Raw genomic sequence first — 57,671 nt, 5'->3', positions numbered from 1 at the left:
GTAAAAAAAGGATTAGAAATTGAACCGCTCATCCATGGAGGATCACATGAGGATTCTCATCGCGCAGGCACAGAAAACTTATATGGCATTGTAGGCATGGGTGAAGCAGCTAAGATCGCAGTTGATCAAATTGAAGAAAATAGAAACCATTATCAAATCATTCAAGTTGATTTTCATAATAAAATGAAAAAAGCATTTAAAGATATAAAGCTCAATGGCACACCTTGTGGATCAAACCGCTCATTCAATCATTTATCTTATGCTTTTAAGGATGTTTTAGGACATCAACTTCATTTCCAATTAAATAAATTAGGTGTATATGTATCAACAGGTAGCGCATGTGCATCTAATGTCATTAAACCATCACATGTCATCAAAGCCATAGGATTAGAAGATGCTTATCAGCCTTGTGTTATTAGAATTACTTTTGGTAAACATTCGAAACTAGAAGACAATGACGAAATTATCGAGAGATTTAAAACAGCTTATCATGAGTTAAAGGACTGAGGTCCTTTTTTTAATTAACTAGGAAATTCTAATTGATAATTTAAATAAAAACAAACAGAAAAAACTCATCTAAAATGAGTCTGTAAAACGAGTCAACAAATTAATCAATAAGTTTATGATAAATATCTAAAAGCACAAACTGCAACTTACCACAATGACTACAAACATCAACGGGAAAAGCAGCACCTTCAGTCTCCATAAAGTGAGCATAACCAGAAAAATTGACAGTAAGTTCAAATCCACAGTGCAGACATTTCATATCAACCATGATATCAAAATTAGGCATCGATATAAATGCATTAAATGAAGCGGCAGGGCCAGCAATGAATCCCTGCTTAACAGCTGATTTATATTCAGCATACAAATTCTTTTTTTGAACAAAAGACATATGCACAGATTTAGTTTTAAATAGTTTAGGCATCGCTAAATAACCTCTCTTTTCGGTGATTTGGTAGATATGAAGCATCAAGATTTAAAACCATAGTAGAACCACACTGACATTTAAAGATGTCATAGTGATAAGTCTTAAGCAACAAAGTTCGAAAGTGAAGTTGATGTTTAAGATAAGTCAAAGATTTAGGGTTAACTAACTTTAACTCAGAGGCAATTTTTCGTTTTGTCCGATTTGAATAAAAACCGTAATAACGAATCAGATGAAATCCTTTATCAGGGATGTGTTTAATGAGACGTGCAATAAATTTAAAGACATGATCAGTGATGATTTGAGTACCTCGTTTATGATGTTTATCTGAAATTTGATCATCTTCATGAGGATCAAAATGCCAAGTGACTTGGTGATTGATATCATCGAAGTCATCAATTCTAGATTCAGAGATGGCTGGATGAGAAGCATATCTGGCGATGTATTTAGCAATCTTTTTGGCTGTAGACAAGCTAGATTTTCTCTTTAATTGAGGCCCGTAAGTGTAAAAGCCTTTTTTATACTTATGAATGAGATAACTTCTTAAGCGATTAAACTCATTATAGATAGAATTTGTCGCATGGGTTTTCAAATAGGCTGAGATGTTACTTAAGAGTCTATATTGCCAAAACATACGCAGTCTCTCAAAAGGAAAGAAAGACATGTTGGATAGATGACCATGAGCATCAATAAAGCGTTCAGCAACTAAAGCATGGATATGAGGATTGGTCTTCATATCTCTGCCATAGGTGTGAAGAAAACAAATGATGCCAAGTCTTCTATCTAATTGGTGGTCAGCCTTCGTTTTCTTAACAGCTTTATGAAGAACTTCATTTACAGTTTGAAATAAGATATCAAATAAGTCTCTATAAAGCCAAAAGAATTTACGCATCTCTTTAGCAACTGAAAAGACAAAATGTCTATGAGGGCACTTAAGTAATTTGGATTCAATCGCAAGTGTTCGAGCTTCTCGATATCTTTGATTACAAGAAGGACAAAACCTTGAATGACAAGAAAGACCTTGGATATGAAAGTTATCACAAGTTGGGCATTCATAGAAGAAGTAGCCATATTTGAAATCACGACAATGTATCATTTTTTCAACATTTTCGATAATTGAGGGACGTAGTTTATCTTCAAAATGAAGTTTAAATGAATCCCAATAGGTAGCAAATATAGATTGAATGGAAATGGAGTTATCTCTATATACTTTTAAATTAGATAGTTTAACAAGCTCATTGTTAAAGACATGTTCACCATGTTTAAGAGCAAGTTCTAATTGATCTTTAAATTTATACTTAATCACTATAGGTTCCATAAATCTATTATACAATGTGACTTTAAAAAGAAAAAGGCGATTTTTATCGCCCCTAGTGAATTTATTCACTTTTGTTCTGAAAAAAAGCAAAAAAATATCTTGACATCAAAAAAATCCTGAATATAATAATAAGTGAATTGGCACTAAAGTATAATAAGTGCCAGGAAGGGGTGAAAGCATGTTAAAACCATTAGAAGACTATGTTGTCTTGAGATTTGAAAAAGAAGAGAAAAAAACAGAGAGTGGTATTATCTTAACGACAGATGATAAGGAAAAACCAGCTATTGGTAAGGTTTTATCTGTTGGACCTAAAGTTGAGAATTTAAAAAAAGACGACAAAGTTATTTATCAAACATACTCAGGTACTAAAGTCAAATATGAAGGAACAGAGTATTTGGTGATTCAAGCAAAAAATATTTTAGCAATCATTGAAAATTAAAGGAGTGCATGAAAATGAGTAAAGAAATTCGTTATGGAAAAGATGCAAAAACATCTTTACTAAAGGGAGTTGATTTGCTTGCTGATGCAGTTAAAATAACTCTCGGACCAAAAGGCAGAAATGTTGTTTTGGATAAAGGGTATGGTTCACCACTTATTACTAATGATGGTGTATCTATCGCTAAAGAAATCGAATTAAAAGATCCATATGAAAATATGGGTGCTAAGTTAGTCTACGAAGTTGCTTCTAAAACTAATGATGTTGCTGGTGATGGAACGACAACAGCAACATTGCTCGCACAATCAATCATACATAAAGGATTTAAAGCAGTCGATAATGGTTCAAATCCAGTATTTGTTAGAGAAGGTATTGAACAAGCTTCTAAAGAAGTAGCAAAAAAACTGTTGGAAAAATCAAGATCAGTTGAAACTCAAGAGGATATTGAAAACGTTGCTGCCATTTCTTCAGGGTCAAGAGAAATTGGGCAAATTATTGCAAAAGCTATGGAAAAAGTATCTAAAAATGGTGTCATATCAGTGGATGAGTCAAAAGGATTTGAAACTGAATTAGAAGTTGTTGAAGGGATGCAATATGATAAAGGATATGTATCGCCATATTTTGTAAACGATCGTGAAACCATGACTGTTGAACTAGAAGAGCCATACATATTAGTCACAGATCAGAAAATATCAACTATTCAAGACATTCTCCCATTATTAGAACAAGTAGTTAAAGCAAACAAACCATTACTTTTAATAGCTGATGACATTGAGAATGAAGTCACTTCAACACTTATTGTAAATAAGCTTAGAGGCACATTTAATGTAGTTGCCACAAAAGCACCTGGATTTGGTGACAATCAAAAAGAAATGCTCAATGACATCGCTATTTTGACTGGAGCTACATTTATAGCTAAAGATTTACAAATGAAACTTACTGAAACCAAAATAGAAGACTTAGGTGTTGTTCATAAAGCTGTTGTTAAAAAAGATAATACTACACTTATCGGTGGTCATGGTCGAAAAGATGTTATTGAAGAAAGAATTATGGAAATTGATGCTCAAATGAAACGTTCAACATCTGATTATGATAAAAAACGATATCAAGAACGTCTTGCAAAACTATCAGGTGGTGTGGCAATTATAAAAGTAGGAGCTACAACAGAAACAGAACTTAAAGAAAAAAAATTAAGAATTGAAGATGCATTGAATGCCACTCGTGCTGCAGTGACCGAAGGTATAGTTATAGGTGGTGGCGCAGTTTTAGTCAATATTCAAACCGAATTGAAACAAACACTAAAAAATGAAAATATTGATAGACAAAGAGGTATCTTAGCTGTTTTAGATAGTTTATCTGTACCGTTATATCAAATTGCAGAAAATGCAGGATTCGATGGTCAATATATATTAGAACAACAAAAAATTCAAAAAGGTGATTTCGGTTTTGATGCTAAAGAGGGTCAATGGACTGATATGCTCAAAGAAGGAATCATAGATCCGACAAAAGTTACTAAAAATGCCATTTTAAATGCAGCATCTATATCAGCTTTAATCATAACAAGTGAGGCTGCAGTGGTTGAAATCAAAGAAAAAGATCAGCAATCACAAATGCCACCAATGTATTGATAAAATGCCCAAATGGGCATTTTTTCATTTTTGCCTAACATTTGAGATATGACTCTAAGACATGTATAATGGAGATGATACTATACTTAGAATGGATGGATTTATGAAATATAAAAAAGAAGATTTTATAGTTACTAGAGAAGATCGTTTAAAACTAGAAGATTTATTATCAGATGAAACAATTTTTTCGCTTGCTAACGGTACACTAGGCACAAGAGGACATTTTATTGAAGGTTATGGAACAAATGATGATCCAATCACACTAATGAATGGATTTTATAATCAATATCCTTTCCGTTATGAAGAAAATTATGAAGGATTTCCACAACTTGGGCAAACGATTGTAAACCTTCCTGATGGGTCTTATGTCAAGATAGTTGTTGATGATGATATCATTGATTTATCACATATGGAGCTTGTTTCCATCAAACGGTCACTAAACATGTTAGAAGGTACATCATATCGAAAAGTAAGATACATATCTGATAAAGGATATATTTTTGATCTTATAGAAGAAAAAATGGTAACTTCTAAACAAAACTTAATTGTTACGAAACTAGATTTATCATCTCCAAATTATGAAGGAAAAATTAAACTTCAATCATATCTTAGGTTACCCGCTATTAGATATGTTGAAAATACAGATCCGAGACTACCAAATACGAGAAAACATTTAGAACTGATTGATTTAAAAACAGATGATAAACATGGATTATTGTACGCTAAGACAACAAATACATCGCTTTTTATCAATGCAGCAATCACACATGATCAAGCATTCAATTATCAAATCAAAGATCATGAAATCATCGGATTACGAGAAGCTTACCTATCAAAAAACAAGCCTATATCATTTACAAAATATACATATTACACGTCGTCATTAACACACGAAAATCATGAAAAGGATATCAAGTATATTGAAAAGATGTGTAAACCATTTGATGCATACTTACAAGAAGAAAGAAAAGAACGCATCGCTTTTTGGGATAAATCGTTAGTTGAACTATCTGATACTGATATTAATCAAGCATTACGATATAATTTGTATCAACTCAGTCAAAGTGCATCAACGAATTATCATATGCATATTGCAGCTAAGGGTATTTCAGGTGAAGGATACGAAGGGCACTTTTTTTGGGATACAGAAACATATATGCTTCCATTTTTTATCTTAACTGATCCCAAAAAAGCCAAAGAATTACTACTTTACAGATATTACACATTAGATGAAGCAAGACATGAAGCAAAACAACTGGGATGTCATAGAGGTGCAAAAATCCCATGGAGAACTATCAATGGAAAAGAAGCATCTCCTTATTTTCCTGCAGGTAGTGCGCAAGTTCATATCAATAGTGATATTGCACTTGCAATCATTAATTATTATTATGCGACTAAAGATGAGGGATTCATGATTGAATATGGCATGGAGATAATTATAGAAACTGCCTTATTTCTCCTTGACTATGGACATTTTAAAGATGGAAAATTCCATATCTATAATGTCACAGGACCTGATGAGTATACGGTCTTAATCAATGACAATTATTACACAAATAATGCTGCAAAGCATCATTTCAAGTTTACTCATGATTACATTTCATCGCATAAAGATGAACTTAAAGATGTGCTCCTTAAAACTGATTTGAAAGAAGAAGACATCATCTTACTTGAAAAAGCATATAAAAACATGACTCTATTAGTAGATGATCAGTTAAATATAGTAAAACAAGATGATTCATTTTTAAGTAAAAAAGACATCAATATCTCAGATCTTGATAGTGATAAATTCCCTTTGTTACTTTATTACCATCCTTTATTTATCTATAGGTATCAAATAATTAAACAGGCTGATGCCATATTAGCACTAGTTCTATTTAATGAAGTTGATAAAGACATGTACAAAAATAGCTTTGACTACTATATTAAAAGGACAACCCATGATTCGAGTCTATCTAAATGTATTTATGGTATTTCAGCATATCAGATTGGATATACTGATTTAGCTTATGAGTTTTTTAAAAGGGTTGCGGAACTTGACTTTAGAGATAGTCATAATCGTACCCAACATGGACTGCATATTGCGAATTTAGGCGGAAGTTATTTAATGCTAATTTATGGTATATTAGGATTCAGATTTAATCAAACATTTGAACTAAATCCAGTTTATCAAACGCATATATCGTCTATTAAAACAACCATTATTTATCAGAGGACAACCGTTGATTTACAAATAAAAGATAACATTTTATACATAGAAGTTGATCGTCCAATAAAGATGAACCTATATGGGAGAAGTATCGAAATCAAAGATAATCTTAAATATAATATCATAAAAAACCCAGTATAATCTGGGTTTTTTATCGCTTTGCAAAAGTAATTCTTACATTTTCATTAAGTGTATTTATAAAAATAGTATATTTTGCTATAATCGAAATAGCGAAAGGATGACTTTAATGAATCGACTAAATTTACGTAAACTCGTTCGAGTAGGTCATATCTTATATATTTTGTACTTCACTTATGTATTCTTTGTGTTACTACATGAAGACTACCTTTTTTTGCATCCTACGATAACGATTTCAGCAACTTTATTGATTTCATTTTTGCTATTAATCCTAACAATTTTGGATGGGAACAAATACTTATTGATATCAGCTCTAATGTTCATTGCTTTATTCACTTTCGAACTTGTTTTTGAAATCATACATAATAATCAACAAATCTTAGAGGTTAATCAAACCATTGATGTCATATATCATGGATTGTTTATGTTAAATATGGCTATTTTTGGAATAGGTATTTTCAAGTTTTTATATAGAGTTCAAAAAAGAAAATTCATACATAAATTAGCATTTGAAAACAGTAGAGCAATCTATATTGAGTTTGATCATAAACAAAAAAAATACATTTGTCAATTTACAGATAGTTTCATTAAAAACTATCGAGTTAAAAGTGAAGCTCAAATTTATTACGAAGAAGATTTTTCTAAGTTTATGAGTGTTGAAGATCAAGAAAAATTCAAACAACTAACACTAGAATCAGAGGATGATCAATTTAGAGAAATCACTTTAGATCTGCCTGTTTTTGATCAGGCATTACTTTTTGTTATATATGCTTCAAGTCAAGCAGATCGAACATATTGGATTGCTTTTGATATTACCGATGTAGATGCAATGAAAAAACAATTAGCACTGACTAAAAATGAGCTTTCAGAATTGAATTTAGCTAGTAAAAAAGTTATAGAAAATACGAACGAACTGATGACTACAACAGATATTCATGGGCATATCGTTCAAGCTTCAAATCGTTATTGTGAGATCTTTGATTTGGATCCTAAAAAAATCTTTGGGACGTATATCAATAATGTAGGTAAGAACCTTCATGATGATGATAATGATTGGGTCAAGGAAGTCATTGAAAAGAAGATAACTCGGAGTGTTATTGAATACAAAAAGAATGATAAAACATTTGTTATATCATGGAAAAATGTACTCATCAATGATGCACTTGGCCATCCCAAGAGTATCATTTCAATCGGTGAAGATATTACTAAACTTACTGAGTTACAAAAATCTTTGGAGTATCAAGCAAATTATAATCAAGTGACACAACTTTTAAATAGTAATGGTTTATCAAAACATCTCAAAACACTAGATAAAGATATCAATGTAGCTTGTTTTGTCATTGATGTCAATAATTTCTTCGAAGTGATCGATTATTATGGAATTGATATAGCTAATCAGTTGTTAAAGACAATTGGACAAAATCTCAAAAACCTTATTCAAGAAAAAGATATTATCTCAAACTTTATCGAAGATCAGTTTGTGATTATGCTAATTAACCCATCAAAAGTTAGAGTTGAACAGCTTATTGAGGTGCTAGAAGAGCAAATCATAAAAACATATTATGTTAAGGATACTTATATTCGTATCAAAAAGCGCATTGGATATGCTTTATATCCGAATCACACAGCTAGTTTTGATGATTTAATTATTTATGCTGGATTGGCATCATATTATAAACATGATACTACGTATAATCAAGTAACGATGTATCAACCATTGATGAAATCTAATCTTGAGAAAAATATAATATTATCAAATCGTCTATATGATGCCATTCAAAAAAACCAAATTGATGTTCATTTTCAATTCATTCATGATGTCAACCAAAAAAAACATGTATATGTTGAATCTTTAGCTAGATGGAAAGATTCAATGTTAGGCTTTGTTAGTCCTTATGAATTTTTCAACGTTGCCAGAAGGTCAAGTTTGCTTGAAATGTTAGAAACACACTTAGTTAAAAAGAGTTTTAATTATTTTAGCAAACTAAAAACAGATAAAAGCTATAAATCTCTTAAACTATCCGTTAATTTGACTCCGGAAATGTTTTTAAAGAAAGGATTTTCACACTTATTAAGCGATTATGCTAAAACATATGGCATTTCTAATCAAGATATCATTGTTGAAGTATCTGAAAACACTTTTGTACATAACTTAAATATTTGCAGAGAAATGATTCAACATTATCAAAGCTTAGGATTTTTAATCGCTATTGATGATTTTGGTAGTGAGTACTCATCACTTGCTGTACTTGAATCTGTATCATATGACATCATTAAAATTGATGGTTCATTTATTAATCATTTAGGTTCCGAAAAAAATAGTGAAATCGTGCGAATGATCTCTCATATCGGTAAGCTCGAAAACAAGTTAGTTATTGCAGAAAGCGTCGAGACTTTAGAAGTTAGTCATCAGTTAATGCAAAACGATATTTATCTACAACAAGGCTATTATTTTCATAAACCAGAAAAACTTGTATAAAACTGTCTATTTGACAGTTTTTTTTATCATTTGATTTTGTGCTATAATATTATAGGTAGAGGTGTGAGATGAAAATAAAATTAAACACAAATAACTATTGTGAAGTTAGATGGTATGATCATCAAAAAAGAGATTTAATATTGATACTACCTGGTGGAGGATATGAGTATACTTCAGACCGAGAATCATGGGTGGTTGCTGATACTTTTAAAACAGAAGGTTATCATCAAGCAGTTTATCATTATCGAGAAGAAAAACTGATTTATCCAGAAATACATATAGAAGCCCATAAAGTTTTAGAAATACTTAAAAATAACCCATTGGTTGATAAGATTTATGTCGTTGGATTTAGCGCTGGTGGACATTTTGCAGTCATGTTATCAACTTTATATTACGAATATATAAATAAACTAATTATATGTTACCCGGTGATAACAGCTAACCCTAGATATTCGCACAAAGGATCGTTTGATCATCTACTTGGGCATCACATAAACACAGATTTATTAGAAGAAGTTTCTTTAGAAAAACATATTCACCCACTTTTTCCGCCAACGTTCATCATGCATACAGTTACTGATGAAAGCGTACCTGTAGAAAATAGTTTGATTTTTATTGAAGCTTTAAAGGCTAATAAAGTCTATCAAGAAGCACATTTATACCCGACTGGTAGACATGGTTTATCTATTGCAACTAAAGAAGTAGCATTTTTAGATATGGGACAAGAAAATTTCATAGATGCTTATGGATATATTCATGATTGGGTTAGATTAGCTAAGCTATTTTTAAAAAGAGGTGTAAAATGATTCATGTACTAACAAGTAGAGGGATTTTAAGAGAATCTTTTATGGTTGATGCCTTAAAAGAGATTATTAAAAAAGAACACAAAGTTTGTGTAGTTGCTTTGTCTTTTTTCCAAAAACATATATATACGATTGAAGCTTACGATGCTTATTATAAAAAAGGTGGAGAGTACTATCAAAAAATGATTGATAGTTTTGAGCCTTATGGCATTCCAGAAAAACATATTTCATTTGTATACTATTATGACATGTCAAAAGAAGAGGCAAAGAAAAAAATCGATCAAGCTGATATTATTTATTTTCCAGGTGGAGCACCAGATCTCATGATGGAAAGAATCAAAGAGTTTGAACTTAAAGAACATTTAGAAAACCAAAAGAAAATTTTTATAGGTTCTTCTGCAGGTGCAATGATTCAGTTTAGCAATTATCATATCTCACCTGACTTAGATTATGATAAGTTTTCATTACATGAAGGCTTAGATCTAATCGACAATTTTATTATAGAAGTTCATTATAGAAGAAGAAAAAAACAAAAAAGTGCATTAAGAAAAATGTATCGATCAACGCATAAACCTATTTTTGCAATACCTGATGATGGAGCGATTATCTATGATCATAAACAATTGAAATTATTAGGTTCAGCTAAGCAATTATACAATCATAGAGGAGTTATTAGAAAATGAAGAAATTTATCATTTGGTATTTAATTATTAGTATACTGATTGCAGTAGCAATCTATTTTATGACTTTAACATTATCTTACAATCAAAGGGTTTATGATGTGTTTTATGAATTAGCAGAAGAGTCAGTTGAGATTGAAGATTTTGACCGCTTTGTTTCAATGCAGTCGATTGCTTATAATCAGTTATCAAGACAGGAAACAGATGACTATATAGTTGATGTGTATTTAACTATTGCTCAAGCAGAAACTGAGTATAGAAATCAATTTGCTTTGTTTGTTCTTCCAAAAACAGATGTAACATATGCTACATCGGTTGAAGATGAAAATGATCAAACAGGATTAAGAGTTATCAACAATGAAACATCAGAGACTGTTTATGAAACATATACTGAAAGCTCTTATGAAGGTGCTGCGGTATCTTACGGGTTAGACCTTATGGGATTTTATTTTTATGCATTTGATATTACAGAAGATCTAGATTTAGAGATTGAACTTTATGACTATGACGGTGTCTTAATCATTGAGTTTGATCAATTGGTTCAATATGAAACATATCCTGATTTAAGCGATGATTTTAATCAAGGTATTAGTGATGAGGATTTAGAAATTTTGATTGATCAAGATACTTATGTCTATCCAAAACTCATACAAAATATGACAATATTCATTGTCGCTGATATTTTATTGGGCTCTATCATTTATTTTATTATCAAGTATAAGAAGCGATGAGCTTCTTTTCTTTTTTGTGATTGATTTTTGTAAAATATCATATATAATGAGTTAGAAGGAAGGTGTATGATGAGACATATTAGAACAAGTAATCGTGATAACGAACGATTAGATGAAATTATTGTTGATGAGATATTTCCACTAGAAAAAGCAACCATATCGGTTGATCCAAACCAAAAAATGCAAGAAATCATTGGTTTTGGTGGTGCGTTTACTGAAGCTAGTGCATATAATTTGTTAAGGGTAAATAAAGAAGAACGTCAAAAAGCAATCAATGCTTACTTTGATCCGGTAGATGGACTTGGATATTCGATTGGTAGAGTATCAATACATGGATGTGATTTTAGTTTAAATAGTTACTTATATATAGATGACTATGATGATACACTTGAATCATTTTCAATTAAAAGAGATCAGCCTATCATTGATTTAATCAAAGAAGCATCTGAAGTTAGAGGTCAAAACATAAAAATTCTAGCTTCTCCGTGGACTCCACCATTTTGGATGAAAGATAACAACTCACCAATCAAAGGGGGGAAACTCTTACCTAAGTACGATGACATTTGGGCGAAATATTTTGTTAAGTTTATTCGGGCATACGAAAAAGCAGGTATAGATGTTTTTTCTGTAACTGTTCAAAATGAACCTATGGCAGTTCAACGATGGGATTCATGTATCTATGAAGCAGAAGATGAAGCTAGATTTGTAAAAGTTTTAGGTAAGACTTTTGAAAAAGAAAAACTAGATCAAAAAATATACATTTGGGATCATAATCGTGATTTAATGCTTGAAAGAACTAAAAAAGTTCTATCAGACCCAGAAGCTTATAAATATGTCTACGGGACAGCATTTCACTGGTACGATAATGAATTATTTGATGAAGTCAAAAAAACACACGATGCTTTCCCAGATAAACACTTATTATTTACCGAAGGGTGTCAAGAAAACGGACCGCATCCAAGTGATTATGCAGTTGGAGAAAGATATGGTAGAAACATCATTCATGATTTAAGAAATTATAACGAAGGATATATTGATTGGAATTTGTTTTTAGATGATACTGGTGGCCCTAATCATGTGAACAATTTATGTTCATCACCGATTATAGTCAATATTTTCCAAGAAAACATATTGAAAAATCCTAGTTATTTTTATATTGGTCATTTTTCTAAATATATCAAACCAGGAGCAGTTCAACTGGCTTCAACAGTAAATCAAGGATTATTTACTGTGGCTTTTGAAAATCCAAATGGAAGTAAGATTGTAGTGATACAAAACGAAAAAGATAAAGATTTTACAGTTGATATCCAAGGATTCGATCAAAAGATTAAATTTTTAAGCAAAGCGCATAGTATATCAACAATAATTATTTAATTTCTAAATTAAGAGGTCGAAGAGCCTCTTTTTTTGTAAGCGTTTCACTTTTTTCATTAAAAGACTTTACTTTTTCTATTTTTCTAATATAATGGAATTGGGAAACCGATTTCTTGAGGTGATAATAACATGATAAAAAAGCAGTTTAAAAATTACGAAAACTTAGGCTACTACTTTCCACTATTCAACTTAAAGGGGTTTAGATCTGCAATTACCCCGTTTTTTGCTGGAGATGTAAAAACAGATTTACATCATTATGCAATAGAACCAGCCTCTGAACTTGAGTTATATGAACATACACAATCTAGAAATGTTATCTTTTTTGTTGATCAAGAAATGTTTTTCTTAAATGGTCAAACACATCTACAACAACAAGATGATATTATCTATGAAACCGATATGCTTTATCAAAAAGTAACTAGAATTAATTCAAAACATACCATAGAAGCAACTTCTTTTGTTCCTCTTGATGAAATGGCTGAATGTCATAAAATCGTATTTACAAACACAACACAAAAGAGTCAAACATTAAAAATACTTACGGCTACTCCGATTTACGGTAGAAGTGCTGATAATGTAAGAGATCATCGCCATGTTACATCTTTGTTAAACAGAATTGATGCTAAACAAGGTGCGATCATTGTCAATCCTACTTTATCTTTCGATGAAAGAGGACACCAATCCAATGATACCATTTATACTTTTTTAGCACATAGTCAAGATATGAAAATCAAAGGGTATATTCCTACTGTAGATGATTATCTATCTGGCGGATCTTTTCATTTTCCAAATGGATTAAATAACCTTACCGCAGAAAACGCTCATATCGATGGATATGAAGCGATGGGATCAGTATGTTTTGATGAAATAGAAGTAAAACCAAATGATCGTATAACTTTCTATATGGCGATTGCAATTACACATGAAGCGTTAGACTTAGATGCATTCAAAACGTCATATCTTAATGAAAAAGGATTTAATGATGCCTTAGACAAGACAAATCAATTTTTTACAAATTATGTTGAAGAGTTATCGTTTTATATTGACTCGAAAGAAACATCAAATCAATTGAGATGGGTAGCTTTACAACCACTTCTCAGAAGATATTATGGTAACTCTTTTCTTCCTCTTCATGACTATGGAAAAGGTGGACGTGGATGGAGAGATTTATGGCAAGATTTATTAGCACTTATCATGACGAATGATCAAAGTGTTTTTGATTTGTTATATAGTAATTTTGCAGGTATAAGAATTGATGGATCAAACGCAACCATTATAGGTGATCAACCAGGAGAGTTTAAAGCAGATCGAAATTCAATTACACGTGTATGGTCTGATCATGGTGTTTGGCCAATGATTACTACGAAATTATATATCGATGAATCTGGAGATATAGATTTCTTACTTAGAAAACAAACATATTTCCAAGATCGTTTTACGCATTACACTAAAAAATCCATAACACCTCATAAGGACAATCTATTAAGAGATAAGAATCATAATATTTATGAAGGTACTATTTTAGAACATCTTCTAGTCGAAAACCTTGTTGGGTATCACAACGTTGGTAAAAATGGATATACTAAGTTAGAAGATGCCGATTGGAATGATGGTTTAGATATGGCTACTCGATTAGGCGAAACGATTGCTTTTACGCACATGTATGCTGAAAATCTTAATATTTTAGCCTATTTAATCAAAAACCTTAAAGTTGATCAAGTAGAGTTATTTGAAGAGCTTGAAATGTTATTAACTGCACATGCAGATCTATCTCGTTATTTTAATCAAGTTCAACATTTTAGTGGACATAAATTTATGATTAATAAAAACGATTTAGTCCACATCTTAGAAAAGCTTTCTGCAGATAAAAAAGCGTTTTTAAATGAAAAAGCTTTTGAAAATGACACATTTCAAAGTTATTATGACAATCAAGGGAAACTTTTGGATGATGAAAAGACTTTAAGCTTAACCGGTCAAGCGATGGCGTTATTAGCAAAAACACCTTCAAAAGAACATGCGGTTAAAATTGCTCAAAAGACAAAAGAAAAATTGTTTAATCCTGAAATAGGTGGTTACCATTTAAACTCAGACCATAAAAAGGTATTACATGACATGGGTAGAGCTTTTGGGTTTGCATATAATCATAAAGAAAACGGTGCTATTTTCTCACATATGGTCATGATGTATGCGTATGGTTTATATAATTATGATTTAGCTATCGAGGGTAGAGAAGCAGCATTTAAGGTTTTACAGCAATCTCAAAAAACAGAATCACATGTTTGGGCTGGTATTCCTGAATACTTTACAGAAAAGGGTATAGGAAAGTATACATACTTAACGGGTTCTGCTAGTTGGGTACTTTTGCTACTTAGAAATCAAACATTTGGCATACATTTTGATTTAGGAAAATTAAAACTTAAACCCAAACTCACCAAAGCTGATTTTATAGACAAAAAAGCAGCGATTACAACTTATATTTTTAATCGTAAACTTACTGTTACTTATTACAATCCAAAAGATTTAGAGTATGGGTCATATCAAATATCTAAAATTATTTCTAACGGAAAACAAATTGAACAACCTATAGAGCATATAGAAAATCACATTGAGGTATATTTAGATGAAATTATTTGAAACATATCTTGCTGAAGGCATTGGATACGAAAAATTATTCAGTTTCAAATCGTGGCGCATTGCAAGATTAAATTACATCGAAGAATTAGATATTGAACATTTGAATTTCATCGAATGTCATTTAGAAACAGATGAGGTTTTTGTCTTATTAAACGGTGAATGTCATATGTTTTTAACGACTGATATCAATCAAAAAAACTTTGAGTATTTTGCGATGGAACCATTTAAAGTTTATCGTATTCCTAAAGGTGTTTATCATGCGCATGCTTTATCCAAAGACGCACAACTACTGATTATAGAAGAAGAAGATACGTGTGATGGAAACTCACATCGCATTTATTTAAACGAGGAAGAAATGAACACCATAAAAAAATTGGCTTTAGGAGCATCAAAATGACATACAAACTTTTATGGCAAGATCAGTTCGATAAAGATGGTTACCTAAATTCAGATATATGGACCATTGAAACAGGTGGAAATGGATTTGGGAATAACGAGGCACAATTTTATACGAACCAAGAAAAAAATATATATGTGAAAGATCAAATGTTACATATAGTTGCTCATAAAGAAGATTATGAACACAGACATTATACTTCAGGGAAGCTTTCAACATATCAGAAAAAACATATCAAGTATGGTCGTATTGAAGTTGAGGCTAAACTACCTAAAGGCAGTGGCACTTGGCCTGCAATATGGTTATTAGGTGAAAACAAAAAAGAAGTGGGTTGGCCAATGTGTGGAGAGATTGATTTAATTGAGCATATTGGAAGAAGACCTGGGCAATTTCATTTTTCATTACATACACAAACCTTTAATCATAAGAAGAATAATCATTTAACTTATGTTTATGACGATTTATCGTTACTTGATGATTTTCAAACATATAGTATGGAGTGGGATGAGGGTCAAATATCATTTTATATCAATCAAAAATTGATGGCAACATTCAAAAAAAGTAAACATGCAACTCAAGAAGACTGGCCGTATGATCAACCATTTCATTTAATCATCAATTTGGCCATTGGTGGTCACTGGGGTGGTGCGATTGACGAAAGTATCTTTCCGGTTGAATTTAAAATAAAATCAGTTAAAGTCTATGAAAGAAGTGAATCATAAGTGACAAAAAAACGAACAATATACAATATTGCTAAAGAGTTGAATTTAGCTCCTGGTACAATTTCAAAAGTTATTAACCAAACAGGAAATGTTTCTGCGAAAACTCGTGAACGAGTGCTTGCGTACATTAAAGAAGTTGGATATGTTCCAAACAATTCTGCGCGTATGCTAAAATCAAAAAGAACTTATACTGTTGGTATTGTTTTTACTGAAGAATCTGATGTTGGATTAGAACACTCGTTTTTTTCGAGCATCTTGCAACACTTCAAGACATATGTTGAACTTCAAGGATATGAGCTTAGTTTTATTGTTAAAAAACTTGGACAACATGAACTATCTTATTTAGAGTGGTGCATGAATAAAAGAGTAGATGGCGTTTATATTGTTGTGGGCAATTATAATGATAAAGGTCTGTATGATTTAATCAATAGTCCAATACCTGCCGTTTCTACAGATATGTTGGTTCCTGGATTGCATACCGTTGTCAGTGATAATGAACTTGGTATGAAACTCATATTCGATTTTATAAACAATGAACTGGATGCTAAAAAATTAGCATTTATATCAGGACCTAAAACATCAAAGGCGTTTAATGAACGTGTAGATGCTTATCAAAAGTTAGTACAAACATATCAAATGGAAAATGTTGCAGATATTACTTACGCAGAGAGTTTTGGTTTTACAAGCGGATATAATGCAGCACAAGAACTTATTAAGAGCACAAAAAATAGACCAGAATGTATATTAGTAGCAAGTGATGACATTGCTTTAGGGGTATTAAAAGGACTAAAAGATTTAGGCATAAATATACCTGAAGATATAAGTGTTATTGGATTTGACGATATTGCATTTGCAAAGCATTTTACACCTTCACTAACAACCATCAGACAAGATCGTAAAGAACTTGGTGAAAGAGCTGCAAAGCTTTTACTCGAACTCATCGAAAACCCTGATGAAGAGATTGAAGAAGTTGTCAAACTTCCAGTAGAACTCATCGTCAGAGAATCAACTAGAAAAAAATAATTTAAATTTATTGAAAACGGTTTCCTATTATGTTATGATATTTATATATAGGTGAAAGAAACCGATTTCCTAAAAGGAGGAAAAGTATGGAGAAATATCATTTTCAACAACTGAATTATCAAAAACAAAAACCATTCTCTAGCTTCTTAAGTGGGATTTCCGGCTTAAAGGGTATTCCTTTATGGGCTTTTTATGTCAATAGAGGCCAATTGATTGCATCATTTGGAGTAAAAAATAAAAATGGACAAATTATGGAGTTCTTCCCAGCACATGCTGCATATCATTATGTATCAAAGATTGGATTTAGAACGTTCATTAAAATAAAGAACGAAACAATAGAATGTTTTAAAGAGGAAGATGAACAACAAACATTGGATGTTTATCAAGATAAAGTATCAATTTCTCAACACATTGAAAAATTTAATGTAACGATTAGAGTGACATATTTCACATTACCTAATGAAAGACTTGCATCGTTAAATCGAAAAGTAGAAATCATCAATCACAACAAAGAAAGTCTTGATATTGAGATTGTTGATGGATTAGCTCAAATTTTGCCTACAGGTATTGATTATGGTGGCTATAAATCTATTTCTAATCTATTACAAAGTTGGGTTGAGTCCAAAAATACAGACGATTATGTCTTTTACACACTTAGAGGTTCAACTGGTGATGAAGCTGAAGTATCTGAAATTGCTGAAGGACATTTTATTCACACCATATCTGATATAAGTCCAACATATATTTATGATTATAAAGCCGTATTTAATGAGGATACTACATTAAATACACCGTACCATTTAATTGATGGGACTTTAAAAGATCAGAGCCAAACGCATGTGAATCAAATACCTTGTGCATTTGCTTATCAATCTTTTAAAGGTATCAAATCTAATCAAAGCAAAACATTTGTTTCAATGTTTGGATATGTTGAGCATGAAACAAAATTATCTGAGTTTATTAAAAAGACAAACATGTCATATATTCTTGATAAAGAAGTTGAAAACCAAAAATTACATGAAGATATCACAAATGTTGTAGAGACGAAGACAAATTATCCAATCTATGATGCATACATCAAGCAAAGCTATTTAGATAATGTTCTAAGAGGTGGATACCCGTTACAACTTAAAGTAAAAGATGGTTTTGCATCATATTATGTGTATTCAAGAAAACATGGTGATTTAGAAAGAGATTATAACTTCTTCAATTTAGAACCAGCTTATTATTCACAAGGAAATGGAAATTTTAGAGATGTTTTACAAAATAGAAGAAATGATCTTATCTTTTTCCCAGAAATAAAAGCATTCAATATCAAAATGTTTGCGTCATTTATTCAAGATGATGGATATAACCCACTGTCTATAGAAGGTGTTACATTTGATTATTTAGGAGATGTAGAAAAATATCCAAAATCAGTAAAGACATTGTTAAAAAAACCTTTTACACCTGGTGTATTAGCAATGACACTAGAAGATGAAAGTCTTGATCATTTATTCAATGAAATTCTAGAACAATCAAAAGTTAATTATCAGGCATCATTTGGTGAAGGGTATTGGGAAGATCATTTTACTTACTTATTAGATTTGATTGAGAACTTTGAAACAGTTTACCCAGATCAAATGCATGAATTGCTATTTAAAGAACACGTTGGTTTTTATCAATCCAATGCTTATGTCGTACCAAGAGATGAAAAATATGTTTTAACTAAAGATAACAAAGTGAGACAATTTGGTGCATTAAAACATATAGATCCAGTTGAGACATGGTTAAAAAAAGATGGTCAAGAACTGAAAATACCTATTGTTGGTAAATTGATGACCTTAGTCTTAAATAAATTTGCACATTTAGATCCATATGGTATTGGATTGTCGTATGAAGGTAATAAACCAGGATGGAATGATGCTTGTAATGGATTACCAGGATTATTTGGTTCAGGTGTATCAGAAATGTTTGAACTCAAAAAATTAGCAAAATTTGTTTATGAGCATTTATTTAGTACGGAGCATCAATCATTTACTTTACTCGAAGATACTGCACAAATGCTTATGGGTTTAAATGATATGGAAGTCAAAGATGATCTTACAAACTGGAAAGAGCGCATGAGCATCTTAGAAAATTACAGATTTAAGCGATTAAACCGTAGTACAAAAACTGTTGAAGTCAAACAAGAATTAGCTTTATCGATGTTAAAGAAAATTTTAACACAACTGGAAGAATCTACTGAAAAAGCAAAACAAGTTGATGAAGTGATTCCAACATACCTTACTTTTGAAGCAGAAGCGTATGAGCAAATCTTAGATGACCATAAAAATCCAATCATTGGACATTATGGCCTACCTCTTGTTAGAGTAAGTAAGTTTAAGATGAGGCCATTACCAGCATTCCTAGAAGGACCGGCAAGGTACATCAAAAATTCAGCAAGTAAAGAAGAAGCATTTGAGATTTACCAAAAAGTTAAAAAAACTGGTTTATATGATCAAAAACATAAGTTTTATCAAACAAGTGTTTCATTAGAAAATGAATCATTTGAAATTGGTAGACTTAAAGCATTTACACCAGGGTGGTTAGAAAGAGAATCTAATTTCTTGCACATGACTTATAAATACTTACTAGGATTATTAAAAGCAGGGCTTTATGAAACATTCTATGAAGAAATTAAGTCAAATTACACATGTTTCATGGATCCTAAGATTTATGGTCGTTCACCATTAGAAGTATCATCATTTATCGCGACTTCATCAAATCCAGATCCTAAAAAACATGGTCAAGGATTTGTAGCAAGACTTTCAGGTTCAACAGCAGAGATGCTATCCATGTATCAGTTTATGTTCCATGGTAAACATATATTCGAACTTAAAGATGAAAAACTTATTTACAGGCCAAAACCTAAATTAGAAAAATCGTTCTTTAAGGACCAAAAAGTAGAGACAACACTTTTTGGAAGTATTAAAGTCATTTATGAAAATCCAAAAGGTTTAAATACATTTGATGAAGATGCTTATATCGAAAAAATAGTTGTCAAGAAAGATGATGAGACAAAGACCTTTAATCAAGGCTTTGTGGATGGAATTTGGGCAAAAGACATAAGAGAAAAAAATGTCTTTGAAATAATTGTCTATTATAATAAGGAGGAAAATAGATGAAAAAGAAAATGTTTGTCGTCATGATGATGCTAGTTGCTGTATTCACCCTAATTGCATGTGGTGAAGATGATCCAATTGAAACACCACTTTCAGCAATTACATTTAGTGGCGCAGAAAACGTAACTCTTGAATTTGAAGAGGTTTTCAATGTACTTGAGGGAGTTACTGCTACAGGTAATAACGATGTAGATTATACGGATTTAATCACGTTTACTTCAACATCGGATATTACAGATGAGGGTGTATTAAATACGCTTGTGACTGGAAATCACGTCGTTAAGTATGAAGTTGAAGTTGAAGGTATTTTAGCTCAAAAATTCAGAACAATTACTGTAAAAGAGCCTGCTCCAGTTGAAGGACAAATGTTACTTAACCCTGACTTTTCACAAGGTACAGCTGGTTGGGACGGTGGTGCTGTTTATATCGCAGATGGCGCAGAAATGACACTATCGACAGAAGAATTCGATGGCAACCCAGCTTTAAAAGCAGAAGTTGTTGCTGGTACAAACTCGTACACTCCAAGATTCGGTCAAATGAATGTACCTTTTGAACAAGGTGTAACTTATGAAGTTTCTTTTAGAGCTAAATCAAGTGTGGAAAAAATGATCAACTTACAAGTTGGTGAATTATTAGCTGGTCCTCCATACTTTACAGACTTTAAAGAAGGATTAACTGTTCATAAAACAATTACTACAGAATGGGCAACTTACTCATATAAGTTTACTATGACTCTTGATAACCCACGTGGTGGTTTATTATTTGAGTTAGGTGCGATTGGTGGTATTGGTGTAGATGCAACATTATGGTTTGATGATATTACTATTGAAGAAGCAACACCAGATCCAGATGAAACTGCACCAACATTTACTGGTTTAGTAGAAAATAGATCAGTACTTGTAGGTAATGCATTTGATCCAATGACTGGTGTAACTGCATTTGATATCGTTGATGGTGATGTTACAGAAGATATCGTTGTTGAAATCAAAAATGCTTTAGGTGATGTTGTAACTACAGTTGATACATCAGTTGAAGGCACGTTCACAATTACTTATACAATAGCTGATGCTGCTGGTAATGAAGCTGAATTTGTTGTAACATTAGAAGTAGTTGGTATGCAATTTGAAGAAACTAATCTTTTAGTCAATGGTGATTTTGATGCTGCACTTGGTGATCCTTCTGAATGGGAAATATTTGATGAAGGAAATGCGTTTGTAACTGATTCAGGTATTGATACAACTGCGGGAACTTTCTCAATTACAACTGCAGGAACTCCAGGTAATCCTTGGGATATTAAGTTAATGCAAAGTAATATTACTTTAGTTGAAGGTGACACTTATAGAGTTGTATTAGTTATGAAAGCTTCTGCAGCTAGAACAGTAAATGTTGCATTAGGTATTCCTCTAACAGCTGAACCATGGTGGATTGAGTATGCAAGATTTAATGCTGTTGAGTTAACAACTGAATTTGCAACTTATGAGTTCTTATTTACATCAACAAAAGAAACATCAAGTGATATTCAAATTGTTGTTGAAATTGGAAATACTGGTGGGTACGTAGATGGTACTGTAGAATTTGATAGCATAGCTGTAAATAAGGCAATTTTAGATGATTTATTAGTAAATTCATCATTTGCTGATGGTTGGACATTATGGTATCAAAACTGGGGCGATATGCCAAATGTAACTTATGATCGTACTGGTGGTACATTCAATATCACAACTGATAAAGCTGGTGAAGCAAATTGGGCTATCCAGTTTAACCAAAACTTAAATTTAGCACCAAGTACAACTTATGTATTCTCAGTTGACGCAATGGCATCAGTAGCTCGTGATATCAACATTAAGATATTCCGTGCTGATTATGTGAATTATCTTGAACAATTAGGTCAAATGTTAACAACTGACATGGTTACTTATACATTTGAGTTTACTACACCTGCTGAAGGTCAAATGGAAAACCTAGTATTAAGTTTTGAAATGGGATTAACAGCTAACTTTGCTGCTGGTACAGTTTCATTAGATAATGTTACTTTAAAAGAAAAAGATAACGCTGAAGCTCCAGAGCTAATCGTAAATGGTGATGCAACTACAGTTCCTTACTTTATGTATGATAATGCAGGTGGTGGCGAAGGCTCTATGGTTCTAAGTGAAGATGGTAACGCTGTTGTTACTGTAACAGCTATGGGTGCAGCATACCAACCACATGTTTATCAAATGTTAGATGGATTAAAAGCTGGTAACTATGTACTTAAAGTAGTTGTTACTTCATCAGTTGCTAGAGACCTAAGAGTGAACATGGTTGTTCCAGCTTGGGGATTTAGTTCAATATTAGTTGATGGTAAAGAAGATTTCGCAGTTGAAGCTGACGTACAAAAAGTTGTATATGTTGAGTTCACTGTAGAAAATGATATTACAGACGAAGTGAAATTTGAGTTTGATTTTGGTAATTTAGGAGATCCTCTTGTTTCTGAATTAGGTACATTTACTATTGAAGAAATATTACTTTATCAAAACTTTAATTAAGGAGGTGTAAATAATGAAAAAATTATTTACATTATTAATTGTTCTTGTTTTAGGATTTGTCCTTTACGCTTGTGGTGAAGATGATCCTATAGATCCAAATGGACCTACACAAACAATCGCATTATCTTATGCTGATTGGGGAGATGCAGATTTTAACCAACGATTAATTGATGCATTTGAAGAAGAATATCCACACATCGATGTTACATTAAGAACTGATATCGAAGGTAGTGGTGAAGCGTTTACTGGTAACTTAGTTACAGCTGCTCAAGCTGGATTATTACCTGACGTGTTTGCAACTGATAACGTGCCTACTGTTATTAATGCAGGTTTAACATTAGATGTTGCCGAGTATTGGGATGCAGATCCAGATACAGATTTAGTTTATGACAATATTGCATTAACAGGTGTTTATAATGGGAAGCGTTATGCTGTACCATCATTCCAATTCTTAAAAGGTATCATGATTAATTTAGATATTTTTGAAGATGCAAACTTAACAACTGTTGAAGGTAAATACCGTATTGATAACGATGGATATCCTGTAAAAGATTGGACTTTTGAAGAATTTGTTGAAATTGCAAAAGCTATTAAAAATTTTGAACTTAATGGTGATACATTAGCAAATCCAGCAGATACTGTTGTTGGGTTAGATACTTGGTATGGATCTCCGGATTTCCAACAAGTATGGCCAATGATGGAAGATGAAAATGTACAATATGATACATGGGATGGCACACAATTTAACTACACATCAGATGATTGGATTTATGCAATGGAAGAGAAAGTTAAGTTACATCAATTAACTAATGGTACTACAACTCGTTTTACCCAAGAAGTTTTAGATGCTAATGAGATTCTCCAAAATTACTTAATTCAAACTGGTGTTGGTGCAATGGATATCGAAGGTTCATGGCAATTTTGGGTGATCAAAGATGTTGCGGAAAATGTTGGAGACCAAATTGGTTTCTGGCCATATCCAAGTGGTGATGCTGGTTTATTCCCACCAACAATTCTAGATTATCAAGCTGTTTCATCTCAAACTGATCATCCAGAAGAAGCTTATTTACTAGCTAAATGGATGACATTTGGTCAAGATGGATGGAACGCTCGCCTAGATTTATTAGAAGAAGATCGTGCTGAAGCACTTGCAAATGGTGAAGAACCAGTACATTTAGACAGATTCCCTGTTGCTGATTATCCAGGTGTTTGGGATAGAGTTTATGATTTAGTCGATGGTATTGAAGGTATTGATTATATCTTTAATCGTATTGAGTATGCTAAACCTGACTTAGATAAATGGTTACCAGGCTATAAAGATTTCTGGGCATGGGTTAATGATCCAGAAAACCCATACAATTGGGAAAACTTAGTGACTGCTGGTCCTGAATCAGTAAGAACTTATGCAGTTCAATGGGAAAATAAAGCGAATGAGATTGTCCAAGGACAACTTGAAACTTTAGGTTCTGATTAATAAAATTTAAAAAGTTGATAGAGGGGATACCAGTCCCCTCTTGATACTATATTTATGGAGGCATTATGAAGAAAATATTAGATATTTTAAAAAAAGGATTGACTATTATTATTACATTTTTTAAATCATTAACCATTAAGAAAGGATTGATCCTATTCTTTTCTGTTTTTCTCTTAACTGTCTTAACGGTTTCTTTTTTTAAGGTATCTGATAATCATCAGTTTTATGAGACTCAGTCTCTCTCTTATGATTATTCAAATCAAACACTTTCACAAGCCTATGAACAAACACTTTACAGCGAATTAAAACAAGGCTATCTCAATCAAAATATTGATGATGCTGATATAGAGAGAACCATTGTAACCAGTGAGATGCAAGGGGATATGATTGATCTTAACGACGATGAGTATCAAGATATCGTAGCTGATTACTTAGCTTCAAACCAGAGTAGTGATCATGTTTTCTTATTAAGTGAGACCAATGATATCACATGGACACACGATGAGTCGAAAGCAGGTCTTTACTATTTTGCGATTGACTATTATGAATTACAAGAAAACATAGATCAAGCACAAATATCCATATCAATTAATGGTGAGCCACAATTTTATGAAGCTCAAACTTTGGTTTTAAACTCGAAATGGGTCTATGAAACATATGATTTTGCTTTAGATCGTTATGAAAACGAGATCATGCCAAGCTCAATTAAAATTAAGGATTGGTATAACCAACCGATTTATGATTATCGAGGCATGCATCCTGGTTATTTCGGTTTTTATTTAGAACAAGGTGATGAAATAACGATATCATTTGTCAATCAAGAAGTATTAATTGGACAGGTATATTACATAGAAAATGTATCTTATCAATCCTATGAATCTTACTTAGAGATGTATCCAAATGCAGAGGTAATCAATGAACAAATCATGATTTCTGCAAGAAACATATTACACAGAAATAATCCGTCAATTAGACTTAGAACAGAACAAGATGCATCGAATATGTATTACGATACGCAATTTTTAAGACTCAACGTCATTTTTGGTGATTCTTGGCAAAACTCTGGGGATAAAGTTACATATGAAGTTGATGTAGAAACATCAGGTTTTTATCATTTATCATTTAAATATCGCCAATATATGATTAAAGATTTACCAGTTTATAAAAAAATAAGTATCAATGGCGAAGTGCCATTTGATTTATTTGAAAGTTATGCTTTTCCATATACAACAAATTTCATCAATAGAACATTGACAGATGAGAATAATGAGTTTATAAAAGTTTATTTAGAAGCTGGAACACATGAAATCACTTTAGAGTCTGTTAACTATCCATATAGAGATATTATTGAAACAGTTCAGTATGTTATGCAAAATATTCAATCATTATCGCTTGATATTAAACGCTATACAGCTGGAGGAACAGATCGATATAGAGACTGGGATATTGAACTTTATTTTCCAGATGCAGAAAGTGATATTAGAAGTTGGGTTGCTTTGTTAGAAGATACTTATAATGCATACCTACCTTTATCAGAAATTGAAGAACCTGCAGAAATTGCAAACTTAAAAGTTGCAGCAACAAGATTAAGCAACATCGCAGATGATATAAATAAGCTACCATCCATGATGGTGCAGTTTTCTGATGGAGATTCATCAGTCAATCAAATTTTAGGTAATTTAATGGAAAATCTATTAAGAACAAACATGGAAATGGAACGTATGATTGTCCATGGAGACAATGACATACCAAAACCTTATGCTAACTTCTTTGTTAGATTTTTTGAAGGCACAAAACGTTTAGTCTTATCATTTATTAATAATCCATATTCAGCTTCAGATAGAAATGATGAAGATTTAACTGTTTGGGTTAATCATCCTAGACAATATATCGAAATCATGCAACGATTAATCGATCAAAATTATACAGGTAATAGAAGAGTAACATTATCACAAATGCCAGATCAAAACAAATTAGTTTTAGCAAATGCTAGTGGACAAGCACCTGATTTAGCTATTGGTGTAGATCACTGGATTCCTTATGATTTTGCAGTTAGGGATGCAGCACTTGATTTAAGACAATTTGAAGGTTATGAAGCATCTGTCGCACAATTTACGAAAGGTGCAATGATCCCTTATGTTTTTGAAGACGGCGTTTACGCACTTCCTGAAACTCAAGATTTCTGGGTAACATATTACCGGAGAGATATTTTAAATAGTATTGGCATAACGGATATCCCACAAACATGGGAAGAAATCATTGAGATTTTACCACTACTTCAAAGTTACGGTATGAACTACTTTGTTCCGATTGCTCAGTTTAGTGGACTTAAACCTTACGTCGCAACACTACCATTTATTTATCAGTTTGGTGGAGATTTATATGCGCCAGATGGTATGTCAACAGCGATTAACTCCGAAGAAACTTTAGAAGGTATTACACTCATGAGTGATTTATTTACTTTATATAACCTTCCTAAATATGTACCGAACTTCTACAACCATTTTAGATATGGATTACTTCCAATCGGTATATCAAATTTAGCAACTTATATCTTGCTTGAAACAGCAGCAGTAGAGCTTGATGGACTTTGGGCTATGGATTTACATCCAGGTGTTTATAACGAAGAAACTGATGAAATTATCAGATATTCATCTGTTGGTGGACAATCATCCATGATTATGAGTTCTACAGCATATCCAGAAGAAGCGTGGGATTTCTTAGAATGGTGGATGTCTACACCAATTCAAAGTGAATTTGCTTTCTTGCTACAATCCACTTATGGGCAAGCATACTTCTGGAATACTGCAAATATGGAAGCATTTGAAACGATTTCAATGCCAGATGAGTATAAAGACATTATTTTAGCACAATGGGAATATGGTATGGAAGCATCTAGAATTCCAGGCGCTTACATGGTTGAAAGATCGATTAGTAATGCGTGGACATCGATTGTTTTTGAAGGTACAAATCCAAGACAAGCGCTAGATGAAGCAGTTCGTGTTTCAGATCGAGAAATCATTTATAAGATGGCAGAGTTTGGGTATACAGAAAACGGGGTCATTGTTAAAGAATATATTGTTCCAAGTATTTATAATATTGATCTTTGGTTGACGGAGGTAGATCATGACTAAAAGAATGAATCATCCAGCATGGTTTATCCTACCATATTGGACGTTGTTTTTAGTGTTCGTTATCGTTCCAGTATTAGCAGCAGTTTTCTTATCATTTACATACTTTAACGCTATACAAGCACCTACAGTTATTGGGATTACAAACTATATCGAATTAATTACGATGGACACAGTCTTTATGCAATATGTATTATCTAATACGCTAAGATTTGCATTGATTGTCGGTCCAGTAGGTTATATTATGGCATTTATGCTTGCATGGATGCTCGCACAAATTCCACAGAGATATAGAACTGTTTTAGCAATTATTCTATATTCACCATCACTCACTATGGGGGTTGCGATGGCTGCAATGTGGCGTATTATCTTCTCTGGTGACTCACAAGGGTACTTAAACAGTTTATTATTAAACTGGGGTGTCATATTAGAACCCATTCAGTTCTTACAATCACCAGATTACTTAATGACGATTATGATTGTTGTTAGTCTATGGTCTTCAATGGGTGTAGGATTCTTAGCGATGTTAGCAGGGGTTCTAAACATTGATCAAACTTTATATGAAGCAGCTTATGTTGATGGTATTAAAAATAGAGCACAAGAAATTTTCTTTATCACAATCCCATCGATGAAACCACAAATGCTCTTTGGTGCTGTTATGGCGGTTGTTACAACCTTCCAAGCAGGTGGGATAGGTGTTCAATTATCGGGCTCCAATCCAACACCACAATATGCTGGGCAGCTCATAGTAAATCACATTGAAGATTTTGGATTTATTAGATATATGATGGGTTATGCAGCAACTGTTTCAGTAGTTTTATTACTTATGGTATATTTTATATCAAAAGTAACATGGAAAATTTTAGGAGAAAAGGAGTGATTATATGGCATCAGCAAGTTTCCAAGGTACAAAGATAAATCCAACGAGATTACACAAAAGCCAATTACCATTCTTCATATTTTTAATTCCTTTTTCGACATTGATGATTCTACCTATTTTGTTTATCATCAATCATGCCTTTAAGCCAAGAAGTGAATTATTTGCGTATCCACCTAGATTTTTCGTGCGAAACCCTGTGTTTGATAACTTTAATGAGTTGTCTCGTTTAGTTTCAGCTTCAGGTGTTCCTTTTTCAAGATACTTAGTCAATAGTTTGATTGTAACTATCATTGGAGTTACACTTGCAATATTTATTACAGCATTTTCTGCGTATGCACTTTCTAAGCTTAAGTTTAGAGGTAAAAAACTTTTATTTGAAATTAACACGCTAGCATTAATGTTTGTACCGATTGCAGTTCAAATTCCAAGATATTTGATTATCGCTAGATCTGGTTTAATTGATACATACGCAGCACATATCTTGCCAGTCATTGTTATGCCTGTTGCGATGTTTTTGATTAAGCAATTTATCGATCAAACACCAAATGAAATTATCGAATCAGCTAAAATTGATGGTGCATCAGAGATGCAAATCTTTATGAAAATCGTTTTACCAGTGATTGCGCCAGCAGTTGCAACTGTAGGTATCTTAGCTTTCCAAGCGATTTGGAATGATGTGTCTACATCTGTTTTATATATTAATGATGAATCAAAAAGAACATTAGCATTTTATATGCAAAGTTTAACATCTCTTCAAGGAAATACTGTTGCAGGACAAGGGATGGCCGCTGCAGCTTCTTTGATTATGTTTATTCCAAACTTACTACTATTTATATTCTTACAAGGTAAAGTCATGAACACCATGGCTCATTCAGGTATCAAATAATGAAAAAGTTATTTATATTATTCTTTATATTTACATTAGCTTTCATCCCTACTTTCAAAGCAGAAGCAAATGGCTTACCTTACTCAACGTTTACTTATAGTAGTGCATTAGGTCGTATGGTATGGACTCAAGATGCATATATCCCATTATCCATTCAAACAGATCTTGCAGGACTTGAGTTGAATCAACCAAGTGATATCACGGTGGATGCTAACGATAACATATATATATCAGATCTTGGTAATAAACGTGTGATTAGATATAGTTTAGCAGATGATACTGTACTATCTATTGGTGAAGGTATACTTGATCAACCTACAGGTGTTCACGTCGGTGAAGATGGACATTTATATGTTGCAGATTTTGGTTTAAAAATGGGTTTAAAGTTTGTATATGATGAAACTCTAAATGATTATACTTTAGAAACTACTTATCAAAAACCAGTGAACACTCCATATTTTTCTGATAGTGATGCTTTTGATCCAACGAAGATTATCACAGATAAAGGTAACAATGTTTACATGCTTTTAGCTGGTAACATCAATGGGCTTGCAGAATATGAAAATTCAGGTAATTTCTTTGGATTCTTTGGAGGAAATACCATTCCAAACACTTGGGATAATGTCTTGAGATTCATTTTGTTTGATGAGGATCAAAGACGTGAGTGGTTCCAAATGATTCCAGATCCAGTTTACAATATTGCTGTTGATAGAGATGGATTGATTCTAACAACGACAAAAGGTGTAGATGGATATAAGAAGTTGAATATCGCAAATTTTGTTTACAATGAATCTGCATGGGGTTTTGATACGACAGAGGATTTATTTGTCGGACCATATGACACGATCTTTAATATCACAACTGATGGTTATATTGTTGAATATGCCCCAGATGGATCAGTGTTGTTTGTATTTAGTGGACTAGATACAAGTAACCAAAAAGGTTTGTTTAAAGCACCAACTGGTATTGCGGTTGACTCGAAAAATAATATTTATGCACTTGACCAAGAAACTTCGGCACTTCAAGTCTTTATTCCAACTGAGTTTGCAGACTTAGTGCATTATGCGATTAGTTTATATCAAGATGGTCGTTATAGCGAATCACTTGAGCCTTGGCAAGAAGTATTAAAGATGAATGGTTTATTTGATTTAGCAAATAAAGGTATTGGTAATGCATATTTCTCAGATATGGAATATGAAAAAGCAATGGAATATTACGAAGTTGCAAGAGATCAATCTGGGTATTCAGATGCATACTGGGAAGTAAGAAATGATGTGTTATTAAATAGTGGCGGCGTTGCAGTTTCATTTGTTTTAATCGCAATCGTCCTATATTTCGTCAACTTATTTACTCATTTTATGGAATATGTCAAATTACCATTTAGAAAAGCAAAAGCATTCTTATCTAAATATAAAACATATCAAGAACTCGTGTTCCCATTCTATATTTTCAAACATCCATCTGATGGATATTATGGTATTAAACGTGAGAAGAAGGGTTCGAATTTTACAGCTACTATCTATTTACTACTATTTTTCTTAGCCTATATTTATTGGATTTATGAAACAAGTTTCTTATTTAACAGTAGAATTCCTTCAGAAATCAATTTATTCGAAGAATTAGTTAAAATCATTGTTCCTTTTATGTTATGGGTAGTTGCTAACTATTTAGTATGTAGTATTAGAGATGGTGAAGGTAAGTTAAGAGATGTTTTCCAAGCATCTGCGTATACACTATTACCAATGATCATCGCCTTTCCTGTTTTAACCATTGTATCTAAGGGCTTAACATACAATGAAGCATTTATATATGATGCACTTTTAAACATCGGATTGGGCATAACAGTAATTTACTTTATTGTCATGGTCAAAGAAATTCATTTCTATGATATGAAACCAACGATTGCTAACATTCTTATTTCGATTTTTACTGCACTGATGATTGTTGCAGTATTGTTTATCGTTTATTTATTACTCAATGAAGTATTTGGGTTATTTGCAGATATTGTAAGGGAGTTGATTAACCGTGGCTAAATATATGAAATATGTACTTATTGTTCTCATATTTAGTATGAGTGTTCTTGTGATATCTTATGGTTATCAATCACCTCAAGTATCTCAAGAAACTGAAGTTGAAACTAATTTTAACTATATCAATCAAATCTTTTTGGAATCTTCTCGATATACGCAAAAAGATCAAGTTGATCAAGCAATTTTGGATGTTTATCATGATGACTTCCAACTCGAATTTTCATCTGCTGATATTTTGAGCTTAGGTTTTGAAGTAATGTTTGATACTCCTGAGCTTACAGTTTATTTTGAGAAAGATTCATTTTCAATGATGATCTATAATAAAATTACAGATTATTTGTGGTCATCAAGACCTGAATTTCAAGGGATCAGTGGAAATAGAGAGAACAACACTCAAAACAGAAATCTAATGAATTCAGGCTTATGGGTAAGTTATGTCAGAAGTCAAAACATATCAGCATCAACGATTTCCACAGAGTCACTCTACTCGCTTGCAGAAGCTTCATATGTAACTGATGGTTCGATCAAAGAGGGACAAACTGATCCGCTTGGTGTATATCAACTTGAAGCAGGAAGTTATGCAACAAGAAGAGTGTCTACATCAATTAAAAACAAAACAACAACAGGGTTCACTGTTGCCGTAGATTTAAAGACTATTGACATCAAATTTGAAGTTAATATCAGTTTGATTGATGGTACCTTAAGTGTGCATATTCCAGTCGATCTCATCGAAGAATATGATGAAATTTACCGATTATTATCTATTCAAGTGTTCCCTTATTTAGGAGCTACGAGAGAAGACTATTTCCCTGGATACATGATGATTCCAGATGGTGTAGGAGCTTTGATAAGAACTAATAAAGCCTATAACACATCATTCCAATCACCATTTTATGGAGATGACTATGGCTATAGACAAAATACTGTTCCTAGTTTATCAGTACCTATTTTTGGAATGGTTCATGAACATGGTGCAAATGGATATCTAGCTGAAGTTGAAGAGGGTGCTGAGGTTACGACACTCTTAAGCCAATTTTGGGGAACAAACACAAGATATCACCGAATTGGTACAAGATATAATGTTAGACAAATGTATCGATACATTATTAACAAAGCTGGTGATGGTAATGATACCATCAGCGATGATTTTACAACAAATGATTATAAAGTCAATTATTACTTCTTATCAGATGATGATGCTTCTTACGTTGGTATGGCAAAAATCTATCGTGATAAATTGATAAACACGGGTGTCTTAAGTGACAAGGAAAAAGACTTAAATGATCAAATTCCTATTCACTTAGGTTACATTATGGGTGATCAAGAAAAATCATTTATTGGATCAACAAACATTAAGATGACAACAGTTGAAGATGTATATAATAGTTATCAATCATTTAAGTCAAATAATCTTACAAATCAACAAATCACACTTTTCGGTTGGAGTAAAGATGGGTATGTGTTCCAAGCACCTTATGATAGACAAATTGCAAATAAAAATGATTATAAGGAACTGTTTGAAACCATAAAATCTGATCAAAATACCATCTATTTGGACAATGATTATGTAAACGGCTCTGAACTTACCGATCGTTTATCTTACAATCGAGATGTTGCTAGAGATTTATCAAGATTAAAAATGGAAAGAAACTTTAGAAGTCTTAATGCACAAGTGACTGAAGTTTATTTCCTATATCCAGAACAAAGTTATAAGTTTGCACGTGATGATCAAGCATTCTTCCAAGACCTTGGTGTATCAGGCCTCTATCTATCAGCTATTGGATATACACTATTTAGTTATTATGATGGTGGTAATTATGAACGATCAATATCACTTGATTACTATCATGACATTCTCGATCTATACGATCAAGTCTTATTGAGCAATCCTAATGCTTATTTCTTCGATAAGATTAGTGGTTATGTGGATATGCCAATTACCAATGCGCAATACGATTATTATACAGATTTAGTACCAATTTTACCGTTGATATTAAAAGGTAGCATATCTTACTACACTCCATTTTTGAATTTCAATGCGATGGGTGAAGATCGATTACTCATGATGGTTGATTTCGGTATTAATCCAAGTTATATTTTGACAGAAGAAGATACATATGAAATGCGTTATACGAATGCATCTGTTTTCTACACTACAACAAGAAGTGATTATGAAGATGAAATTTTAGAAACTTATGGCTATTTAAGTGACGCATTAAATCATGTGCTTGGTGCAAGCATTGAAAATCGTGAAGTGCTCTCAACAGGATTTGTAAAAGTTACTTATTCTAATGGCGTTATTATCTATGTCAACTACAATTATGAAGATGTTACTTTGGATGGTCACACCGTAGAGTCGAGAGATTATAAGGTGGTGGTATCATGAAAAAAGTATTAAGTAAAATCATGGCACCACTTGCTAAAGGATGGGCTTCAGTTGTAGCATTTTATGATAGTAAACTAGCAAAATATGTTCAAAAATTCAAATATGCATTATCTCATAATTTCATTATAAGAAGAGAAGGTTTAAAATTAACCTTATTTGGATTTATAAAAATTGATATTACAAGAAGAAGACGTGAAGCATTTTATGGATATTTATTCATTTTAATATGGATTATTGGTTTTACAATATTCACTTTATATCCTATGTTTTATTCTCTCTACTTAAGCTTTACTGAAGCATATTATAGTTTAGAGTCTGGTGTTGAAACGACATTCATAGGGTTTACAAATTATTTAAACGTCTTTAGAAGTCAAACACTATTACCATTATTTGCAACATACATTGGGAAGATGTTGATTTCTGTACCTCTAATTATTGTATTTTCTATTTTAATTGCTGTACTGATTAATAACCCAATCAAGCTCAAAGGTTTTTGGAGAACCATATTCTTCTTACCTGTTGTTATCTCAACTGGGCCAGTTATTGCGGAATTAAATAATCAAGATGCAACTTCAATTCCTTCACTAGAGGACAGTAGTTTAATTGTCTTTATTTCAGAAAATTTAGGACCTTGGATTGCAAGCCCAGTTGAAGCAATTTTGACATCTATGTTACTCATCTTATGGTATGCAGGTATTCCGATTTTGATTTTCTTAGCTGGGTTACAAAAAATTGATGGTTCGATTTATGAAGCAGCAGCAATTGATGGTGCTTCACCATGGGATCGTTTTTGGAAGATTACCTTACCTTCAATTAGTCCTTTAATTAGTGTGAGTGTGATATATATCGTTGTTTCTATGAGCTTATTTGTAGAATCAGGAGGTATATTAGATCTTGCAAGAAGTCATATGCTCGTTGGAGCACCTGACTCAACATTCTGGTTTGGATATGGATATGCTGCTACGATTGCTTGGATTTATTTCTTACTTATGGTGATTATTATGGGTATATTCGTGTTAATCCTTTCAGCAAGAAGAAAGGAGAAAAACTAATGAAAAAATTTGATACTAAGCATTTTAAAATAAAAGCAAGAAAATTCTTGTTTGGTATGAATTTTGTGGATGGTTTTGTGTATAAGTTTGTGATTTACACATTACTTATCAGCTTTAGTTATATTTATTTATATCCAGTTTTATTTATGACAGTGAATAGTTTTATGACTGTTGATGATTTGATTAATCCAGGGGTTAAATGGATACCTACTGCATTGCAGTTTGAAAACTATGGACGAGCATTACAAGTGCTAGAATTACCAGGATCTATAGTTTCTACAACATCTTATGTTTTAAAAGTATCGATATCTGTAACCATATCATCTGCGATTATTGGATATGGGTTTGCGAAATTTAGATTCCCACTTAAAAACTTATTATTTGTACTTATGCTTGCAACATTTATCTTACCTTCACAAGTAACGATGGTTGCAAACCTAGTTATCTTTAATAATCTTGGGTTAATGAGTACACAAAATGCTATGATTTTCCCAGCGATATTTGGGCAAGGTGTTAATGCCGCCATCTACATTTTAATTTTCTATCAGTTCTTTAAAACCATTCCTGGTGTGTTGATGGAATCTGCAGAAGTTGATGGTGCATCACAGTTTAGAATATTTACGAGAATTGCAGTTCCGCTTGCAATTCCATCGTTTTTGATTGTTTTCTTATTTAGTTTTGTATGGTATTGGAATGAAACCTTTATAACATCTTTATATGTCGGTGGTAGAATTACATTACCACTTAAGTTACAAGCATTTAGATCAAGTTATGAAACATTATTCCCTCCTGGATCAGCAGGATCAGAACTTAATGAAGCGATTATGCTTGCGGGCAATATGTTAACCATATTACCACTTCTTGTGTTATACTTTATTGCACAAAGATACTTTGTTGAAAGTATCGATAGAACTGGTATCACAGGAGAATAAAATTATGAAAAAGTTATTGATATTAATATTGTTTATGTTTGTTATCGTTGGTTGTGAACCATCAGAAGATCCAATTGATGTAGATCCATTAGTACCAGTAGAAGACTGTAATGAAGCTACTTTAGAAGGTGGATGGGTTTGCATTTGGGCTGATGAGTTTGAAGGTGATACCATCGATGAAGATAAATGGAATTTTGAAGTGAATGGTTACGGTGGGGGTAACAATGAGCTTCAATATTATACAAGAGAAAATGCTGAAATCGTTGATGGTAAATTAGTCATTACTGGTAGACAAGAATCGTATTTAGGAAAAGATTACACTTCAAGTCGTCTTACAACTAAGTATAAAGGTGATTTTAGATACGGACGTATTTCTGTAAGAGCTAAACTTCCTTCAGGAGCTGGCACATGGCCTGCAATATGGATGATGCCGACGATGAGTGTTTATGGTGGTTGGCCAAGAAGTGGTGAAATTGATATTATGGAATATGTAGGTAGAGATCCGGGGAATTTATTTTCTACTATACATACTGCGAAATTTAATCATCAACTAGGGACACAAATCGGTTTTGATATTGATGCGCCAACGGCTGAAACTGAGTTCAACCTTTATGAAATCATTTGGAATCCAGGTGAGATCATCACGTATATGAATGGAGAAGCATTTGCTACATTCAGATATACTGCAGCTTTTAATCAAGATGTACCATATCATGAAGCATTTCCATTTGATCAAGATTTCTACTTGATATTAAATTTAGCAATTGGTGGAAACTTAGGTGGAGCAGTTGATAACTCAATTTTCCCACAGACATTTGAAATTGATTATGTAAGGGTCTATAAGTATGATTATGCGACAATCGACAAAGAAGCACCTTCTAATATAGAAGATTTATCAATATCTCCACTGAGAAACGCAATCTTTTGGGATGCAGCTGAAGATGACTATGGTGTAGAAAAATATGCAATCTATGTCGATGGTGAACTTTATGACTATGCGAACTTAAATCAATATATATTTGATCGATTAGAAGCAGGTCAAAGTTATCAAATCCAAGTTCAAGCCATTGATTTCCTTGGAAGAGCTTCAGATATTAGCCAAGTATTATCCTTTACATACTCATAAAAAAAATTTACAAAAAAAATGATGATTTTACGTGCAATTTATTTCAAAGTTGTGTATAATATGAATGTATTGGTAGTTTCATGGTAGTTAAGGTGAGTTTTACCTTTTTTGTAAAACTTGCTTATCATGAAAATTATCAATAATGCCCTAGTGATAACTCCCCCCCAATCACTAGGGCTCATTTTTTTTATTTATGTTAATAATTGCTTTATAGTGTGATATAATCTATATATACGAACAAGTAAAAGAGGTTATGATATGCCACAAAAAGTACTTTTAATCGAAGACAACGTCATTATCAGCAAAAGCATTGAGCAAAAACTAAAGTCAGAACTTTACGATGTGAAGTCTGTTTTTAATGGTGAAGACGCGATTAATCAATTTGATAAAGAGCAATATGATGTTGTATTACTTGATCTTATGTTACCGAAGGTTGGCGGTGAAGATGTCTTAAAGCATATTCGCTCAAAAGGAGATACACCGGTCATTATTATTTCAACTAAAGATACTGATGTTGAAAAAGCAATCAATCTAGGTTTAGGCGCTGATGACTATGTCGTTAAACCTTTTTCTATGCTTGAATTACTCGCTAGAGTTAAAGCACTATTAAGAAGAAGTAAACATCATGAAGAAAAGCCTAAGCAAGCTTTATTTGAGTTTAATGATATTACAGTGAACTTAAATACCTTCCAAGTGAAAAAAGCCGGTGAGCCTTTAGAATTAACATTAAAAGAGTTTGAGATATTGAAGTTATTATTAACACATCCTGATCAAACATTTTCAAAACAAGAAATGTATCGTAAAATTTGGAATGAAGAATATTATTTTAATGATAATGTCATTAATGTGCATATTAGAAGACTTAGAAAAAAATTGAAGAAGATCCATCAAACCCTAAAGTTGTTGTTACAATGTGGGGCTTTGGTTATAAATTGGGTCAGATAGATATTAAATAGGGCTACCATGCTCTATTTTTTTATTTAAGAAATTTTTAAGAATTGATTAAGAAACGGGACATACAAAATGACTATAATAGAAAAGAAGGGGTGGTTCTATGACACATTTTGAAGTCCCCTGGTCATTTTACTTTCAAGTGCATCAAGATACAAAAATGGTGAAACTCCATTTATCTGAGTATTTCCAAAACAAGGAAGGTTTATCGAATCGTTATTATGTATTGAGTTATGATGATGTCACTAACTATCTACATAAGTATGACCATCGAAAACTCAATTACTTCTTTGAACGAAATATGAAAGAAACATTTGATATGTTGATCAGGATTAAAAATTTTAATAAGAAAAAAGGATATATAAAAACCCATGCTTTATGCTACATCAAAGATGATGTTATGCACTGTTTAAGCATCGACTATTTGGATGTTATAAATGCAAAGAAAAAGCTTGATCAACTGGTTTTAGATCATGAAGTACATATTGATATTAATTATCAAATACCCATGATGTATCATACCGATATTAAGCTTGAAGCCCTCAAAGAGCACCTTTTTCACTTAATGCATAGAGAATATACGATTTAATAAATTCTTAAGGAAATCATCATAATAAGTTAATAAATAATCTTTATAATATAGGTGTATCAAACATTTGGTATAGAAAGAGTGATTGTATGAAAAAAATTATCGTCATACTAGCAGTCATACTTTCAGCAATGATGTTCACCTTAGAGGTATCAAAACTACAGGCAAACTCAGTGGAACTGAAGATGTTAGAATTTGTGACACATGATCAAGATGTGGTCTTTAGAGACTATTTTGAACCAGGTACAAATTTGATAGATCTAGAAATTCCTGATGCTCCAGAAAAAGATGGGTATATCTTTGTTGGATGGAGTGTTGAGATTCCTAAAGAGATGCCAAATTATCATTTAAGAATTCAAGCTCAATATATGAGATCAGAAGTTGTCGTATATGAGCATATTGGATAAACTAAAAAACAAACATATTACATATATACAAACTAGAACAACTAACTGTTCTAGTTTTTTTCTAAAAAGAATCATAAAAAACAACCAACAAAAATGCTGGTTGTTAATTGTTATTTGGTACCCCCTGTAGGGCTCGAACCTACGACCCACTGATTAAGAGTCAGTTGCTCTACCAACTGAGCTAAGGAGGCATCAATTAATCATGCCTTTATATTATAGCATAAAGACGAAAAAAATCAAATAATTTTTACTAAGTGAAACATAAAAAGGTGACTAAAATAGGGATAAAAATAAATTTACAATGATATTATCGGGACCATACCCGATTTTTCTTTAAATTATGGTATAATTTTCAATAGATTGCATCAAAGGAGAGCCTATGTTTAAATATACTCTAGCATTTTTAGTTCGCAAAAATGAAATACTAGTCATCAATAGAAACAAATCTCCTTGGATGGGCTCATGGAACGGATTAGGTGGTAAAATTCATGAAGATGAAACACCATTATCTTGTGTTTATAGAGAAGTGTTTGAAGAAACAGGACTAAATTTAGATATCAATAAATTTATATTTAAGGGTTGTGTAACTTGGAATGTATTTAATGCTAATGGACAAGGTTTGTACATCTACATATATCATTTAGATCATAATTTTGAGTTTATAACACCTAAAAAGGTAGATGAGGGAATTCTTGATTTTAAAGATATCAAATGGTTATCAGATTTTGATAATGAAGGTGTTGCTAAAAATATTCCTTGTTTTCTACCGAAAATCATGAGCGATAAAAAATTATATGAGTTTGAATGCATATTCAAAGATAAAATACTCATTAAAGTTAATGTGAAAGAGGGATCAACATGCCTGAACTTATCATCGCAGCAGTTATAGTTATTGCAATATCTGTTGTCTTTATATTAAACAATCAACAAAATCAAAGTATCAAGGATAAAGCTGTTGGTATTTTAGAAAAGTATGGGACAATCGAAAGAAAAGATAAAAGGATTTGGTTTCATAAAAATGGTGAAACCTATGAAATTTTATTCTACAAAATCTTGAAAAATCACGAACTTACCATCAATAGCAAATACATTTGGGAAATTCATAGATCTAGTGGTAATTTACTTATCAATCAAAATGGGTTTTTGATTGGAGAACATAAAAAATTGGTGATCATTTATCCGCTTGAATCAAAAATCAAAAGATTCATCAACGAAAATGAGATGGTATTTATTGATGAGCATGATGAGTTTTACAATATGAGACTGATTAGATTTGTACAATTAGAATCCTTTTTAGAAGAGGAAGTCATATGAGAAAAACATTTTTAACATTACTCATTATCTTCCTTTCATTTGGTCTATCAGCATGTTCAAGCGATGAAATCATATGGACGGATAATGAGCCTTTAATACTAGAAGTTGATAGCGAGACAATCAAAATCTTACAAGTCACTGATCTTCATTTAGCATATGGTATTTCAAATAGAGATCAAATGACATATGATTTAATTGAAAATCTTGTCAATGCCGATGATTATGATTTGATTGTTGTTACTGGTGATATCACCATGAGTCCACAAGCATCCATGCTTTACGGTCAATTCGTCAAATTCATGGAAAGCCTCGAAACACCATGGACACTCGTTTTTGGGAATCATGACACTGATTTTCACGATTATAAAGATTTGGTTAAGCACTTTGATGATACAAACTATCTCTATTATAAGAACGGACCAGAATTAGTTGATGGTGGTGTAGGTAATTTCAAAATCAATTTTATGCATGACAATCAACTTATTTATCATGCATATTTTCTAGACACCAAAGCTGAAAGAAACGTATATACAGAAGAAGAGGGCGAATATGAATACTTATCTGATGCTCAAGTTGCCTGGTATGAAAATTTAGTTAAAGATGATACACAAAAATCTACAGTATTCATGCATATTCCACTTAGACAATATATAGATCCAGTAGATTATGATGGCCTGTTTTTAGAAGATAAGGTCTATGCTCAAGGTGTTGATACTGGCTTTTTCGATGCAATGGTCACATATGGATTATCACATGCTGTTTTTGTGGGACACGACCATTTAAACGACTTTTCATTCTATAAAGATGATGTGTTATTAGCATATGGAAGAATATCTGGATACACAGCATATGGTTATTTAGAGCGTGGTGGAAGACATATTGAGATTACAAATCAAGTGTTAACGACCTATGTTGTTTTAGAAAGTGAGGCATCATCATGAATCTAAGATTAAAAGATCGTGTTCTAGTGATGCTGCAATCATTTTTCATATGTGTGCTGGGATATTTTTTCACTGGATCGTTTTTATGGTTTATCTTATTACTCATCACAATTATTTTTGTAATCATAGGAGGTAAAAAACATGTTTGATATCATGATTTATACCTTGATTAATGCCTTTTGGTTTACCCTAATATTAGGTACACTCACATTATTTATTTTAAGAACTGTATTTGCGTTTAAAGGCCCATTTAGTTTAAAAGATCAACTCTTAATTATGTTTACACCTTTATCACTAGGGTTTTATAAGCATAGTCAAAATAAAACAGTATTTGGTAAAATCTATAGAATACTTGTTATCATATTTTTCGTAACTGGATTTATAGCATTTATATATATTGCTTATACAGAATTGGAGCTTATGCTATTATGATTTTTAAAGTATTAAAGAAACAAAATAACTCAGAGATGTGTTTTGTCTGTGGTATTCACAATAAAGCGGGATTAAACACTTCTTACTATGAACTCGAAAAAGAACGCCTTATTGGTGTTTTTAAAGGCCATGAGCTTCATCAGTCTTACCCAATGCGTATGCATGGTGGGATTATTGCGGCACTTTTAGATGAAACCATTGGAAGAGCAATTCAAATTCATGACGAAGATATTTGGGGTGTTACAGTAGATCTCAATATTAGATATCAAAAACCTGTGCCTCTCGATCAAATGCTTTATGCAGTGGGATATATTACAAACATTAAATCGAGAATGTTTGAGGGTGAAGGATATATCTCTAATGAAAATAAAGAGATTTTAGCAACGGCAAAAGCAAAATATTTTATAAAACATGTCAAAGACATTGTTAATGATATAGACTTTGTAAAGGAGCAATGGATATACGTAGATGATCAGAAAGATCCTAAAGTATTATCCTTCGATTTACCAAAATGAGTATATTAGACGTAGACGGCATTCAGTTTAGCTACAGTGGTGAAGAACTTTATCAAAAAGCATCGATGCGCCTATTTGAAGGTGAGCATGCAGTATTGGTTGGACCCAATGGTACAGGAAAATCTACGTTATTAAAACTTTTAGATAAAAGGATTAAACCAGATGCTGGTAGCATCAATTGGATGCCTAATAAAAAGATTGGTTATTTAGACCAATATGCAAAAATAAATCCAAACATTTTAGTTAAGACATATTTATATGATGTCTTTTTACCGTTATTTGAAAAAGAAAAAGAAATGGAAAGACTTTATCATTCTATAGCCCACGAACCAGAAGAAAAGCACGAAAAGATTTTGCATTGGGCAGCAGATCTTCATGAACAACTTTTAGACTCTGATTTTTATCAAATCAAGTCTTTAGTGGGTAATATTATTCACGGTTTAGGTCTTCAAATGGATATTTTAGAAGAGCCTATCAAACATTTATCTGGTGGTATGAGAGCTAAAATCATCTTAGGTAAATTACTTTTAGAAGATGCAGATGTCCTTTTACTAGATGAGCCCACAAACTTTCTTGATGTAAGACATATTGAATGGCTTTCAAAATTTTTAAACAGCTATCAAAAAGCATTCATCGTTGTTTCCCACCACGAAGAATTTTTAATGGACATTGCTCAAACAGTATTTGCACTTGAAAATGGTCAAATATCTAGATATAAAGGTGATTACCTATTCTATCTAACAGAAAGAGAATTACGCTTAAAGCAACAAGAAAAAGCATTTACAAATCAGCAAAAATTCATCAAGAAAACTGAAGAGTTTATCCAAAAAAATATTGTTAGAGCAACCACTACAAAAAGAGCACAAAGCAGAAGAAAAATGCTAGAAAAAATAGAGCGAATCAAACCACCTCAAAAAGATAAAAAGTATCATTTTCATTTTCCAATGTCAAAATCTACGGGTAAAGATGTTTTTACATCAGTGGATTTAGAAATTGGATATAATGAACCATTATTAGAACCTCTTTCAATGGCTATTTTAAGGGAAGAAAAAGTTGCGATCACAGGGAAAAATGGTGTTGGTAAATCTACATTCATTAAAACAATTTTAGATATAGTTCCTAAATTAGGTGGTGCATATCATTGGATAGATACAGCTGAGATAGCCTATTTTGCACAAGATCAAAAATTTGAAGATGGACTTACACCATTTCAATATATTCATCATGAATATCAACATTTCACAAAAAAAGATGTAATGAGTTTACTTGCTAATCATGGGATTGATTATGATATGGCAACCAGATCTTTAAATACTTTATCAGGTGGTGAGCAAACTAAAGTAAGGTTAGCTAGACTTAGACATCAAAAAGGTAACGTCTTAATCTTAGATGAGCCCACTAACCACTTAGACGTTCAAGCAAAAGAAGCATTAAAAGATGCACTGATTAATTATCAAGGGACACTGATTTTAGTTTCCCATGAAAAAGAGTTTTACCAAGACATTTGTGATTATGAAATCACATTATACGAACCAGATACAAATGAGTGATGCTTTCACTCATTTTTCTTTACATAGATAGCATTTAATGTTACAATAAAAATATACCCCCCTATGTAGGGGGTAAAAAAGCATAAGAAAGAAGGGTTTTATATGAAAACTGTAGAATATGTTGTAACTGGTATGACATGTGGAGGATGCGCAAGTAGCGTAAGACGCGTTGTATCTAGAAATAAAGGTGTCACTGACATTGAAGTCGAAAATATGGAGAATAGAGTTGTTGTAACTTATGATGAATCAGAACTTGATGACCAAACGATTATTGACCAAATTAACCGTTTAGGATTTAAAGCTGAAGTGAAACAATGACAACAAAGAAATTCGACATCATTGGTATGACTTGTGCGTCATGTGCAAATGCCATTGATCAAGTTTTAAAAAGAAAAGAAGGCGTCATTAAAGCCAATATCAATTTAGGCAACGATACAGCGTTCATCACTTTTGATGAATCAAAAATCAATATCGATCAAGTGATTGAAACCATTGAAAGTGCTGGATATGATGCGACATTAAAAGAAGAAACATTAAAATCAATAACGCTGCGCGTTGAAGGGATGACCTGTGCAACTTGTGCAAGCAATGTTGATCATGCAGTTAAAGAACTTCAAGGTGTTAAGGATGTCAATGTGAACATAGCGAATGACAAAATGACAGTAACTTATGATACTGAAGTATTAAAACTTAGTCATATGAAAAAAGCAGTTCAAGACATTGGCTATGACATCATGCTTGAAGAAGATATAGACGTGAGTGTCGATCCCGATGTCTTAAAAATGCAAAAAGCTAAAAGGAAAATGCTAATTTCTGCATCTATCTCTGCTATGATGATGACACTGATGGTTATTCACATGTTTATCATTTCTATTTTCGGATATACAGTGATTGTTGCACTCATGGGGTTCCCCGTGGTCTTTATATTAGGTTCGCACGTACATAAAGCAAGTTTTAAATCACTTAAAGCTAAAAGACCTAATATGGATGTCTTAGTGTCATTAGGGTCCTTACCGCCTTATTTAATTGGTTTGCTTGGACTTTTTTTACCAATCACAACATTCATCGAAATGGCAACAACCATTATGACATTCCACTTAATTGGTAAGTTTTTAGAAACAAGAGCTAAAGGTAAAGCATCACTAGCAATTAAAAAACTGATTGAGTTAGGTGCAAAAACTGCAAGAATCCTTGTCGATGGACAGGAAATAGAAGTTTTAACATCAGAACTATCAGTTGGTGATGTGATGATTATAAAGCCGGGTGAAAAGATTCCTTCAGATGGAAAAGTCATTGAGGGTGAGTCTTTAATTGATGAGTCACTTGCAACTGGTGAATCTATGCCAGTGAAAAGAAAGACAGGAGATCCTGTCATTGGTGCAACCATGAATAAGCAAGGTTTGCTCAAAGTAGAAGTCACTAAAACCGGAAATGATACATTCTTAGCACAAATCATTAATCTTGTAGAAGCTTGTCAAGGATCGAAGGTACCGATTCAAGCATTTGCCGATAAAATTACAGGATATTTTGTTCCAGCGATTATGGTGATTACTGTTTTAACGTTTATATCATTTAATGTTTTCTCTGGTTTTCATTTGGGTATCTTACAATCCGTTGAAGGTATTTTACCTTGGATAAACACAGATCAAAGCTCATTAACATTGGCATTTGTTACAGCAACCGCTGTACTCGTTATTGCTTGCCCTTGTGCGCTTGGTTTAGGAACACCTACAGCATTAATGGTCGGTAGTGGTTTAGGCGCTGAAAAAGGCATTTTAATCCGTAATGGAGAGGCTGTACAAACCCTAAAAGATATTAAAGTGATTGCATTTGATAAAACTGGAACATTAACATATGGTAAACCAGTGGTTACTGATATCATCGCAAAAGATGAAAAAGAATTATTATCGATTGCAGGGTCTTTAGAAAAAGGCTCTGAGCATGTTTTAGCATCTGCGATAATTGAAAAAGCAAGAGAGTCTCATGCGTTATTTAGAGGCATTAAAAACTTTGAAGCAATCGTGGGTCACGGGATTAAAGCGACTATTGATGATGAGATTTATTTAATTGGAAATAGAAAACTTTTAGATCAATATCAAGTTAACTATAAAGCTTTTGAAGATGATATGATCAGACTTGAAGAAGAAGCCAAAACAGCAATGTTAGTTGCTTCAACTAAAGAAGTACTTGGTATGATTGCAGTTGCTGATGCTTTAAAAGATGATGTTCATGATGTCATTAAATCTATTGAAAAGTATGGGATTAAAACAGCGATGATTACAGGTGATAACGAAAGAACTGCAAAAGCAATTGCAAAAAAAGCAGGGATTTCACATGTTATTTCAAACGTCTTACCAGAAGGTAAAGTCGATGAAATTAAAAACCTACAAAATCAATATGGATTAGTTGCTATGGTTGGTGACGGTATCAATGATGCTCCTGCATTAAAACAATCCAATGTAGGTATTGCCATTGGTACAGGTACGGATGTTGCGATTGAAGCTGCAGATGTAACATTAGTCCGCGGCGAATTAGAAACGATTTTGCAAGCTGTTGAGTTATCTAAAGCAATTTTTAGAAAAATCAAACAAAATTATTTTTGGGCATGGTTCTATAATGCGATTGCTATACCATTTGCGATGTTTGGATTGTTGCATCCAATGATCGGTGCGGCAGCAATGTCATTAAGCAGTTTAAATGTCATTTATAACTCATTAAGATTAAAAAGAGTTGATTTGAATAAACATTTGGAGGTATCCTATGAAGCATGATCGAACTGAAGCTTTAAATATTTTAAAAACTGCAAAAGGACAAATTGATGCAGTCATCCGTATGGCTGAAGATGGAAGATATTGTGTGGATGTAGCAAATCAAATTGTTGCAACTACGTCACTTTTAAAAAAAGCAAACCTACTTATTTTACAAGATCACATTAACACTTGTGTTAAGGAATCTTTTGAAGATGGTTCAAGTGATGAGAAGATTAAAGAAGTGATGCAGCTCATTCAAAAATATATAAAATAAGAATAATAAAAATATTGATAAATTAAAAAGATATTGATAAAATAACCCTAAAGCATGCTTTGGGGGAATTTTTTTGAAAAAAATTATGATTTTAGTCAAATTATTGATCATCATTTTTATCATCATGATTGGATTTTCTCATGATGGAATCATCCAAGATATCAATAGTGAAGAAATAAAAAATTTTGGATATTTACAAACTTCACTGACACCAAACGAAAATTATGAATCATCAATGTATATTGATGTAGTGCATGAAATTAAGGATGTCAATTTATTTATGCAGTTTAATCAGTACAGTCTTGATCAAATAACTGATTTTAAAGGCATGACGACATCTGATATTAGTGACGATTTAGTTATTTACTATAGAAACAATTTGTATGGTACCGAAGCATATGTCCTTTATGAATCAAAAGGTTTAATCATTGACTATACTGAATATATTTATCAAACATCAAGAGATGATACGACATGGCAACAAAAAGAACTCATTGAAACAAATCATAAACAATACAGCATATATGAGCATCAAGAATGCAAACCTATCCAAAGAGAAGATGAATATGCATATGAGTCATTTGGTCATTGCAGAGTAAACTTATATGATTTAACACTTTTCAAAGAAAAAAACGTAATCCATTATATGTATGATGAAACAAATGGACAGGAAGTAAAACAAATACATGTCATTAAAATTAATGGATTTGAAATGCAATATACAGCAAAGTTGAATCATTTATCCATAGAGGAAGCTGAATTTAAAAGATTTGATGGATCACTGCTTTTCTATTATTATTTTGGATATGAAGTCAGTGGCTTAAAAGATGAAATATACGAAGAAACATTTTTTTAGATTACAGATAAAAGAAAACGCCTAGGATTTCCTAAGCGTTTTTTTCATATACTGAATCATCAAAATTATCAATTTCTTTGATGAGTTCATCATAAACTTCAGATTCTTTAATTTTTTTAATGATTTGCCCTTTTCTAAATAAAAGAGCTTCTCCTTTACCACCAGCAACACCGATATCAGCATGCTTTGCTTCACCAGGACCATTAACAGCACAACCCATGATTGCTACGTTTATGGTCTTGTTCACTTTGAGTAAGTACGCTTCTATTCTTTTCGCGATATCAATCATATCGTATTGGATACGACCACACGTTGGACAACTGATTAAATTTGGAACTTTATCCTTTAATCCTAAGTTTTTTAAGATTTCTTTAGCTGCCTGAATCTCTAAAATTGGATTATCAGTAAGTGACACTCTAATCGTGTTACCAATACCTTCATGAAGAAGTATACCAATGCCCATAGCGCTTTTGATACCACCACTAAATGCAGTACCTGCTTCAGTGACACCTAAATGAAGTGGATAATTAAACGTTTTGGCAGCTAAGCGGTAAGTTTCAATCATTAGATTCATATCTGTTGCTTTTAATGATAAAGCGATATCATAAAAATCCATAGACTCTAAGATTTCTACATGATGCTGAGCTGTTTCAACCATAAGTTCTGGTGTGGGTTCTGCTCTACCTGGTAAGGATCCACTATTAACACCAATACGAATGGGAATGTTTTTTTCCTTACATGCTTTAACAACTTCTTCGACATGTTCACGCTTAGGAATGTTTCCTGGATTTAATCTAATCTTATCAGCACCACTTTTAATGGATTCAAGTGCTAATCTATAATCAAAATGGATATCTGCAACCAGTGGGATAGAAATTTGTTTTTTAATTTTTTTAATGGCTTGTGCATCTACCATATCTAAAACAGCGACTCTAATAATCTCGCAACCAGCATTCTCGAGCATTTTAATTTGTTTGACGGTCGCTTCCACATCTTTTGTGTATGTATTTGTCATGGATTGGATAAAGACTTTATTATTTCCACCCATGGTATATGGTCCAATCTTTATTGAACGTGTTTTTTCTCTCTGTAACATTTTATCACCTACACATATTATAGATTAAATAGCCATAAAATGGTAGTTTTTTACATGGAGATAAAAAAATAAAAATAAAAAGCATAAAAAGATTGAAATAATCAGGTCCTTTTGATATAATAACTTCGTATGTATGGAGGGATTAACATGAGAGATAATGTCAAATTGGTTTGTACATCATGTGGCGATGAAAATTATCATACAGATAAAAATAAAAAAACTAAACCAGAACGTTTAGAAATGAAGAAATATTGCCCACGTGAAAGAAAATATACAATCCACAGAGAAAAGAAATAAGCTATTCTAAGAATAGTTTTTTTTCTATATAAGGAAATATAAAATGAAAACTTTTAAACAAACTGAAATTCATGCACACACGTATTTGTTATGTAGATTTGATGTCTGTTACTTAATTGATCCTTCGCACGATTTAGAAGCGATTATGGAAGCTCTAGAAGGGTATAAGTTAGAAGGTATCTTACTTACTCATGCACATATGGACCATATAGACTTGATTCATATGTTTGATGTACCTATTTATCTTCATTTAGAAGATGCACATCTGTTATTTGAGGATAAATATAATGGATATCATCCGAATAAGCATCCTTATCAAAGAAAGCATTTAGATTTGAAATATGTCGAAGATGGTATGAAATTACCGTTTGCAGATGGTTTTATTGAGGTCATTTACACACCTGGACATACAAAGGGAAGTGTTTGTTACTTATATGAACAAAAGCTTTTTACAGGAGATACACTTTTTAAAGATAGTGTTGGTAGACATGATTTATATTCAGGAAATCTAGTTGACCTAAGAAGAAGTATCTTTCGCTTAATGGAGCTACCATCACAAGTTAAAGTTTATCCTGGACATGATGAAACAACAACAATTAGATATGAACAAAAGCATAATCCTTATTATGTAAAATGGTCAAAACAAAAGAAAAAATGAGAGCAAAAGTTAAAATTTGCTCTTATTTTTATAAAAAATAGCACATAATTCTTGACAGTGCCAATAAAATATAATACAATGATATTGGCACAAACCAAAAAGGAGTGCTAAAGAGGTGAGTGGATGTTAACAAGTAGACAAAAATTGATCTTAAAAGCCATTATTGAACTTTATGTGAAAGATGCACAACCTGTTGGTTCTAAAGCTTTAACACAACTTCCATATCTTAATTTTTCAAGTGCAACCTTGAGATATGATATGGCACAACTTGAAGAGTTAGGATATTTAGAAAAAACACATACTTCAAGTGGACGTATTCCATCAGAATTAGGATATCGCTATTATGTTGAGCATTTAGTGACTAGAGATCAAGATGTATTAGAATCATTTCCACTCATTGATGAAATTTTCTTAAAAAATAAGATGGCACGTGAAAAAACTGTTGAAGAGGCAATCAATCTTTTATCAGATTTAACAAATTACGCAGCCTTAGCTGTAGGTCCAAGTGGGCATACAGCAAAAATCAAAAAAATTGATTTTATACCTTTATCAGAATATGAAGCTGTCATTTTGATTGTTACCGATCAAGGACATGTCCAACATCAATCGATAACAATACCTGATGATGGTGATATCGAGGGTGTCAGAAAAGTTATTAAAACACTTGATGATTTATTAAAAGAACGAAATATCATTGAAGCAAGCGATATTTTAAAAAATGCTTTTGCAAAAACACAAATCGAATCATTTATGGCTTATCAAGAACAAATTATTGAGTCGTTTATTGATGCGTTTTCTAAATTTGCAGAAGAAAATTTCTATTTATCTGGTGTAACCAACATCTTTGACCAACCGGAGTTTCATAGCGCTTCACACATAAAAAACTTTGTGGATATGCTCGATCGAAGGGAACTGCTTAAGTTCATTGGTCAAGAAGATGGATTATCGATTAGGTTTGGTAGTGACTTAAGATTAATACCTATGGAAAATTGTACGGTTATCTCTGTCCCGTATCGCATTAGTGAAGAAGAACATGGAACCATTGCAGTCGTAGGACCCACAAGAATGCAATACAATAAAGTCATACCTTTAGTAGAATATATCGCAAGCAACTTAGGTAAACTTTATAAAAAATAGTAAAGGATGATTATAAAATGGAAGATGAAAAAAAAGAAAAAGATCTACAATCTGAAGAAATTGTAGAGGAAAAAGATGTTTCTCCTGAAAAAGAAGAAAAATCTAAAAAAGAAAAGAAAAATAAACATAAAGAACAAGTAGAGGCATTAGAAAAAGAAATTAAAGAACTCAAAGATAAATTTCTAAGAAATGCTGCAGAGCTTGATAACTTTAAAAAAAGAATGACACAAGAAAGAATCAATGACAGAAAATTCGCATCAAAAAATCTAGTTCATGATATTTTAGAACCGCTTGATCAGTTGGATAAGATTGTAAATATCCAAACTGAAGATGCAACTTTAAAGAATTTCTTATATGGATTTAAAATGATAAACGACAAGTTTTATCAAGTGTTAATCAGTGATGGACTCAAAGAAATTGATGCATTAAATAAACAATTTGATCCTAAATACCATTATGCAATTGAAAAAGAAAGCCATAAAGACAAACCAAATGGCATTAATTTAGAAGTGGTACAAAAAGGATACATGTATAAAGATCAACTATTAAGACCTGCCATGGTCAAAGTAAATGAATGGAGTGATGAAAATGGCAAAGACGAATAAAATTATTGGTATTGACTTAGGAACTACAAACTCAGTTGTTTCAGTAATGGAAGGCGGAGAAGCAAAAGTAATAGCAAATGCTGAAGGTGGAAGAACAACACCATCAGTCGTATCATTTAAAGGTGAAGACATTAGTGTAGGTGAAGTTGCGAAAAGACAAGCAATCACAAACCCTAATACCGTAAGTTCAATCAAAAGACACATGGGTGATGCAGGATATAAAGTAGATATTCAAGGCAAAAAATACACCCCACAACAAATTTCTGCAATGATTTTACAAAACTTAAAGAAAACTGCAGAAGATTATTTAGGTGCTGAAGTCACGCAAGCAGTAATTACTGTTCCAGCATATTTTAACGATGCTGAAAGACAAGCGACTAAAGATGCAGGTAAAATTGCAGGTTTAGAAGTAAAACGTATCATCAACGAACCAACAGCAGCTGCGCTTGCATATGGTATTGATAAAACAGATAAAGAACAAACTGTTTTAGTATTTGACTTAGGTGGAGGTACATTTGACGTATCTATCCTTCACTTAGCAGATGGAACTTTTGAAGTAGTTTCAACTGCAGGTAACAATAAACTAGGTGGAGATGATTTTGACCAAGTTGTTATTGATTATTTAGTACAAGAATTTAGAAAAGAAAACGGTGTTGACTTATCAAAAGATAAGATGGCAGTTCAACGTCTAAAAGATGCTGCTGAAAAAGCTAAAAAAGAGTTAAGTGGTGTCACTACATCACAAATTAGCCTACCATTTATTACGATGGGACAAGCGGGTCCACTTCACTTAGAAATGAACCTAACAAGAGCTAAATTTAATGAGTTAACATCACACTTAGTAGATAAATGTCAACAACCAGTTAGACGTGCATTATCTGATGCAAAACTAACACCTAAAGATATTGATCAAGTATTATTAGTTGGTGGGTCAACAAGAATTCCAGCTGTACAAGACCTTGTTAAACGTGAATTAGGTAAAGAGCCTAATAAGAGTGTTAACCCAGATGAAGTAGTAGCAATGGGTGCTGCAATTCAAGGTGGGGTCTTAGCAGGTGATGTGAAAGACGTCTTATTATTAGATGTTACACCACTTTCACTTGGTATTGAAACTTTAGGTGGCGTATTTACAAAACTTATTGAAAGAAACACAACAATTCCAACTTCAAAATCACAAGTATTCTCAACTGCTGCAGATAACCAACCAGCTGTAGATATTCACGTTCTACAAGGTGAACGTTCAATGGCTGCAGATAATAAAACTTTAGGTAGATTCCAATTAGCGGATATTCCACCTGCACCTCGTGGCGTTCCACAAATCGAAGTAACATTTGATATTGATGCTAATGGTATCGTTTCTGTAAAAGCTAAAGATCTTGGAACAAATAAAGAACAATCTATTCAAGTTACAGGTACAGGATCATTATCAGATGATGAAATCGATCGTATGGTAAAAGAAGCTGAAGAACAAGCTGAAGCTGATAAAGCTAAACGTGAAGCTGCTGATACAAGAAATGAAGCATCAAATTTAATTTTCCAAACAAATAAAGCAATCACTGATTTAAAAGACGAAGTAGATGAATCTACAAAAACAAAACTAGAAGACCAAATCAAAGCTTTAGAAGAAGCACTCAAAGGCGATGACATCGAAGATATTAAAGTTAAGAAAGAACAACTAGAAAAAGATGCTCAAGACATTGCTGTAAAAGCATATCAAAAAGCTCAACAAGCTCAACAAGGACAACAAGATACGCAAAATGATTCTACTGACGAAGATGGTAAGACTACTGTCGACGCTGAATTTGAAGAAAAATAAGCAAAAGGGGCATTGCCCCTTTAGCACTATGGAGTTGATGCTTTATGGCAAATAAAAGAGATTATTATGAGATATTAGGACTAAAAAAAGGCGCAAGTCAAGAAGAAATCAAAAAAGCGTATCGAACACTTGCCAAAAAATATCATCCTGATATTTCTAAAGAAGAAAATGCAGAAACTAAATTTAAAGAAGTGCAAGAAGCGTATGACACATTAAATGATCCACAAAAGAAAGCACAATACGACCAATACGGTCATGAAGGCAGTCCATTTGGGAATGCTGGACAAGGATTTGGTGGTGGATTTGGTGATTTTGGTGGATTTAGTGACATATTCTCGCAGTTTTTTGGCGGCGGTGGATCTCGCTCACAAAGACAAAGTAATTACAATGGACCACAACGTGGTGATGACTTAGAAAAAACGATGACCATTGATTTTATGGAAGCTGCTCTTGGAACGAAAAAAACAATCCAAGTTCAAGTCGATGAAGAATGTCATGTTTGTCATGGATTAGGTGCAGAATCATCTAAGGATGTTGAAGCATGTGATCGATGTCATGGTGATGGCTATGTCAATGTTGATCAAAGAACGATGTTTGGTACAATGCGTACACAACAAGTTTGTCCAAAATGTGGCGGTCAAGGTAAAGTGATTAAAAAGAAATGTAACACTTGCCACGGCACTGGTATAGAAAGAGTGACTAAAACAGTTGATGTTAACATTCCAGCTGGTGTAGACACAAATATGAGTCTAAAAGTTGCTGGTTATGGTAATGGAGGGACAAAAGGTGGATCTAAAGGTGATTTATACTTAAACTTTAGAGTGAAACCACATAAAGTCTTTAAACGCCACCATGATGATATCATCCTAGAGGTTCCAATAACGATTACTCAAGCAGTTTTAGGTGCAACTATAGAAGTACCTACCATTTATGGAGATGTTAACTTAAAAATACCAGCAGGTATTGAACATGGAACGATTTTAAGAATGAGAGAAAAAGGTATCGCTAATGTAAGAAGTAAGAAAAAAGGCGATCAACAAGTTGTTGTTGAACTTAAGACACCAAAGAGTCTTTCAGCTCAAGAAAAGAAATTGTATGAGCAACTTGAAAAACTAGAATCTGTGCAAAAAGAAACTGCATGGGATAAATTTAAAAATATGTTTAAAAATTAGTATTTACACTTGTAAATACTTTTTTTTTCGCAAAAAAAAAGATGCTATCTTAATGATAACATCTATGAATCACTATTTTGCTTCGCCCTTTATATAAGCGATTGCAACTGTACCAATACCAGCACTTAATGCAACAATACTTGAGATATCCATGATATACTCAGGTTTTTTTCCAATGAGTTCAGTATAAACTTTCTCATATGATTCTGCTCGTTCAGGAGCATTCGCATGAACAATTGCATATTTGTCGATGTGATGGGTTTTAGTGACTGATTCAACATGTTTATAGATCTTTTTATTACTCGATTTCATACTGAATCCTTTATCAAAGATGATGCCTTCACCTTTAGCATCAATAGAGATGACTGGTTTCAAGTTTAAGATCTTACCAACTAAGCCTGTAACTTTCTTAACACGTCCACCTTTAACCATGTATTTAAGCGTTTTAACACTTACTAAAATCTTTGATTCTTGTTTTAATTTCTCAATCGATGAAACAATTTCATCAAATGATTTATTTTGATCGATGAGTTCAGCAGCTTTAAGAACAAGTAAGCCTTGAGCTCCAGAGTTTTGAATGGAATCAATCACACTGATTTTTTGATCTTTGAATTTAGAAGTCGCATCTACAAATGTTTGATATGTGCCGCTCATCTTAGAAGAAACTGTTAAAACAATGATTTTATCATAATAAGTCGTTAATTGTGAGAAGAAGTTTTCTAAAGATTTTGGATTGGGTTGAGAAGAAGTTGGGTAAACTTCTAAACTATCCATCATTTTATAAAAGTCTTTAGAATAGATGGTTAGTTTATCGTAATAAGTTGTATCATTTATCATTAAACCAAGTGGATATTGATGGATTTGATATTGATCAACAAGTTCTTTTGGAAGATCCGCAATCGAATCAGTCACTAGAGCAATATCATATTTCTTATGATTAACCATTTCAAATTGTCTTATCATATCATCGACTTTTTGCTCTACAATTTTTCCATGAGAAGCCAAGTATTGAAAGACTTGATCTGGAACATCTGTATGTATATGAACACGTAAACGTCTTTGATTTCCAGCTATAACAAGCGAATCACCAATCTCATTTAGATATGATTTGATTTCACTAACATTTAAGTCGTTTGCAGCAAGCAATGCTTCTGTACAATATCTAAATTGTGATTCATCTAAGTGATCGATGTGAAGAGCTTCTGTGACTTCTGGAATATCTTGAAATTCTACAACAACTTCTTCACCTTTTAATGATTTAATAAATCCTTCAACAAAATGAACAAAGCCTTTTGCTCCAGCATCAACTACTTTGTTTTCTTTTAATACAGCCAACATCTCTGTCGTCTTTTTAAGTTCAAGTTGCAGCATCTCATAAGCTTTAGAAAACATGTCGACAACTGTATGACCAGCGTCTTTTAGGCTGTTTAAAGCATGTCCCCAAGCACGCATAAGTGTAATCATGGTACCTTCAACAGGCGTGTTTATAGATTGATATGCTTCTTCATACGCATGATTAATGATTTCGATAAACTCATCTACTGTAATCTCTTCTTTACTTATTGACTCATAAAAACCATTGATATAAGAAGCAAAGATAATACCTGAATTTCCTCTAGCACCTTCGATTGCAGCATCAACGATGGTTTGCATGGTTTCAGCAGTAGTTTCTTTCATACTGGCTTTGTCAATAATAGTTTGCATCAGTGATGCTAAATTTGTCCCAGTATCTCCATCTGGCACTGGGAAGACATTGATTTTGTTCAAACTGTTTTTTTCAGAGATAACATTTCGTGCGCCTATAACAAATGCGTTATAGATGAGTTTGTTGTTTAATGCAATTGTATCCAAGGAAAAACCCTCCTAAAATATTAGTTGAAATAATAGATATGATATAGTTGAAGTTGAGAAACCTAAAAATGTTCCCCAAGCTAAATCGATGATTGTGATTTGAATTGGCCAATCCTTTAGAGTAGCTAAATTGGTTAGATCATAAGTAGCATATGTAATAAAACCGAAGAGTGCACCATAGATCATCACATGACTTAAACTTTGTTTATCAACACCAGGAATTAAAACAAATAACACTAACCCTGCAATAAATAATAAATAGAAAACTATAGCAGCAACCCAGTTTACATCTGATTTCAGTAATTTTCCAATGTACTGTTGGTATAAATTTTTAGCTATGATACCTAACCAAATGAGATCAATAACAAAGAATATGACAAATGAAATTGCAAATAGTTTGATAAATAGTAACATAATAACACCATCCTTTATTGTCTTCATTATAACATCATTCATATTAGATAGATTATAATTTGCATTTTTTCACACAATATTTTCAATTTCAAAACAATCTGCTTTTTTATAAAATATATACATGGTATAATTTTTATAGAATGAACTTAGGAGGCTATCAAATGATTTTAGTTAGACATCATAACGAGGGACAATTGAAACCTTATTTTTATTTTGCATTAGAAGAGTATATATTAAATGAAAAACTGAAAGATAACGAAACATACTTTTTCACTTGGGAAATTCATGGTGTAGTCATTGGTAAAAATCAGGTGATTGAAAATGAAGTAAATCTAGCATTCTTAAAAGAAAATAACATAGATGTATATAGACGTCCAACTGGTGGAGGTTGTGTATATGCAGATCATAGAAATACAATGTTTTCAATTATCACGAAAAAAACGAATAAAAATTTCAGTTTTAAGACTTATCTATCAAAAATTATTGATTCTATGAAATTGCTGAATATCAATATAGAGTTTAGTGGAAGAAATGATTTGCTATATGATGGTAAAAAAATATCAGGGAACGCATTTTTACAAAACAAACATGGAATGCTTATGCATGGTACATTCTTATATGATTGTGATCTAGAAACAATGGTAAGAGCAATCACACCATCTGATGAGAAACTCGTAAGCAAGGGTGTTGATAGTGTGCGTTCACGTGTTACAAATTTAAAACCATACTTGAATGGTATGACACAACAGCAATTAATCAAACACTTTGAAAACACATTGACTTTTGAGACCTATGAACTTACTGATGAAGAGATTGCTAAAATTAAAGAAATGGCAAAAAAATACGAATCAAAAGACTGGATATTTAAAAAGCAACCGCCACATACAAAAACATTGAAACGAAGAATCAAAGGTGGTCTTATTGAGGTGATGATTGATTTACACGATGGCCTTATTAAGAATTTTAAAATATTAGGTGATT

The 57,671-nt window shown here is 32.5% G+C and carries 48 protein-coding genes, 1 tRNA gene and 1 pseudogene (2 of these 50 cut by a window edge); 44 read left to right on the top strand and 6 right to left on the bottom strand.

Annotation, left to right across the window (positions count from 1 at the left end):
* Window positions 1–507, top strand: the 3' portion of a protein-coding gene (locus BK011_06480; GenBank protein AUD65350.1) for a hypothetical protein. Its footprint begins 636 nt before the window's first position; only the last 507 of its 1,143 coding nucleotides appear in the window; its start codon lies beyond the left edge, outside the window; the stop codon is at window positions 505–507.
* Between the two features lie 100 nt (window positions 508–607).
* On the opposite strand, the gene BK011_06475 is transcribed toward BK011_06480, so the two are convergent.
* The gene (locus BK011_06475) at window positions 608–928 is read right to left on the bottom strand and encodes a hypothetical protein (protein AUD65349.1); all 321 of its coding nucleotides are present in this window, start codon (window positions 926–928) and stop codon (window positions 608–610) included.
* The gene (locus BK011_06470; protein AUD65348.1) at window positions 921–2,261 is read right to left on the bottom strand and encodes a hypothetical protein; all 1,341 of its coding nucleotides are present in this window, start codon (window positions 2,259–2,261) and stop codon (window positions 921–923) included. Before BK011_06470 ends, BK011_06475 begins: the two co-directional genes overlap by 8 nt.
* A 163-nt stretch (window positions 2,262–2,424) precedes the next feature.
* Between BK011_06470 and BK011_06465 the strand changes: the two genes are divergently transcribed.
* From BK011_06465 to BK011_06340, 26 genes and pseudogenes are all read left to right on the top strand, one after another.
* A complete protein-coding gene (locus BK011_06465; protein AUD65347.1) occupies window positions 2,425–2,685 on the top strand; it encodes a molecular chaperone GroES in 261 nt (86 codons plus the stop codon).
* Window positions 2,686–2,699: 14 nt separating this feature from the next.
* The gene (locus BK011_06460; protein AUD65346.1) at window positions 2,700–4,310 is read left to right on the top strand and encodes a chaperonin GroL; all 1,611 of its coding nucleotides are present in this window, start codon (window positions 2,700–2,702) and stop codon (window positions 4,308–4,310) included.
* Window positions 4,311–4,401: 91 nt separating this feature from the next.
* Window positions 4,402–6,660 carry a hypothetical protein gene (locus BK011_06455; GenBank protein ID AUD65345.1) on the top strand — a complete coding sequence of 753 codons (2,259 nt, stop codon included), beginning with the start codon at window positions 4,402–4,404 and terminating at the stop codon, window positions 6,658–6,660.
* A gap of 106 nt (window positions 6,661–6,766) precedes the next feature.
* Window positions 6,767–9,136 carry a hypothetical protein gene (locus BK011_06450; protein ID AUD65344.1) on the top strand — a complete coding sequence of 790 codons (2,370 nt, stop codon included), beginning with the start codon at window positions 6,767–6,769 and terminating at the stop codon, window positions 9,134–9,136.
* A gap of 68 nt (window positions 9,137–9,204) precedes the next feature.
* Window positions 9,205–9,942, top strand: coding sequence for a hypothetical protein (locus BK011_06445; protein ID AUD65343.1), 738 nt, complete (start codon window positions 9,205–9,207; stop codon window positions 9,940–9,942).
* On the top strand, window positions 9,939–10,622 hold the full coding sequence (locus BK011_06440; GenBank protein ID AUD65342.1) for a hypothetical protein: 684 nt from the start codon (window positions 9,939–9,941) through the stop codon (window positions 10,620–10,622). Before BK011_06445 ends, BK011_06440 begins: the two co-directional genes overlap by 4 nt.
* Window positions 10,619–11,350 carry a hypothetical protein gene (locus BK011_06435; protein ID AUD65341.1) on the top strand — a complete coding sequence of 244 codons (732 nt, stop codon included), beginning with the start codon at window positions 10,619–10,621 and terminating at the stop codon, window positions 11,348–11,350. The genes BK011_06440 and BK011_06435 overlap by 4 nt, the downstream gene beginning before the upstream one ends.
* 69 nt (window positions 11,351–11,419) lie before the next feature.
* Window positions 11,420–12,724, top strand: coding sequence for a hypothetical protein (locus BK011_06430; GenBank protein ID AUD65340.1), 1,305 nt, complete (start codon window positions 11,420–11,422; stop codon window positions 12,722–12,724).
* Between the two features lie 129 nt (window positions 12,725–12,853).
* Window positions 12,854–15,358, top strand: coding sequence for a hypothetical protein (locus tag BK011_06425; protein ID AUD65339.1), 2,505 nt, complete (start codon window positions 12,854–12,856; stop codon window positions 15,356–15,358).
* Window positions 15,345–15,755: a hypothetical protein gene (locus BK011_06420; protein ID AUD65338.1), complete on the top strand. Its 411-nt coding sequence runs from the start codon at window positions 15,345–15,347 to the stop codon at window positions 15,753–15,755. The genes BK011_06425 and BK011_06420 overlap by 14 nt, the downstream gene beginning before the upstream one ends.
* Window positions 15,746–16,477, top strand: coding sequence for a hypothetical protein (locus tag BK011_06415; protein AUD65337.1), 732 nt, complete (start codon window positions 15,746–15,748; stop codon window positions 16,475–16,477). The genes BK011_06420 and BK011_06415 overlap by 10 nt, the downstream gene beginning before the upstream one ends.
* Window positions 16,478–17,500: a hypothetical protein gene (locus tag BK011_06410; protein ID AUD65336.1), complete on the top strand. Its 1,023-nt coding sequence runs from the start codon at window positions 16,478–16,480 to the stop codon at window positions 17,498–17,500. It abuts the gene before it with no gap.
* Window positions 17,501–17,586: 86 nt separating this feature from the next.
* Window positions 17,587–20,646 (top strand): hypothetical protein, encoded by a 3,060-nt coding sequence (locus tag BK011_06405; protein ID AUD65335.1) that lies wholly within the window; start codon window positions 17,587–17,589, stop codon window positions 20,644–20,646.
* Window positions 20,643–23,168, top strand: coding sequence for a hypothetical protein (locus tag BK011_06400; protein AUD65334.1), 2,526 nt, complete (start codon window positions 20,643–20,645; stop codon window positions 23,166–23,168). Before BK011_06405 ends, BK011_06400 begins: the two co-directional genes overlap by 4 nt.
* Window positions 23,169–23,181: 13 nt before the next feature.
* Window positions 23,182–24,642, top strand: a complete 1,461-nt coding sequence (locus BK011_06395) for a hypothetical protein (GenBank protein ID AUD65333.1) — start codon at window positions 23,182–23,184, stop codon at window positions 24,640–24,642.
* Window positions 24,643–24,707: 65 nt separating this feature from the next.
* Complete coding sequence (locus BK011_06390) at window positions 24,708–27,776, top strand: hypothetical protein (GenBank protein ID AUD65332.1); 3,069 nt, start codon at window positions 24,708–24,710, stop codon at window positions 27,774–27,776.
* Window positions 27,769–28,653: an ABC transporter permease gene (locus BK011_06385; GenBank protein AUD65331.1), complete on the top strand. Its 885-nt coding sequence runs from the start codon at window positions 27,769–27,771 to the stop codon at window positions 28,651–28,653. Before BK011_06390 ends, BK011_06385 begins: the two co-directional genes overlap by 8 nt.
* Window positions 28,654–28,657: 4 nt before the next feature.
* Window positions 28,658–29,539 carry an ABC transporter permease gene (locus tag BK011_06380; protein AUD65330.1) on the top strand — a complete coding sequence of 294 codons (882 nt, stop codon included), beginning with the start codon at window positions 28,658–28,660 and terminating at the stop codon, window positions 29,537–29,539.
* Window positions 29,539–31,572, top strand: a complete 2,034-nt coding sequence (locus tag BK011_06375; GenBank protein AUD65329.1) for a hypothetical protein — start codon at window positions 29,539–29,541, stop codon at window positions 31,570–31,572. Before BK011_06380 ends, BK011_06375 begins: the two co-directional genes overlap by 1 nt.
* On the top strand, window positions 31,565–33,955 hold the full coding sequence (locus BK011_06370) for a hypothetical protein (protein ID AUD65328.1): 2,391 nt from the start codon (window positions 31,565–31,567) through the stop codon (window positions 33,953–33,955). The genes BK011_06375 and BK011_06370 overlap by 8 nt, the downstream gene beginning before the upstream one ends.
* 170 nt (window positions 33,956–34,125) lie before the next feature.
* On the top strand, window positions 34,126–35,007 hold the full coding sequence (locus tag BK011_06365) for a hypothetical protein (GenBank protein ID AUD66159.1): 882 nt from the start codon (window positions 34,126–34,128) through the stop codon (window positions 35,005–35,007).
* Entirely contained in the window at window positions 35,007–35,939 is a 933-nt protein-coding gene (locus BK011_06360; GenBank protein AUD65327.1) for an ABC transporter permease, read from the top strand. Before BK011_06365 ends, BK011_06360 begins: the two co-directional genes overlap by 1 nt.
* A gap of 4 nt (window positions 35,940–35,943) precedes the next feature.
* Window positions 35,944–37,065: a hypothetical protein gene (locus BK011_06355; GenBank protein ID AUD65326.1), complete on the top strand. Its 1,122-nt coding sequence runs from the start codon at window positions 35,944–35,946 to the stop codon at window positions 37,063–37,065.
* Window positions 37,066–37,323: 258 nt separating this feature from the next.
* A pseudogene (locus BK011_06350) lies at window positions 37,324–38,021 on the top strand (DNA-binding response regulator).
* A 98-nt stretch (window positions 38,022–38,119) separates the two neighbouring features.
* Window positions 38,120–38,605 carry a hypothetical protein gene (locus BK011_06345; protein AUD65325.1) on the top strand — a complete coding sequence of 162 codons (486 nt, stop codon included), beginning with the start codon at window positions 38,120–38,122 and terminating at the stop codon, window positions 38,603–38,605.
* Window positions 38,606–38,694: 89 nt separating this feature from the next.
* Window positions 38,695–39,012: a hypothetical protein gene (locus BK011_06340; GenBank protein ID AUD65324.1), complete on the top strand. Its 318-nt coding sequence runs from the start codon at window positions 38,695–38,697 to the stop codon at window positions 39,010–39,012.
* Window positions 39,013–39,127: 115 nt separating this feature from the next.
* On the opposite strand, the gene BK011_06335 is transcribed toward BK011_06340, so the two are convergent.
* Window positions 39,128–39,203 (bottom strand) — tRNA-Lys (locus BK011_06335).
* A 188-nt stretch (window positions 39,204–39,391) separates the two neighbouring features.
* On the opposite strand from BK011_06335, the gene BK011_06330 reads away from it, so the two are divergent.
* From BK011_06330 to BK011_06285, 10 genes are all read left to right on the top strand, one after another.
* The gene (locus BK011_06330) at window positions 39,392–39,901 is read left to right on the top strand and encodes a hypothetical protein (protein ID AUD65323.1); all 510 of its coding nucleotides are present in this window, start codon (window positions 39,392–39,394) and stop codon (window positions 39,899–39,901) included.
* The gene (locus BK011_06325) at window positions 39,871–40,326 is read left to right on the top strand and encodes a hypothetical protein (GenBank protein ID AUD65322.1); all 456 of its coding nucleotides are present in this window, start codon (window positions 39,871–39,873) and stop codon (window positions 40,324–40,326) included. Before BK011_06330 ends, BK011_06325 begins: the two co-directional genes overlap by 31 nt.
* Window positions 40,323–41,267 (top strand): hypothetical protein, encoded by a 945-nt coding sequence (locus BK011_06320; GenBank protein AUD65321.1) that lies wholly within the window; start codon window positions 40,323–40,325, stop codon window positions 41,265–41,267. The genes BK011_06325 and BK011_06320 overlap by 4 nt, the downstream gene beginning before the upstream one ends.
* 141 nt (window positions 41,268–41,408) lie before the next feature.
* The gene (locus tag BK011_06315; protein ID AUD65320.1) at window positions 41,409–41,699 is read left to right on the top strand and encodes a hypothetical protein; all 291 of its coding nucleotides are present in this window, start codon (window positions 41,409–41,411) and stop codon (window positions 41,697–41,699) included.
* Window positions 41,696–42,214 carry a hypothetical protein gene (locus BK011_06310; protein ID AUD65319.1) on the top strand — a complete coding sequence of 173 codons (519 nt, stop codon included), beginning with the start codon at window positions 41,696–41,698 and terminating at the stop codon, window positions 42,212–42,214. Before BK011_06315 ends, BK011_06310 begins: the two co-directional genes overlap by 4 nt.
* The gene (locus tag BK011_06305) at window positions 42,211–43,764 is read left to right on the top strand and encodes a hypothetical protein (GenBank protein ID AUD65318.1); all 1,554 of its coding nucleotides are present in this window, start codon (window positions 42,211–42,213) and stop codon (window positions 43,762–43,764) included. Before BK011_06310 ends, BK011_06305 begins: the two co-directional genes overlap by 4 nt.
* 102 nt (window positions 43,765–43,866) lie before the next feature.
* Window positions 43,867–44,082, top strand: coding sequence for a hypothetical protein (locus tag BK011_06300; GenBank protein ID AUD65317.1), 216 nt, complete (start codon window positions 43,867–43,869; stop codon window positions 44,080–44,082).
* Complete coding sequence (locus tag BK011_06295) at window positions 44,079–46,535, top strand: ATPase (GenBank protein AUD65316.1); 2,457 nt, start codon at window positions 44,079–44,081, stop codon at window positions 46,533–46,535. Before BK011_06300 ends, BK011_06295 begins: the two co-directional genes overlap by 4 nt.
* Window positions 46,525–46,788 carry a transcriptional regulator gene (locus tag BK011_06290; protein ID AUD65315.1) on the top strand — a complete coding sequence of 88 codons (264 nt, stop codon included), beginning with the start codon at window positions 46,525–46,527 and terminating at the stop codon, window positions 46,786–46,788. The genes BK011_06295 and BK011_06290 overlap by 11 nt, the downstream gene beginning before the upstream one ends.
* Window positions 46,789–46,861: 73 nt before the next feature.
* The gene (locus tag BK011_06285; GenBank protein ID AUD65314.1) at window positions 46,862–47,644 is read left to right on the top strand and encodes a hypothetical protein; all 783 of its coding nucleotides are present in this window, start codon (window positions 46,862–46,864) and stop codon (window positions 47,642–47,644) included.
* A 31-nt stretch (window positions 47,645–47,675) separates the two neighbouring features.
* Here the strand turns inward: BK011_06285 and BK011_06280 are convergent, their stop codons facing one another.
* Complete coding sequence (locus BK011_06280) at window positions 47,676–48,740, bottom strand: 4-hydroxy-3-methylbut-2-en-1-yl diphosphate synthase (GenBank protein AUD65313.1); 1,065 nt, start codon at window positions 48,738–48,740, stop codon at window positions 47,676–47,678.
* 147 nt (window positions 48,741–48,887) lie between these two features.
* Here BK011_06280 and BK011_06275 point away from each other — a divergent pair, with 147 nt between their 5' ends.
* The 6 genes from BK011_06275 (at window position 48,888) to BK011_06250 (ending at window position 54,425) form a co-directional block, all read left to right on the top strand.
* Window positions 48,888–49,037, top strand: a complete 150-nt coding sequence (locus BK011_06275) for a 50S ribosomal protein L33 (GenBank protein ID AUD65312.1) — start codon at window positions 48,888–48,890, stop codon at window positions 49,035–49,037.
* A gap of 43 nt (window positions 49,038–49,080) precedes the next feature.
* Window positions 49,081–49,695, top strand: coding sequence for a hypothetical protein (locus BK011_06270; GenBank protein ID AUD65311.1), 615 nt, complete (start codon window positions 49,081–49,083; stop codon window positions 49,693–49,695).
* 123 nt (window positions 49,696–49,818) lie between these two features.
* Window positions 49,819–50,832: a heat-inducible transcription repressor HrcA gene (locus tag BK011_06265; GenBank protein AUD65310.1), complete on the top strand. Its 1,014-nt coding sequence runs from the start codon at window positions 49,819–49,821 to the stop codon at window positions 50,830–50,832.
* 17 nt (window positions 50,833–50,849) lie between these two features.
* Window positions 50,850–51,437, top strand: a complete 588-nt coding sequence (locus BK011_06260; GenBank protein AUD65309.1) for a nucleotide exchange factor GrpE — start codon at window positions 50,850–50,852, stop codon at window positions 51,435–51,437.
* Window positions 51,421–53,253, top strand: coding sequence for a molecular chaperone DnaK (locus tag BK011_06255; protein ID AUD65308.1), 1,833 nt, complete (start codon window positions 51,421–51,423; stop codon window positions 53,251–53,253). The genes BK011_06260 and BK011_06255 overlap by 17 nt, the downstream gene beginning before the upstream one ends.
* Window positions 53,254–53,297: 44 nt before the next feature.
* A complete protein-coding gene (locus tag BK011_06250) occupies window positions 53,298–54,425 on the top strand; it encodes a molecular chaperone DnaJ (GenBank protein ID AUD65307.1) in 1,128 nt (375 codons plus the stop codon).
* A 72-nt stretch (window positions 54,426–54,497) separates the two neighbouring features.
* On the opposite strand, the gene BK011_06245 is transcribed toward BK011_06250, so the two are convergent.
* Window positions 54,498–56,276, bottom strand: coding sequence for a hypothetical protein (locus BK011_06245; GenBank protein ID AUD65306.1), 1,779 nt, complete (start codon window positions 56,274–56,276; stop codon window positions 54,498–54,500).
* Window positions 56,277–56,288: 12 nt separating this feature from the next.
* A complete protein-coding gene (locus BK011_06240) occupies window positions 56,289–56,690 on the bottom strand; it encodes a hypothetical protein (GenBank protein ID AUD65305.1) in 402 nt (133 codons plus the stop codon).
* A 161-nt stretch (window positions 56,691–56,851) separates the two neighbouring features.
* On the opposite strand from BK011_06240, the gene BK011_06235 reads away from it, so the two are divergent.
* A protein-coding gene (locus BK011_06235; GenBank protein AUD65304.1) for a lipoate--protein ligase crosses the window boundary here: on the top strand, window positions 56,852–57,671 show its 5' portion. The gene runs 173 nt beyond the window's last position; 820 of the gene's 993 nt are visible here — the first part of the coding sequence; its start codon is at window positions 56,852–56,854; its stop codon lies off the right edge, out of view.

The organism is Tenericutes bacterium MZ-XQ (assembly GCA_002838205.1).
Classification (GTDB): Bacteria; Bacillota_I; Bacilli_A; order Acholeplasmatales; family Acholeplasmataceae; genus Mariniplasma.
The sequence above is the reverse complement of the archived record's forward strand: the minus strand, read 5'-3'. Positions and strand labels throughout refer to the sequence as shown.

Coding starts and splice junctions, on each gene's coding strand:
- BK011_06380 (AUD65330.1), top strand. CDS start 28,658: ATGGCATCAGCAAGTTTCCAAGGTACAAAGATAAATCCAACGAGATTA.
- BK011_06270 (AUD65311.1), top strand. CDS start 49,081: ATGAAAACTTTTAAACAAACTGAAATTCATGCACACACGTATTTGTTA.
- BK011_06255 (AUD65308.1), top strand. CDS start 51,421: ATGGCAAAGACGAATAAAATTATTGGTATTGACTTAGGAACTACAAAC.
- BK011_06385 (AUD65331.1), top strand. CDS start 27,769: ATGACTAAAAGAATGAATCATCCAGCATGGTTTATCCTACCATATTGG.
- BK011_06375 (AUD65329.1), top strand. CDS start 29,539: ATGAAAAAGTTATTTATATTATTCTTTATATTTACATTAGCTTTCATC.
- BK011_06275 (AUD65312.1), top strand. CDS start 48,888: ATGAGAGATAATGTCAAATTGGTTTGTACATCATGTGGCGATGAAAAT.
- BK011_06435 (AUD65341.1), top strand. CDS start 10,619: ATGAAGAAATTTATCATTTGGTATTTAATTATTAGTATACTGATTGCA.
- BK011_06280 (AUD65313.1), bottom strand. CDS start 48,740: ATGTTACAGAGAGAAAAAACACGTTCAATAAAGATTGGACCATATACC.
- BK011_06320 (AUD65321.1), top strand. CDS start 40,323: ATGAGAAAAACATTTTTAACATTACTCATTATCTTCCTTTCATTTGGT.
- BK011_06260 (AUD65309.1), top strand. CDS start 50,850: ATGGAAGATGAAAAAAAAGAAAAAGATCTACAATCTGAAGAAATTGTA.
- BK011_06450 (AUD65344.1), top strand. CDS start 6,767: ATGAATCGACTAAATTTACGTAAACTCGTTCGAGTAGGTCATATCTTA.
- BK011_06475 (AUD65349.1), bottom strand. CDS start 928: ATGCCTAAACTATTTAAAACTAAATCTGTGCATATGTCTTTTGTTCAA.
- BK011_06295 (AUD65316.1), top strand. CDS start 44,079: ATGACAACAAAGAAATTCGACATCATTGGTATGACTTGTGCGTCATGT.
- BK011_06345 (AUD65325.1), top strand. CDS start 38,120: ATGACACATTTTGAAGTCCCCTGGTCATTTTACTTTCAAGTGCATCAA.
- BK011_06445 (AUD65343.1), top strand. CDS start 9,205: ATGAAAATAAAATTAAACACAAATAACTATTGTGAAGTTAGATGGTAT.
- BK011_06395 (AUD65333.1), top strand. CDS start 23,182: ATGAAAAAATTATTTACATTATTAATTGTTCTTGTTTTAGGATTTGTC.
- BK011_06400 (AUD65334.1), top strand. CDS start 20,643: ATGAAAAAGAAAATGTTTGTCGTCATGATGATGCTAGTTGCTGTATTC.
- BK011_06330 (AUD65323.1), top strand. CDS start 39,392: ATGTTTAAATATACTCTAGCATTTTTAGTTCGCAAAAATGAAATACTA.
- BK011_06425 (AUD65339.1), top strand. CDS start 12,854: ATGATAAAAAAGCAGTTTAAAAATTACGAAAACTTAGGCTACTACTTT.
- BK011_06355 (AUD65326.1), top strand. CDS start 35,944: ATGAAAAAGTTATTGATATTAATATTGTTTATGTTTGTTATCGTTGGT.
- BK011_06310 (AUD65319.1), top strand. CDS start 41,696: ATGATTTTTAAAGTATTAAAGAAACAAAATAACTCAGAGATGTGTTTT.
- BK011_06265 (AUD65310.1), top strand. CDS start 49,819: ATGTTAACAAGTAGACAAAAATTGATCTTAAAAGCCATTATTGAACTT.
- BK011_06390 (AUD65332.1), top strand. CDS start 24,708: ATGAAGAAAATATTAGATATTTTAAAAAAAGGATTGACTATTATTATT.
- BK011_06325 (AUD65322.1), top strand. CDS start 39,871: ATGCCTGAACTTATCATCGCAGCAGTTATAGTTATTGCAATATCTGTT.
- BK011_06405 (AUD65335.1), top strand. CDS start 17,587: ATGGAGAAATATCATTTTCAACAACTGAATTATCAAAAACAAAAACCA.
- BK011_06340 (AUD65324.1), top strand. CDS start 38,695: ATGAAAAAAATTATCGTCATACTAGCAGTCATACTTTCAGCAATGATG.
- BK011_06305 (AUD65318.1), top strand. CDS start 42,211: ATGAGTATATTAGACGTAGACGGCATTCAGTTTAGCTACAGTGGTGAA.
- BK011_06460 (AUD65346.1), top strand. CDS start 2,700: ATGAGTAAAGAAATTCGTTATGGAAAAGATGCAAAAACATCTTTACTA.
- BK011_06430 (AUD65340.1), top strand. CDS start 11,420: ATGAGACATATTAGAACAAGTAATCGTGATAACGAACGATTAGATGAA.
- BK011_06440 (AUD65342.1), top strand. CDS start 9,939: ATGATTCATGTACTAACAAGTAGAGGGATTTTAAGAGAATCTTTTATG.
- BK011_06455 (AUD65345.1), top strand. CDS start 4,402: ATGGATGGATTTATGAAATATAAAAAAGAAGATTTTATAGTTACTAGA.
- BK011_06290 (AUD65315.1), top strand. CDS start 46,525: ATGAAGCATGATCGAACTGAAGCTTTAAATATTTTAAAAACTGCAAAA.
- BK011_06240 (AUD65305.1), bottom strand. CDS start 56,690: ATGTTACTATTTATCAAACTATTTGCAATTTCATTTGTCATATTCTTT.
- BK011_06315 (AUD65320.1), top strand. CDS start 41,409: ATGTTTGATATCATGATTTATACCTTGATTAATGCCTTTTGGTTTACC.
- BK011_06360 (AUD65327.1), top strand. CDS start 35,007: ATGAAAAAATTTGATACTAAGCATTTTAAAATAAAAGCAAGAAAATTC.
- BK011_06465 (AUD65347.1), top strand. CDS start 2,425: ATGTTAAAACCATTAGAAGACTATGTTGTCTTGAGATTTGAAAAAGAA.
- BK011_06300 (AUD65317.1), top strand. CDS start 43,867: ATGAAAACTGTAGAATATGTTGTAACTGGTATGACATGTGGAGGATGC.
- BK011_06250 (AUD65307.1), top strand. CDS start 53,298: ATGGCAAATAAAAGAGATTATTATGAGATATTAGGACTAAAAAAAGGC.
- BK011_06420 (AUD65338.1), top strand. CDS start 15,345: ATGAAATTATTTGAAACATATCTTGCTGAAGGCATTGGATACGAAAAA.